We start from the raw sequence: 57,065 nt of genomic DNA, 5'->3' as shown, positions 1-57,065 counted from the left end.
ATCGGATTCTTACCTTTCTCGGAAATGGTCTCCACTTTAACCTCAGGAGCAAGCTCCATAACGATATTGTGAGAGAAACCAATTGCGATATCCAGCTTTTGCCCCTGGTTGCTGGCTCTGTAACCAACTCCAACGAGCTCCAGTGATTTGGTGAATCCGTTAGTAACGCCTTCGATCATGTTATTCAGCAAAGATCTGTAAAGACCGTGCTTAGACTTAATATCTTTCTTCTCTGAGTCGCGCTCTAAGATCAGCTGTCCGTCTTCTACCTTAACGGTAACATCCTGAACCTGCTGCTTTAGCTCGCCCAGCTTTCCCTTAACGGTAACTTCGCCGTCTTTAATATCTACAGTAACCCCTTCCGGAATCACTATTGGACTATTACCTATTCTTGACATTTCTTCTTGTCTTTAATTTTTAGTAAACGTAACATAAAACTTCACCACCTACATTCTCGGTCTTGGCCTGCTTAGAGGTCATTACACCGTGAGAAGTAGATACGATGGCAATTCCCAGACCGTTCAATACACGGGGAAGTTCATCCTTACCGCTGTACTTACGAAGTCCTGGCTTACTCACACGCTGGATCTTCTTGATCACAGGTTCTTTTGTCACTTTATCATATTTTAACGCGATCTTGATAACACCCTGAGCCGAACTCTCGTCGTCAAACTTGTAGCTCAGAATATATCCTTGATCGAACAAGATCTTAGTGATCTCCTTCTTCAGGTTTGAAGCCGGAATCTCAACCACGCGGTGCCCTGCACTGTTCGCGTTTCTAATTCTCGTTAAATAATCTGAAATAGGATCTGTATACATCTTTTATCCTTTTAAATCTTATTACCAACTTGCTTTTTTCACTCCCGGAATTAACCCCTTGTTGGCCATTTCTCTGAACATTACACGAGAAATACCGAAAGTACGCATATACCCTTTAGGCCTACCGGTGAGTTTGCAACGGTTGTGCAGACGTACCGGAGAAGCATTCTTTGGCAGTTTTTGCAGTGCTTCGTAATCGCCAGCCTCCTTAAGAGCCTTGCGCTTCTCAGCATACTTGTCTACCAATTTTTGTCTTTTTACCTCGCGGGCTTTCATTGATTCTTTAGCCATACTTAATTCTTTTTAAAAGGTAATCCTAATTCGCTTAATAATGATTTCGCTTCCTTATCGGTCTCAGCAGAGGTTACAAAGGTAATATCCATACCGGCTACCTTGTTTACCTTGTCGATATCGATCTCAGGGAAAATAATCTGTTCGGTTACTCCCAGGTTGTAATTCCCGCGTCCGTCAAAACCATTCGCCTTGATCCCATTAAAATCTCTAACACGTGGAAGAGCTGAAGTAATGAGTCTGTCCAGGAATTCATACATACGCTCTCCTCTAAGGGTTACTTTTGCCCCGATAGGCATTCCCTTACGAAGTTTGAACGATGCAACGTCCTTTTTAGAAACAGTAGAAACCGCTTTCTGACCAGAAATTCTAGACAGTTCATCCACGGCGTAATCGATAAGTTTCTTATCGGCTACTGCGGCACCAACTCCACGGCTAATAACAATCTTTTTAAGTTTTGGCACCTGCATTACGTTGCTGTAACCAAACTCTTCTGTAAGAGCAGAAATTACTCTTTCTTTATACTCTTGCTTTAATCTTGGAATGTAAGCCATAACTAAATTACTTCATTAGATTTTTTAGAAAATCTCACCTTCTTCCCATCTCTTTCCTCAAAACCTACACGGGTAACCTCTCCTGATTTAGGATCGATCAACGACAGGTTGGAAATGTGGATAAGGGCTTCTTTCTTTACGATTCCTCCCTGAGGGTTTTTAGCGCTGGGCTTCTCATGCTTGGAAACCATATTCACTCCCTCAACGATCGCTTTGTTCTTTTCACGATCTACTTTAAGAACACTGCCTTCTGCACCTTTGTGCTCCCCGGCAATCACTCTTACAGTATCTCCTGATTTTATTTTTAGCTTTGTCATTTCTTCTACAATGTATTAAAGCACCTCTGGCGCTAATGATACAATTTTCATAAACTGCTTATCACGTAGTTCCCTGGCTACTGGTCCGAATACACGGGTTCCGCGCATTTCACCGGTAGCGTTCAGAAGTACACAAGCATTATCGTCGAAACGAATGTAAGAGCCGTCAGGTCGTCTGACTTCCTTCTTGGTACGAACTACTACTGCAGTAGATACCTGACCCTTCTTAACGTTCCCGTTAGGAGTGGCATCCTTTACGGTAACAACGATCTTGTCACCTACAGAGGCATATCTTTTCTTAGTACCTCCTAACACACGGATGGTCAAAACCTCTTTGGCCCCGGTGTTGTCTGCTACTTTTAATCTAGATTCCTGTTGTACCATAATTATTTAGCTCTTTCAATGATTTCAACTAGTCTCCAACATTTGGTCTTACTCATCGGACGTGTTTCCATAATCCGAACGGTATCACCAATATTGCAATCTCCTTTTTCGTCGTGTGCGACATATTTCTTAGTCTTCAACACGAACTTACCGTACATAGGGTGCTTTACACGCTTCACTTCAGAAACCACAATCGATTTCTGCATTTTGTTACTGGTAACTACCCCTATTCTTTCTTTTCTTAAGTTTCTATTTTCCATCTCTTAGCAGAATCGAATTATTGTAATTCTCTTTTAGTAAGCTCAGTTGCCAAACGGGCTACGGTTCTTCTGGTTGTACGCAGTTGAATCGGGTTTTCCAAAGGCTGAATGGCATGAGCCAGTTTTAAATCTGCATATTGTTTCTTAATAACACCAAGCTTTTCTTGTAGCTCAGCAGTAGACAATTCTCTTATCTCTGATTGTTTCATGATCTTCTTAGTCTTAATAAATTAAGCGGAATAATCCCTGGCTACAACGAATTTGGTTCTTACAGGCAGTTTCTGAGCCGCCAGACGAAGCGCTTCTTTAGCTACGTCCATAGGCACTCCACCTACTTCAAACATGATTCGACCTGGTTTTACAATAGCTGCCCAATATTCTGGGGCACCTTTACCTTTACCCATACGCACTTCCAAAGGCTTTTTGGTAATCGGCTTATCCGGGAATATTTTGATCCAAAGCTGACCTTCCCTTTTCATGTAACGGGTCGCAGCCACACGAGCTGCTTCGATCTGACGCGCAGTGATAAACTTCGAATCCATAGACTTGATCCCGAACATTCCGTTTGAAAGCTGGTGTCCTCTTTGAGAAACGCCTTTCATCCGGCCTTTTTGCTGCTTACGGTATTTTGTTCTTTTAGGCTGTAACATTTTCTTTTACTTTAAAAAATTACTTTCTGCGACGAGCTTTACCTCTTCCGGAGTTTCCTCCGCCTTTACCTTGTTTCTTAGACATTCCGGTTAAAGGAGAAAGATCTCTCTTTCCGTAAACCTCACCTTTCATGATCCATACCTTGATACCCAATCTACCATAGGTAGTGTGAGCCTCTTCAAGCGCATAATCAATGTCAGCTCTGAATGTTGACAATGGAATACGACCATCCTTATAGGCTTCTGAACGCGCCATTTCTGCACCGTTCAAACGCCCTGAGATCATGATCTTGATACCTTCGGCGTTCATTCTCATTGCTGCAGCAATAGCCATTTTGATTGCACGACGGTACGAGATACGATTCTCGATCTGACGTGCGATGCTGGAGGCAACAAGATTAGCATCAAGTTCCGGTCTTTTGATCTCAAAGATGTTGATCTGAACTTCCTTGTCGGTAATCTTCTTCAGCTCTTCCTTCAGCTTGTCTACCTCCTGTCCGCCTTTCCCGATAATGATCCCGGGACGGGCAGTGGTGATAGTAACGGTTACAAGCTTCAGGGTACGCTCGATGATTACCCTGGATACACTAGCTTTAGAAAGACGTGCATGGATATACTTTCTGATCTTGTCGTCTTCAGCAAGCTTATCTCCATAGTCGTTACCTCCGTACCAGTTGGATTCCCATCCTCTGATGATACCAAGGCGATTTCCGATTGGATTTGTCTTTTGTCCCATACTCTCTATCTAATTAGCTTTGTGTATTATTGTTAGATCCAAGCACGATAGTAACGTGGTTGGAACGTTTTCTAATTCGGTGTGCACGACCCTGCGGAGCAGGACGAAGACGCTTCAGCATACTTCCGCCATCCACACGGATCTCCTTAATGAATAAATCTGCATCCTCAAGGCTGGCATCCTCGTTCTTAGCCTGCCAGTTGGCGATGGCTGAAAGAACAAGTTTCTCCAAACGGCGAGACGCCTCCTTTTGGCTAAACTTCAAAATAGCAAGCGCCTTCTCAACTTTCTCCCCGCGTACAAGGTCGGCAACCAACCTCATTTTTCGTGGAGAAGTAGGGCAGTTATTCAACTTTGCAAATGCTAAGCTCTTCTTAGCCTCTTTTATTTGCTCTGCTTTTTCTCTTTTACGAACTCCCATGGCTACTTATTATTTTTTTCCTTTATTTTTTGCACCAGCATGACCTCGGAACGAGCGTGTTGGTGAAAATTCTCCTAATTTATGACCTACCATGTTCTCTGTTACATAAACAGGAACGAACTGACGGCCATTATGTACCGCTATGGTTTGCCCTACAAAGTCAGGGGTGATCATTGACGCCCTGCTCCAGGTTTTGATAACGGTCTTCTTACCTGATTCAACATTTTGTTGAACTTTCTTCTCTAATTTATAGTGAACGTAAGGTCCTTTTTTTAATGAACGTGCCATTTGCTAATACTTTATTTCTTTCTACGTTCTACAATGTACTTATTACTCGCTTTGGTCTTAGAACGTGTTCTAAATCCTTTAGCAGGTAAACCTTTTCTGGATCTTGGGTGACCTCCGGAAGCTCTTCCTTCACCACCACCCATTGGGTGATCCACAGGGTTCATAACTACTGGTCTTGTTCTAGGTCTTCTACCCAACCAGCGTTTTCTACCTGCCTTACCTGAAACGATCAACTGGTGGTCTGAGTTCGACACCGCCCCGATGGTTGCCAAACAACCGGCCAATACCATACGGGTCTCTCCAGATGGAAGTTTAATGGTCGCGTATTTCCCTTCACGGGCCATCAGCTGAGCAAAAGCTCCGGCCGAACGCGCCATAACCGCACCCTGTCCAGGACGCAGTTCTATACAAGAAATAATAGTACCCAGCGGCACTTCGCTTAAAGGCATTGCATTCCCGATCTCAGGAGCCACTCCGGAACCAGACACAACGGTCTGACCTACCTGGAGTCCGTTCTGAGCAATGATATAGCTCTTCTCTCCGTCTTTGTAAACGATCAATGCAATAAACGCAGTTCTGTTCGGATCGTACTGAATCGATTCCACAGTAGCCTCAACACCGGTCTTAGCTCTTTTGAAATCGATAACACGATACTTTCTTTTATGACCACCACCCAAATAGCGCATGGTCATTTTTCCTTGACTGTTTCTACCTCCCGACTTTTTTAACGGAGCGAGCAAGCTCTTCTCCGGCTTATCAGTAGTGATCGCGTCAAATCCGTTCACTACTCTAAATCGCTGTGCAGGAGTAACTGGTTTTAATTTTCTAACTGACATTCCGTCTCTTCTTAAATATTACTATAAAAATCAATAATATCTCCTTCAGCTACCTGAACGATCGCTTTTTTGAAAGCGTTGGTTTTTCCGTTTTGGATTCCGCTCTTGGTATAACGCGTACTGCGCTTTGGCCCGTAGTTCATTGTGCGAACTTTTTCCACAGAAACACCATAGGCAGCCTCAACCGCATTTTTGATCTCGATCTTGTTTGCTCTGGGATCAACCAGGAAACCATAACGATTATTCAACTCACTATCCGCGGTTGCTTTTTCCGTAATAATAGGCTTAATTAACACACTCATGGGTTTCATTATTTACTTAAATTCGACACAATACCTTCCAGCGACCCTTCGAAAAACACGACGTTACTTGCGTTAACAATCTTGTAAGTGTTTAATTCTGAAGGAGTTACGACTTCTGAGGCCTTTAAATTGCGCGACGACAAATATACATTTTTATTTGCATCACCCAAGACGATCAATGACTTTTTGTCTTCTAACCCTAAGGCTTTCAGTACAGAAGCGAATTCCTTGGTTTTCGGAGTCTCGAAATTGAAATCTTCCACAACCAGGATCTGGTTCTCTTTTGCCTTGGCAGAAAGTGCAGATCTTCGGGCCAGTTTCTTCAATCCTTTGGTAAGTTTCTGCGTATAATCTTTTGGTCTCGGACCAAAAATTCTACCCCCACCTTTGAAGATCGGCGACTTGATGCTTCCGGCACGGGCGGTACCGGTACCTTTCTGCTTCTTGATCTTACGGGTACTCCCTGTGATCTCACCACGCTCCTTAGACTTGTGCGTTCCCTGACGCTGATTGGCCAGGTACTGTTTTACGTCTAAGTACACAGCGTGATTACTTGGCTCTATCCCGAAAACTGATTCCGAAAGGCTAACCTTTCTTCCAGTTTCTTTTCCGTTTTTATCTAATACTGCTACTTCCATTACTTCTGAATGATTACATAAGCATTCTTGTGACCTGGAACACACCCCTTAACTACAAGAAGGTTTTTCTCAGGAACCACTTTCAATACTTTTAGGTTTTGTACTGTTACTCTTTCTGCACCCATTTGCCCAGCCATACGCATACCTTTAAATACACGTGCCGGATACGATGCTGCACCGATAGATCCCGGAGCTCTAAGACGGTTGTGCTGACCGTGAGTGGCCTGCCCAACTCCTCCAAAGCCGTGTCTTTTTACAACACCCTGGAATCCTTTACCTTTAGATGTACCGCTTACATCAACAAATTCTCCAGCTGCAAATTGCTCTACTGTGACAGTATCGCCTAATTTGTACTCACCTTCAAAATCCTGGAATTCGATAACTTTCTTCTTAGGAGCAGTACCTGCTTTCTTAGCGTGACCTGATTCAGCCTTGTTAGCATGTCTTTCTGCTTTGTCATCGAAACCAAGCTGAAGAGCCTCATACCCGTCAACCTCTTTGGTTCTGACTTGGGTAACTACGCATGGTCCAGCCTCAATAACAGTACAGGGAATGTTCTTCCCGTTCTCATCGAACAGACTGGTCATACCAATTTTTTTTCCAATTAACCCAGACATTCTAAATTTAATTTAATGACCCGCAACCCTCCTATTTCGGTTACTGGCCGTTGTTAACAATATTTACTAACTATTCAAAAAACTTCAGGGTCAAAAATACTTTCAACCCTGAATGTATTTTTTCCGTTTTTCCCTCGCGAAACGCTCAGGACATGTCGTGCAATCCCTTCCGGTGATGCACCCGAGACCTTACACTTTGATCTCTACCTCAACTCCGCTTGGAAGCTCCAGCTTCATCAGCGCATCAATGGTCTTGGAAGACGAGCTGTAGATATCGAGAAGTCTTTTGTAAGAACTCAGCTGAAACTGCTCTCTCGACTTTTTGTTCACGTGAGGAGAACGCAGTACAGTGAAGATCTTTTTGTGCGTTGGTAACGGGATAGGCCCGGTTACCACAGCCCCGGTAGTTTTTACCGTTTTCACGATCTTCTCAGCAGACTTGTCTACCAGGTTGTGATCGTACGACTTTAACTTTATTCTGATTTTCTGACTCATTTTCTTAAGATTTAAGCTTTAACTCCTTTAGCTGCTTTGATCACTTCTTCGGCAATATTCGAAGGAGTTTCCGCATAGTGAGAGAATTCCATTGTTGAAGTAGCTCTACCTGAAGAAAGGGTTCTCAGGGAGGTTACATATCCAAACATCTCTGAAAGTGGCACCTCAGCCTTGATCACTTTAGCTCCGGCACGGTCACTCATGTTGTTCACCTGACCGCGACGACGGTTAAGGTCTCCAACAATATCTCCCATGTTCTCTTCCGGAGTAAGCACCTCCAGTTTCATGATAGGCTCCATAATGATGGCTCTCGCTTTCTTGGCAGCCTCCTTGTAACCAAGTTTGGCAGCAAGCTCGAACGACAGCTGATCGGAATCCACAGGGTGGAAAGATCCGTCCTTCAGAACGATCTTCATCGCATCCATTTCGAATCCGGCCAGAGGACCATTCTTCATTGCCTCTTTGAATCCTTTCTCTACAGAAGGAACAAATTCCTTAGGAATGTTACCTCCTTTGATCTCGTTCACAAACTCCAGTCCGGCCTTACCTTCTTCAGCAGGCTCCATGGTAAACACGATATCCGCGAACTTACCACGACCACCGGTTTGCTTCTTATAAACCTCCCTGTGATCTGCAGTACCGGTAATAGCCTCCTTGTACTCAACCTGTGGTTGTCCCTGATTCACGTCTACCTTAAACTCACGCTTAAGACGGTCGCAAATAATATCAAGGTGAAGCTCTCCCATTCCTGAGATAATAGTTTGCCCGGAAGCCTCGTCAGTCTTTACCTGGAAGGTTGGATCCTCCTCAGCAAGTTTAGCAAGTGCCATTCCCAGCTTATCTACATCAGCTTTGGTTTTAGGCTCTACGGCGATACCGATTACCGGATCAGGGAAGTCCATACTTTCCAGTACAATCGGGTGCTTCTCATCACTCAGGGAATCCCCGGTCTTAATATCTTTAAATCCAACAGCAGCTCCGATATCTCCGGCTTCGATGAAGTCGATGGAATTCTGCTTGTTCGAGTGCATCTGATAAATTCTTGAAATACGCTCTTTCTTACCTGAACGATTGTTCAATACGTAAGATCCGGCATCCAGTCTACCTGAATAAGCACGGAAGAACGCCAGACGACCTACGAAGGGGTCAGTGGCAATCTTAAATGCAAGCGCTGCAAAAGGAGCAGAAACATCCGGCTTACGAGAGATCTCTTCTCCGGTGTCAGGATCTGTTCCGATGATCGCCTCCTTATCTACAGGAGAAGGAAGGTAACGACACACACAGTCCAGAAGGAACTGAACTCCTTTGTTCTTGAAAGAAGATCCACACACCATAGGAACAAAGCTAAGATCGGTTACCGCAGCGCGAACCGCAGCATGGATCTCATCTTCTGTAATAGAGTTCTCATCTTCAAAGAACTTCTCCATAAGCTCCTCATCGTATTCGGCTACTGCCTCGATAAGTTGCGCACGGTACATATCCACTTCTTCCTGCATATCCTCAGGAATATCCACCTCGTCAAAAGTAGAACCGTAGTTCTCCTCGTGCCATACGATGGCTCGGTTCTTCACCAGGTCAACGATACCTTTAAAGTCGGCCTCATCCCCGATAGGAAGTACAAGCGGCACGGCCTTGGTACCAAGCATCTCTTTAACCTGCTTACACACGTTAAGGAAGTTCGACCCCTGACGGTCCATTTTATTTACAAAACCAATACGAGGCACGCTGTAGTTATCAGCAAGTCTCCAGTTGGTCTCAGATTGTGGCTCAACCCCATCTACTGCAGAAAAAAGGAATACAAGACCATCAAGTACTCTCAGGGAACGGTTTACCTCTACGGTAAAGTCAACGTGACCGGGAGTATCGATGATGTTAAAGTTGTAATCCTTTGCATCCGGAAGCGGCTGTCCTTTCTCCATCGGGAACTTCCAGGTACAGGTAGTAGCCGCAGAGGTAATGGTAATCCCACGCTCCTGCTCTTGCTCCATCCAGTCCATCGTAGCTGCACCATCGTGCACCTCCCCGATTTTGTGACTCATACCGGTATAGAAAAGAATACGCTCAGTGGTGGTGGTTTTTCCAGCATCAATGTGCGCAGCAATACCGATATTTCTTGTATATTTTAAATCTCTTTGTGCCATTTTTTAATGTCGCTTTTTCGGTTAAAATCTAAAGTGAGAGAACGCTTTATTAGCTTCTGCCATCTTATGAGTATCAACTCGCTTCTTCACAGCAGCACCTTCCTCCTTGGCAGCCGCCAGGATCTCATTTGCCAAGCGAAGCGCCATTGACTTCTCATTACGCTTACGCGCATATCCGATCAACCACTTCATGGCCATAGATACTTTTCTGTCTGGTCTGATCTGCATAGGGATCTGAAAGGTAGCTCCCCCAACACGTCGGCTTCTAACCTCTACGTGCGGCATCACATTTGATAGTGCATCTTTCCAAAGCTCCAGTGCGGTCTTCTCCTCATCTTGCTTCTTCTCTTCTACGATATCAATAGCATCATAGAATACTTTGAATGCAATAGACTTTTTACCATCCCACATCATCATGTTAACGAAACGCGTTACCAGCTGATCGTTAAACCTTGGATCCGGCAAAAGAGGTCTTTTTTTAGCCTGTCTTTTTCTCATGTCTTCTTTTTAAAAGTTTTAATTACTTTTTAGGGCGCTTTGCTCCGTACTTAGATCTTCGTTGCGTTCTACCCTGAACACCAGCGGTATCCAGTGCACCACGAACGATGTGATACCTAACTCCCGGTAAGTCTTTTACCCTTCCGCCTCTTACTAATACTATCGAGTGCTCTTGCAAATTGTGACCCTCTCCTGGGATGTAAGCGTTCACCTCTTTACCATTGGTAAGACGTACCCTTGCTACTTTACGCATAGCCGAGTTCGGCTTCTTAGGTGTAGTGGTGTAAACACGCGTACAAACCCCTCTTCTCTGAGGACACGAATCCAAAGCAGCCGATTTACTCTTCTTAGTAATCTTGGCTCTTCCTTTTCGTACTAATTGTGAAATTGTTGGCATAATTTACTTTACGATAAACATTATATTATTCACTCAAAACCCACGTCTGGCTGGGACATTGAACTTCCTGAATGCGAAGTACATGCCATTTTGAGGGTGGCAAAGGTAGAAATAATATCCAATAAATCAAACCTTAATTGATTAATTTTCAATATCCTTATTCAATATTTCCTACCCTGTCCAAACACTCCTGAAAAAACAGAATCCACCCCGGCTTCAACCCTGCATTTTCACTACCCGGCTGAACATCCGGATCAATCCAAAAAACCACCCCTGATCCATCAGGCAAACAAATACAGCCTTTTGAGCAGCGAGATGAATATTGGAACAATTCCCACCTGTCGGATTTTAAAAACTCCACAAAAGTACAAAACACCTCTCTTAATATTGCTATATAATACATTCATTATCAATTATTTATGTAATGCTTACCGATAAAAAGTTGCCTTTCATCTTATTCCTGCATTTAAGAAAACTCTGTTAACATCCCTACATTGTCTTTATTCATAACTTACTGATATATAGATATTAATAATTTTAATGTTTAACCTATGAAAACAAATTACTCCGGGTTATTAGCCTTCTTCTTGGCGCTGATCACTCATGTATCGTTTGCCCAAAATACCTTTTCGGGGGTGGTTTCAGACAGTGACGGACTCCCCCTGCCGGGAGCCAGTGTCTTTGTCAAGGGCACAACAACCGGAACGCAAACGGATTTTGACGGAAACTACAGCATTACTGCCGCTGCAGGAGACATACTGGTCTTTTCTTTCGTGGGAATGAGAACAGTAGAAGTAAATATTACTGAACAAACCCCGCCCGAACTCAACATTACCCTTAACCTGGATTCCCAATCCCTGGAAGAGGTCGTGGTGGTAGGTTATGGTACCTCCACTAAAAGAAAGGTCACCGATAATATCGCGTCCATCTCCTCTGAACAAATTGCAGAGATCCCCACTCCCAGCGTACAAAGCACCCTTGCCGGGAAAGCTGCCGGAGTCCAGATCAACCAGGTTAACGGTAAGGCAGAATCCGGGATCAAGATCCGGGTAAGGGGTGTTGCCACCATCTCCTCTTCACAGGAACCTTTATATGTGATTGACGGGGTACCCATGATCAATAACGACGAAAACATCAACGACTCCCCCATCAATCCATTGGTAGGTATTAATCCACAGGACATTGAATCCATACAAATCCTCAAGGACGCCTCTTCTGCAGCCATTTACGGGGCACGGGGAACCAATGGCGTGGTACTCATAACCACCAAAAAAGGTAAGGAAGGAAAAACACGGGTAAGCATCAACTCCTCCTACGGTTTCAGCCGGGCCACCAATAAAAGGGAGTGGCTCAACACCGGGGAATATGTCGACCTGTTTCTTGAGGCAGGCCGTAACTCCGGGGAAGAAGCCTACGTAATTGATGTCTTCAATATTTTTGCAGAAGAAAGCGTTTGGCGCAACGGCACCGTAGACACCGACTGGCAGGACCTGGCCCTGGTTGACGGTTCGGTGGAGGATTTTTCCGCCAATGTCTCAGGAGGGGATGAAAAGACTACCTTTTTCATCTCCACCGGATACAATAAAACAGACGCCATTATCCGGGGCAACACCCTGGAACGCTATTCCTTCAGGACCAATCTCGATCACAACATCTCCGAAAAATTCCGGGTGGGTTTTGGTACCGGAATATCAAAAACCAAGGTCGACCGATTATCCAATGATAACGCTTTTGCCACCCCGCTGCAGGCCATTGCGCAGATCCCGTTCACCAGGCCGTATGAAGACGACGGGATCACACCAAACGCAAACACCTTATATTATAATTTTCTTTTTCAGGAATTCAATGCCGACCACCAATCTAATATATGGAGAGTACTCGCAAATGTATACGCACAGTGGAACATGACTGAATTCCTGAACTTCCGTACTGAATTCGGATACGATTTCAACAGCCAGGTGGAAGAGCGTTTTTTTGGAAGCCTCACCGAGTCGGCCTCCACTAACGGTTTTGCAGACGCCAATGCCGTTCAGAACGAGAAATACGTCCTCAATAATTACTTCACCTACAACCAGGATATTGCTGAAGACATAAACCTGGAAGCTATCATAGGGATGTCTTTCGAAGACGACCGCCGACGCCTGCAATTTGTGGAAGGACAGGAATTCCCGTCAGACGACCTTCAAACCGTAGAAAGTGCATCAGAGATCGTAGGCGGAGGCTCTTCCAGAACTGCTTTCAATTTCCTTTCTTATTTCGCGAGAACCAATTTCTCCCTATGGAACAAGCTCCTCTTTAAGGCGAGCATTAGATATGACGGATCCTCAAGATTCGGTGCCGATGAACGTTACGGATGGTTCCCGGCATTTTCTGCAGGATACATTCTCACCGAAGAAGATTTCCTAAAGGAGAACAACACCTTAAGTCTGCTGAAATTGAGAGCCAGCTGGGGTGTTACCGGAAACGCCGGAATCGGGAACTTCGCCTCCCGCAGTTTATTTGGGGGCGCCTCCTACAACAACCGCTCTGCCCTGACACCCACCCAGATCGGGGACCCCTCCCTGAAATGGGAGACCACCACCCAATGGGACATCGGACTTGATTTTGGTTTTGCCCGGAATCGGATCACCGGGGAGATCGATTATTACAACAAGACCACCGACGACCTTCTTCTGGACGAACCCTTACCGGCAACCTCCGGCTTTCTTAGCATCACCAGGAATGTAGGCGAAATTCGCAATTCCGGGGTCGAATTTGTCCTGAACACCAAGAATTTCATCAAAGACAATTTCCGGTGGACTTCCAGTTTTAATATCGCATTCAACAACAATGAAGTTACAGACCTCCCGGGTGGCGACATTGTTTCGGGAGTCAATATCGTCAGGGAAGGCGAAACCATTGCAGACTTTTACCTGGTGGAATTTGCCGGGGCAGACCCCGATAACGGAGACGCCTTATTCTACCTGAACACAGAACTTCCTGATGGCAGCCTGGACCGAAGCACCACCAACGACTTCAATGAGGCTTCCCGGATTATCGCAGGATCGGCTTTCCCGGACATCATCGCCGGGTTCACTAACACCCTGAACTTCTACAATTTTGATCTGGGCTTTACCTTCCAGGGACAATGGGGAGCTTCCATTTTTAATTCAGGAGGAAGGTTCCAGTCGGCCAGCGCCGATTTCTTTGACAACCAGTCAAGAGACCAGCTCGATCGCTGGCAACAACCGGGAGACGTTACTGATGTACCCCAGGCACGACTTTTTGGTGCGAATGGAACCCAGAATTCAACACGGTATTTACAAAAAGCAGATTTCATAAGACTTCGTAATATCTCCTTCGGGTACACCATCCCCTCCAATTTCACGGAGCAATTCGGCGTTTCCCGACTGCGACTCTATTTTACAGGCTTAAACCTGCTCACCTTTACCGATTATAACGGATGGGATCCGGAGGCCACTGCAGACTTCAACGCCAACAACGCTTTGAACGTAGGCCGCGAGTTCTACTCGGCCCCTCCGGCAAAGACTTATTCTATAGGAGTAAATATTGATTTTTAAAATGTACGAATTATGAAATCCACATATATAAACCACCTCGCTTTACTTGCCCTGTTATTGATCTCCGGGGCTTGCGACGACAACCTGGATCTGGCTCCGGAGCAGAGCCTGGACCCTGAAACAGCCACATCAACTGCGGCCAACATTAACAACCTGATGGTTGGAGCATACGATCTTGCCGGAGACAACACCCTGTTCTCAGGCGACGCCCAACTCGCATCAGAACTTTTGGCGAACGACGGAGAACTGGCCTGGAGAGGAACCTTCCAGGGTCCGGCTGAATTCAACAGAAAACAGATGACAGCCCAGAACGGCTTTGTGGTTCCCTACTGGACCCAGGGCTATGCCGCCATCAACCAGGCCAACCTGGTTTTGGACAACCTTGATGTGGTTACAGACGAAGCACAGGCGCAACGCCTGGAAGGCGAAGCTAAATTTATAAGAGGTCTCGTGCTTTTCGAACTGGTCAGGTTTTACGGACTGCAATACGAGCCCGGACAATCCAACACCCAACCCGGAGTCCCCGTGGTTACCGCTTCGGTCGCAGATGCTTCCCAGATCGAATTCCCCGCCCGAAACACCGTAGAGGAAGTCTACGCCCAGGTGATCACCGACCTTACCGATGCTTATAACCTCCTGCCCGAAAGCAACGACGAATACGCCGATAAATACGCCGCCCGCGCTATTCTCGCCCGTGTGTATCTTCAACAGGGCAATTATGCCGCGGCCAGAGACGCAGCCCACGATGTGCTCAGCAATAGCGGACATAGCCTCACTGCAAATTACGCCGACGCCTTCAACAACGACGAAGATGCCTTAGAAGATATTTTTGCCTGGCAGATCACTACACAGGACGGATTGAACGACTTTAACACCTTTTGGGCGACCAGAGAATTTGGCGGCAGATCACTCACAGCCGATGTAACTGTGGAAACGCCCTATTTTGAGTTATTCGACGACCCCAACGACGTGCGCTCCCAATTCTTTTACGAGGGCAATGGTACCCTCGTGAGCAGTAAATGGCAATCCCAATTTGCCAACGTCCCCTTTTTAAGGGTAGCCGAAATGCACCTGATTAGAGCCGAATCCAATTTCAGGGAAGGCAGCAGTACAGGGCTATCCCCTCTGGAAGAGATCAACGCCTTGAGAGCCCGGTCCAACGCCGCTACTTTGGGCAATATCTCTATAGAGACCATTCTTACTGAGCGAAAAAGAGAACTAGGTTTCGAAGGTTTTACACTGCACGACCTGAGACGAACCACCAGCAATGTTGCCGGTCTCCCCTACAATGCAAACAACCTGGTCATGCCTCTCCCCCAAAGAGAGGTAGATGCCAACCCCAACCTGCAGCAAAACCCGGGATACATCAATTAATCAATCACACCCTTATACAACACCCTGATCCATCGCTTCGGATATAGGGTGTTTTTTTATGCAGTTTCGGCAACAATTCACCACCCATCCCCCTTTGGGGTTAATTCTGATTATGAAAATTATCAACACCCGAATTTAACAATGTTTTAATAATACAATAGGACTATTCCGAAATGTACAATTCTTACAAATGTTAACAACTACTTAAAGATTTTTTTGCTTATTAACACAATTTTTGCATTCTTAGCGCTTGCTAATTCAATATTACTTTACAAGTATGAAAACAAAAATTAATGGCTTTCTAGCACTTTTAATGGTGCTAGCAGCGCAAATTACGTTTGCGCAAGTGAAAACGATCTCTGGTACGGTGACCGACCAGGACGGTTTACCACTGCCCGGAGCCAGCGTCATGGTTAAAGGTACCGCCAGCGGTACACAAACCGACTTTGATGGTAATTATACCGTCGAGGCGTCCGAAGGGCAGACATTGGTTTACTCGTACGTGGGTCAGAAAACCGAAGAACGCGTAGTAGGTTCTTCCAGTACCATCAATGTACAATTAGCCCAGGACGCTCAGGCGCTTGAAGAAGTTGTGGTAACAGCTCAGGGTATTAAAAGGGAGAAAAAGGCCCTTGGTTATGCCGTATCTGAGGTAAACAACGAACAACTCGAGCAACGTGCCGAAGGTGATATCGGGCGGGTTTTAAGTGGTAAAGCTTCCGGGGTACAAATCACCGCACAGAGTGGTGTATCCGGATCTGGTACCAACATTATTATTCGTGGACTCAGTTCCTTCAGCGGTTCTAACCAACCGTTATTCATCGTAGACGGTGTGCCCTTTAGCTCAGACACCAACGCTCAGGGTGACTTCGTAGACGGTAACTCGGGAGGATCAAGGTTCTTTGACCTGGATCCAAACAACATCGAGAGCATCAACGTACTTAAAGGACTTGCAGCAGCTACGCTGTATGGTACTCAGGGACGTAACGGGGTAATCCTGATCACCACTAAGAACGGTGCTTCCGGAACTACTGCCAAGAAGACTGAGGTAACTGTAAACACCTCTTTGTTCTTTAACGAAATTGCTTCTATGCCCGATTACACCAACAAATGGGGTAACGGATTTGACCAGGCTTTCGGATGGTTCTTCTCTAACTGGGGACCAAACTTCGAGAAAGATGTAGTAGGAGGATGGGGATCTCAGGCAGCTATTGCTGATGACGGAACCCTTCCACACCCTTATTCAACTGCAAGTACCGGTACAGGGATTCCTCAGGCATTCCCTGAATTCCAGGGCGTGCGTTACGATTGGAAACCTTACGAAAGTGCTGAGAACTTCTTCAGAACAGGTACGGTTCAAAATACTTCGGTAAACTTCGCCACTTCTTCAAGTGACGGAAAGATGAACCTGAGCGCCAACATGGGGCACCTGGAAGACCAGGGATTTACTCCTGGAAACCGCGTAATTCGTAATACGCTGGGTCTTGGTGGTCGTGCAGAATTAAGCAACAACTTTACCATTAGCGGTACACTGAATTTCAGTAAGACCGACTTCAAATCGCCTCCTATTGCAGCAGGTGATGGTAACACCGTATTTGCCGCTTCAGAAGGTTCTTCGGTATTCTCCAACGTATTCTTTACCCCTCGTTCGGTAGACATGCTTGGATTACCTTACCAGAACCCTATTACAGGAGGTAGTGTTTACTACCGTCAGAACAACAGTATCCAGCACCCGCTTTGGACTGTGAACAATGCACAATCCAGACAGGTGACTAATCGTACCTTTGGTAATACTACCATTGCGTATGACCTGACAGACAACTTATCCTTAACCTATCGTTTAGGTATCGACGTCTACAGTGAGAACAATACCAGCTACCAGAACAGAGGTGGGGTTAGTGATATCGCAAGAACGCGTAGTGGTTTCTACAACACCTGGAACAACACCAATTCCATCTGGGATCACAACTTATTCTTAAGCGGTCTTTACGATATTTCCGATAAGATAGGTGTGTCTTTCAACGTGGGGGCCACTTCTCGTAGAGACGTGTTCGATCAGAACGGGGTTTCTTCTTCCGGACAGTCGGTTTTCGGAGTGCTACGTCACTTTAACTACCAGCTTCAGGATGAGATCCAGTTCTTCCAGGAGAGAAACATCAACGGTCTTTACGGACAGGCAGACTTCGATTTCGGAGATTTCATCTACGTAACGCTTGCAGGACGTAATGACTGGGTATCTAACCTGACTACTGAAAACCGCTCTATTTTCTATCCTAGTGCCAGTGCCTCTTTTGTGCCTACCAGTGCATTCGACGGATTAATGGCCAGCGACTTTGTAAACTTCCTTAAGCTGCGTGCTGGTTACGGTACCTCTGCGACCTTCCCTACGGGATACCCGACAGTAAGTACACTTAACCTGAACACTCAGCGATGGATCAACCAGGGTGGAGCTTTTGTTGCTTCCAATGAGATCTCTGCTTTCCTTGGTAACCCTAACTTGAAGCCGGAAACTCTGAAAGAACTTGAATTTGGTGTTGAATCCAGATTGTTCAACAACAGAGTTACCCTGAACGCTTCTTACTTCAACAGGATCACGGAAGACCTTATCGTAGACCGTGCCCTGGACGCTTCTTCAGGTGCTCGTTTCATCCAGACCAACATCGGTGAGATCGAGGTAGACGGGGTAGAGATCGATCTTGGAGTTGACATTTTCCGCAGCACTGATGCTTCCGGATTTAACTGGAACATCAACGCGAACTTCAACGCCATCGAGCCTACTGTAACCGACCTTGGTGCAGATACCGACCTTATTGTATACGCCGGTTTTGGTGACTTAGGAAACGCCGCTATCGAAGGAGAACCTCTTGGTACCATTGTAGGGTCCAGAATCCTGAGAAATGATGACGGAGTGCCGTTGATCAACAGTGAAGGAGATTACATTATTGAAGCTGGACAGTTCGCTATTGGTGATCCAAACCCGGATTACACGCTGAACGTTTCCAACAGCATCAAATTCGCAAACTTCAACTTCAGCTTCCTGCTTCAGCACGTAGCCGGAGGAGATATCTATAGCCAGACTATTGCTACCCTGCTTGGTCGTGGATTGGTTCAGGATACTGATAACAGGGAAGCTACCTATATTCTACCAGGTATCTACCAGAACACAGGACAGCCTAACACCATTCAGATCAATAACTCTGACTACTATTTTGACAACGTACTTTTCGGTCCTTCTGAGCTGAATATTTACGACGGTTCCGTAATCCGCCTTCAGGAAGTATCTCTTGGATACAGCCTGCCGACCAAACTGTTAGACAGAACTCCATTCGGAGCCCTGACCTTTACAGTTTCCGGATTCAACCTGTGGTATGATGCTTATAATACGCCGGATAGTATTAACTTTGACCCTAACCAGGCCGGTCTCGGTGTGGGTAACGGACAAGGATTTGACTGGTTAACAGGTCCTAGCTCAAGAAGATATGGATTTAGTGTTAAAGCTTCATTCTAATCATAAAAAATACACAATGAGAAATAATTTCAAGAAAATAGGTTTAGGACTGGTTTCAGCTTTGAGTTTCATAGCCTGTGAAACAACTGACCTGGACATAACCGAAAACCCCAATGCGCTGACACCCGGACAGGCGGATGTAAACTTTTACACCAACGCCATCCAGTTGAATTATGTCACGTTTATAGAAAGTATGGGGATTTCCGGCGGACAAGTAGTTCGTCAGGAGGTACTTTTTGACCGTAACTATCTGAATGCATTTTCTCCGATCTCCTTTGACGGGGAATGGGATGATGTTTACAGAGGTATACTTACCAACCTCGATGCGATGCGACCCGTTGCCGAGGAAAATGAATTGTTCTATCACCTGGCCGTTGCGGAAGTACTTGCTGCAGACGCGATGGTAACTTTGGTAGACTACTTCGGGCCGGTACCTTATTCTGAAGCCTTACAGGCAGAAGAAGGACTCTTCAACCCGATGCCGGATTCCGGTGAAGCTGTATATGCAGAGGCGTTAGCGCTGCTCGACGGTGCGATCAACAAGTTCAACGGTAGCGCTGCTTCCGGACTTGATAACGATTTCTTTTACGACAATGATTTCGACAACTGGATCAAATTGGCCAACACCCTGAAAATGAAGATCTATCTTCAGACCCGTTTGGTAGACCCTAATGCGATCAGCCAGTTCAACGCTATTGTTGCCAGTGGAGACTTTATCGATGAAACTTCTGAGGATTTCGAATTCCACTACGGAACCAACGAAAACCAGCCTGACAACCGTCATCCACGGTATGCAGATGATTACACCCCTTCAGGTGCGATCAACTATACCTCTAACTGGTTGATGAACAACATGCTCGAGAACAACGACCCAAGACTTCGGTACTATTACTACCGCCAGGTAGATGCGGTACCTGGACAGGACGGAGAAGAGCCTAACGAGGAAACCATCGACTGTTCGCTGGAGACCGCTCCTCAGCACTACCTCGACGGTGGATTCACCTTCTGTGCCCTTCCTGATGGATACTGGGGTAGAGACCACGGAGATGACTCCGGTACTCCTCCTGATGGATTCCTTAGAACTGCTGCCGGAGTATATCCTGCCGCTGGTAACTTTGACGACGGAAGATTTGAGCCTGTTGCTCAGGGAGACGGAGGACAAGGAATGGGAATCACCCCGATCATGCTGGCCTCATGGGTAGACCTGATGAGAGCTGAAGTTGCTGCGATCAGTGATCCTGCAGCTGCCAAGCCTTTCCTGGTTGACGCTCTTACCAAAGCCGTTGAAAAAGTACAGTCTTTTGGTGGACTGGATGGTCAGGCAGACCTGACTACCGCTCCTGACGGAGACGATGTAACCGCCTTTATCACTGGTATTGAAAGTGATTTCGACGCAGCTTCCAATGACGGGAAGTGGGATATTCTTGGAGAGCAGCTTATTGTTACCACTTATGGTAACGGTATCATGCCTTTCAACTTCTACAGAAGAACAGGATATCCAACCACCCTTCAGCCAAACAGAGAGCCAGATCCGGGCGCTGTTATCCGCTCGTTCCGTTACCCTGCTAACGCTGCCAACAACAACTCAAACATTGAGCAGCGTCAGAACGTAACGTTCCAGGTATTCTGGGATAACAACCCATCATCACCAACATTCCCAGTTGCTAATTAAATTTGATTTAGAACATGAAAAGTATTAATAAAATCTTATCTCTAAGTCTACTGGCGCTTTTGGGATCCTGCGTGGAGAGCGACAACGCCATTGACGAGTTATTTGACAACACCGAAAGGGGTGCAGCATTGCGTACCCTTAGCGTGAACAACCCGGATTTTTCGATCTCGGACCCATCTTCTGTCTTCTCGGTTACCCTTGAAGAGCAGGATTATGAAATGGGTGACCTATTGGAATCCGTTGATGTTTATGTATCCTTTACGGATAACACTCCGGGCAAGCCGGACGATACGGACTATTCAAAACCGGAGGCCTTTGTGGAAACTGTTCCTGCTTCTGCGTTTGCCAGTAGTTCACAAGGTTTACCATCTATTACTTACGAATTGAGCTTTGGAGATGCCCTTGCCGCTGTAGGTCTTACCGATGAGTTTGCCGGAGGAGATTATTTTGACATCCGCTTCGCGCTAAACCTCACAGACGGTCGTACCTTCACCAATACTGACGGAAACGGGAACATCTTTACCGGATCGTTCTTCCAAAGTCCGTTTATTTACAGGTCACCGATCGTATGTCCTGCAACATTTGACGCCCCAACTCCCGGAACCTGGACCATTGACGGTCAGGATTCTTACGGAGATGGTTGGAACGGAGCGTCTATCGATGTACTTATCGACGGAGAGCAGTTCCTTAACTTCCTGGTTTCTGAAGAGCAGGGATCATCAAACAGTGTTACTTTCGAAGTACCTGCTGATGCTACTTCCATTGAAATCTTCTACAATTCAGGAGCATGGGATTCTGAGGTAACCTTCCAGGTTACTTCTGCCAACGGTAATACCGTACTGGATCTGGGGCCAAGTCCTTCTGCAGGAGTGTCCCTGATTGATTACTGTAATTCTGACTTATAATTGTTAAGTTCAGCATAACCAAAACTAAGGCCGGCATTATTGCCGGCCTTTTTTAATTCATGTACTTCCACAACTTCCCCTGCCCCCTCCAATACACAGTCCTTCTGATCTAAATTTAAATTTTCAATACAATCTACATCCTGTCAGGTTTTCCTATCTTTACACCATGAACAAGGAAGACCAGATCTTCGGCATCAGAGCCGTTATAGAAGCCATCCAAGCCGGAAAGACCATTGATAAGGTCTTTATTCAAAAAGGCCTTCGTGGCGATCTTTTCAGTGAACTTCAGCAACTGCTCAAGCAGGAAGGGATCACCGCTTCCTTCGTACCCGTTGAAAAGTTAAACCGGGTCACCCGAAAAAATCATCAGGGAGTTATTGCCAACGTTTCTCCGGTAACCTTCCACGACATGGAAAACCTGGTTATGCAGGTGATCGAAAGCGGAGATACACCACTTTTTCTATTGCTCGATCAGCTATCCGATGTCAGAAATTTTGGAGCCATCATCCGCACTGCGGAATGCACAGGAGTACATGGCATTATCATTCAGAAAAAAGGAGCCGCACCTGTTACGGCCGATACTGTTAAAACTTCTGCCGGGGCAGCATACAGGGTTCCTATCTGCAGGACAGACCATATCAAAGACGCTATATACTACCTTCAGGCTTCCGGCATTAAGGTAATCGGGGCAACAGAAAAGACAGAAAACAGCATCTACGATATAAAACTAGACGCTCCCCTGGCAATTGTAATGGGGGCCGAAGATAAGGGCATCTCCCCTGCCGTAATGAAAATTCTTGATGAACGCGCTGCCCTCCCCTTAAAGGGAGAAATTGGAAGTCTTAACGTGTCTGTGGCCTGCGGGGCCTTTCTATATGAGGTGGTAAGACAGCGCCTTTAACCATCCTCCCCTTTCGAACCTCTTTCCCTGTAGTGGTAGGTAACTTTCAATTCCCTGTTTTCTTCATCTTCCAACTCAGACCGGTCTTCCGGAAGTTCCTCAATAAAATTACCTTCTTCATCAAAATGCCGCATGAAGGGATCCTCCTCCGCTTTGTAATCCTCCTGTTCCCACCGGTATCGCACAGGCTGCAACACCTCTTTCTTAAAAAAGAGCGATAAAACAAAGCCGGCTATAGCACCACCGAGATGGCCTTCCCAGGAGATCTTATCATCTACAGGCAAGACATACCATACCATACTGCCATAGAGAAATACCACCAGGAGAGACAAGGCCATTAAGCGGTAGTTCCCGGCGAACAATCCTTTGAAAAATATAAAAGTTACCAACATATAAATCACCCCGCTCGCTCCAATATGCCATGCAGGCCGGGCAAATATCCAGGTAAGGACACCACTTAAAACCAAGCCCCACCACATCACCTTCCACGCGATGGCCCTGTAAAAATAGAAAAGAGCTGTGCTAAGCACCATGAGCGGAATGGTATTGTGATAGAGATGCTCCACAGAGCTGTGAATAAACGGACTAAGCACGATACCCGGCAGACCTTTAATGTGCCGGGGATAGATCCCCAAATGATTGAGGTACCACCCCGTTTCCAGCTCCATCCAGTAAACCGTCCAGATCGTTAATCCGAAAAACACAGGAATGATCAGGTACCAGAGGCTAAATGAGAGTTCACGCTTATTTTCCATAGGCCTTTACATACATAGTATACCCTCTAAATGTACTAAAATATTTTCCGGAGCCATCCACGGGTTACTTGCCCTTTTATGCAAGCCGTATTATACGGGCTTTTTGTGTAATTTTGGGTCATGACGCAACCTTTAGCAGAAAGAATACGGCCGAAAACCCTGGAAGAATACATCAGCCAGCAACACCTTGTTGGCCCCACGGGCTCCCTAACCAACCAGATCAGGAAGGGCATCATCCCCTCCCTCATTCTCTGGGGCCCTCCGGGTACCGGAAAAACCACCCTGGCACAGATCATTGCCGGAGAAAGCGGCAGACCCTTCTATACCCTTAGCGCCATTAACAGTGGGGTTAAAGATGTCCGGGAAGTCATTGATAAGGCCAAACAAAGCGGAGGACTCTTCACCACCAGAAATCCCTTATTATTCATTGATGAGATTCACCGCTTCAGCAAGTCCCAGCAGGATTCTCTTTTGGGTGCGGTGGAAAAAGGGTGGGTGACCCTGATCGGCGCCACCACAGAAAACCCCAGCTTTGAGGTCATCCCTGCCCTATTGTCGCGTTGCCAGGTATACACCCTGAACGCTTTTGGAAAAGCCGACCTGGAAGCCCTGTTGCAAAGGGCTATGGCAACCGATACCGAACTTAAGAAAAAGAACATCGCCCTGGAAGAAACCGAAGCCATTTTGCGGCTTTCCGGAGGAGACGGGCGAAAACTACTGAACATATTTGAGCTGGTGATCAATGCCCTGGATGAAGATCCGGTACGTATCACTAATGACAAAGTGTTAAAGCTGGTTCAGAAAAATACGGTACGCTACGATAAGACCGGAGAACAACATTACGACATCGTTTCTGCATTTATAAAATCCATCAGGGGAAGCGATCCCAATGGAGCCGTATACTGGCTGGCACGCATGATCGAGGGCGGGGAGGATGTTAAATTCATTGCACGGCGTCTGCTCATACTGGCGTCTGAAGATATTGGGAATGCGAACCCCACGGCATTGGTTATTGCCAACAATACGTTCCAGGCCGTTACCACCATCGGATACCCGGAAGCGAGAATCATCCTGAGTCAATGCGCCACCTACCTGGCCACTTCTCCTAAAAGTAATGCCGCATATATGGCCATCAATAAGGCGATACAAACCGTGAAACAAACAGGAGACCTTTCCGTTCCCCTTCACCTGCGCAATGCACCTACGAAACTCATGAAAGAACTGGGGTATGGCGAAACCTATCAGTACGCCCATGACCACCCCATGAACTTTGCCTATCAGGAGTTCCTGCCAGAAGATCTTAGCAACTCGGTATTCTATGAGCCCGGAAATAATACCAGAGAACAAGCACAGAAAGAATTCCTGCACAAACGCTGGAAAGGCAAATACGGATATTAGAATTTAATCTGAAACTCTTCTTTTATCAGAACCCCATCCTTGTAGTATTCGGCTACCCAAACCCCATTGTTACGGTATAAAACCCCATCGAGTCCCAGGATGGCATATGTATTTTCGCGGCTGGTCTTTCTTACCTTAAATCGAACAGAAGGTGTGGTGTCTACCAATTGAAACCCATTTTCAATGGGCTGCGCATAGAGTACAGGGATATTTTCCAGGTCTGAAGAAGGGATCACCGGTTTTGCTACCTCGGTGTTGTCTACCTCGGCTGCGATCGCGGCAGCGGCTGCAACTGGCATTTCCACATCCAGATCGGCATTGGCGGTATCCTGCGCATTGCCTTCTGCTGCCATACCCGCTCCTTCCAACCCGGGTTGGTAGGCATATTCAAGAGCGGAAAGCTCTTCAAACGCCTTGCGAATAGCTTCGTGATAGGAGGGCTCATAATCTTTTATACGGCTAATGGCCTCCTCCGTTTCCACGATCCGGTTTCCGTAGCAATCCTTAAGCACCAGGATCACCTTGGTCGTAAACAGATTGGAAGCATTTACCACTTCTGCGGTAAGCGCTTTACAGGGAGTAGCCTTAATGGCAGGAGGTTGTTGACCATCAAAATAAACCTCAAACCCTTCCTCACTCAATAAGGTTTTAACAAGGGTATTTATGCGGTATTCATTGACACCCTTCTGAAATTCGTATTTCAGCGGGACAATAACGTATTTATATTCATTAAGGGATTGCTGAGCATAACCTGTTAGAGAAAGGATCATGATCAGGCTAAACAGTAAGTTTTTCATAAGAATAAATTATCGGGCACCTTCAAAGATATAATTAAAACCGAATTGCACCTGGGCTTGATTGGCTTTCGCCAGGTTGGAGTATTCCAAAAGATTATCGGCCAGTAAATAGAAGTTAAAATTAGCAAAATGGGTCGAAATACCAAGCCCAATGTTCGTGAAGGTATATGGATTCACAGTATAGGTTACCTTTCCCCTGAGGAAATTGAATATTCTGCGATAATAGAAGGCCGTCAGGGCAGCATTTACATGCTGAGGCCTTTTAATGGCATACAGCTGCAACCCTACGGAGTTCTCAAATCCGGTATCGTCAATATCACAGTCGCACTCAAAAGTTTTCCTGTAATTAAGGTTTCCAAAGTTGTACATGACGGCTCCATTAAATTTTACCGGGCGAAAAGACGCGAAATTACGGGACAGGGTATCCAGGGGGAGCTGTTCCTCCAGCTCCTTTTTCAGGTCATCCCAATACTGATTCAAAAAATCATCGTCTGTGGCCTCCCCAAAGAGAAATTCAATACCTTCCAGATTGTAGGCTCCCTTAAGGGTATAACTCTCGGTGTCATTCATATGCCACATCATCCCTATATCCGTCAGACTCGCACTATAGGTCCAGTAACTGCTGGGGGTATAGGTAAATCCAAGATCCAGCCCAAGTCCATAATTGCCGCCAAAAAGGCTGTTGGGAGCAATTGCACGCAGTAGCTCCTGTGCATTATCAATATCCTGGTCCCATAAGGAGGCATAACCCGAAGTGTTCAGAGCCATATCCGCTATCACATTATGCGAATAGATGTTTTCTGTTCCCGGCACCGTAATAAACGTACCCGAATTCCGTAACGAAGACAGATGAATCATACTGGAATAGAACTTTGCCCTGGCGCCATAAGTCAGATTTTTATTCACCCTTCTGTTAATTCCAAAGTGAAAGGTGGTAAAGATCTCTCCCTGGGTATTGAGGTCCCTCAGGTTGTAAGATCTGCCCACATTATTAGCGTTACCTTCATAGGCCAGCAACGCAAGATCTTCCGGCCAGTAATTGTACAGATCAAATTCCTGGTAAATTCCGAAGGTGTAGAAATTTTTATTGGCCTCGCCTTTACCTTTGAACCCCCCAAAGAGGATCTCCCATTGTTCATTTACATCCACCACATCGTTCCTGTCAAGTCCGTAAAGCACATCCTGTACTTTGATATTGAAGTTCACTCCGTTGTCTGCGAAAAGGTCATAAATATTAAAGCCACTGCTCCCGAACTGCGCAGACACCCCGGAAAGGAAGGGCACACCAACATATCCACGCTGATGGATAAGCGCGCCGGGGTTCACCATTACCTGTTGTGGAATTTCCCGAAAATTAAACAGGAGCTGTTTGTTCTGAGCCTGTAAAGGAAACAAAAAGACGTAATACACCCCTATGTAGATTAAGATACGAATCATTCAAACTGCATATAAAAGATGGCACTGGATTGAAATTTTATTGCCCCATCAGAGCTATTGGTCAAAGGAGGGTTACCAGGTAATAATTCGATCTTAGCAGAAATGGTAAAGGTGTTTTTCAGGATCCCGATCTGGCTTTCGTCAAAATAGATCAGCGTAACCACTTCCTGGGGGTTGCCGTCGTAGGGCGGTATAAATACTTCGACGCTGTAGAGCGGCGTACCCTGCTGATCCTTGAATACAAATTCGGCCTGAAAAGCCCGTTCAACCGTATTGATATGTACTATGGTAAACTCTGCGGCCCGGAGGTTCTGGTCGAAAAAATCCTGAGAAAATAGATCGGCCTGAGTAGAGTCGATATAAGAATTATCATTATTCGTATCCTCATCAAAATCTGAGGCCAGAAATTCAAAATAGGCAAGGCTCAGTTCGAGATCGGGACTAAGCACAAAATCGTCCATTTGATCGTAGTCCACATCCTTAATACATGCATTAAGAAGCGTACCTGCAATTAAAATCCCAATCCAAAAAAATACATGCCCCGGTCTCATCATACTTAATAACGTTTTTGGTTATAACGCTATTGCATGATCATAGCAAGTTTTTCATTTCCAGGAGGTTATTAATTTGAAGGATGTGTGATGGCACCTCCTCCCCTTTTGGATTATAGTACAGAGCGTGCATCCCCGCATTCAGGGCACCCAGCACATCGGCCTCCAGACTGTCACCCACCATTAATGAACGTTCCGGTGTGGCACCGGCACGTTTCATGGCCAGTTGAAAAATAAAAGGGTTGGGTTTCTTTACACCCGCTGTTTCAGAGTTCACAACAACATTAAAATAATGATCAATACCTGAGTTCACGAGTTTACCCTCCTGGACATTTGCAAAACCATTAGTTATGATATGCAATTTATACGTCACATTAAGGTATGATAAAATCGTACTGGTTTCCTTAAAAAGATGATTAAAGGTAGGTAAATACGTTAAATAGTCGTTCGCTATTTCCTTGATTAACAGGTCGTTAAAATGAACCCCCATTCGATCAAAAGTGACCTTTAACCTGATATATCGCAACTCCTTTTTAGTAATCCTGTTTTCCCTGAACATCCTCCAGAATTTGAGATTCACAGGAACATAAATCTCCAGGAAATCCCCGAGTTCTACATCCAGGTTACGGGTACGGAATATTTTATCAAAAGCCAGGGCAGAATTGCGCTCAAAATCCCAAAGGGTGTGATCCAGGTCAAAAAATATGTGTTCTACGGTATCTTTCATTCAGTTTCGCTCACCATTTCCTGATACAGGGAAGTCATACTGTTATATTCCGTAAAATTAAGCACCTCATTGGAAAAAACGATATTAAAATCGCCTCCAACCTCTGAAATCTCCTTCCGTATACTTTTCATCTTTTCCCGGGCCCGTTTAATATTCTGATATTGATACAGGGCCGAATAGATCACGGCCACCGGATTGATGAGCACCGGAAGCTGTTCCTCAAAACTGATATCATAAAAATAAAAAGGGGTACAGGTTCCAGCCCGGAATCCCACACGATCTGAGTATCCCATGGTATAGTCTTCATTGAATTCGGCCTCCACCACCGCCCGGTAGGTTTCGGGTATCTGAATGCGGTTAAAGCGATGCCTCACTCTTTTCACAGGCCGGTTGATGAAATTAATAAGTCGTCGTCTTTCCTTTTTAAGCAAGTCCAGGTCACTAAAGGAGCGGTAAGATGCCAACAGGGAGACGATACTGTAATCTGCTACCGATTTTACAAGGGTTTTAACCACCGGTTTATACACCGAGATATTCTTATCGTAATGTGAATAGTCGGCAAGGAGAAAGAAATAAAGGGCTTCCACGTTATTTCTTTTGTGCAGGGCAGTAAGCTCATCAAAAACATTATTGGGATCCGGTTTGATCCCCAATAGAACGGCATACCTTCTGAAGAACTCCCGGAATCGAAATTTAGACAGGTCTACAAAGGTACCTCCCAGCGTTCTCAGGATGCCCTTTTTTCGGTACCTGAATAGCACGGGCACATCTACTATAGGCGTAAACCTGAAACTTCTTTTTGGAGCGTTCATTTCCGGAAAACGCTCCTGCAGGGCTGCCCATAATCTCAGGGCCCAGATGTCTACCACCGGGGTCTCCAGAAAACCATTGCGCCCGGCCAGACTCTCTTCGGACGGATACCTCCCGTGTTCATCTTTCACGTGTGGAAGGTATTCCTCGTACCTGCTGATCAGGTAAAAACTCGCTGCAAAAATATCGAAAGGCAGCACGCTCTTCTCGGTGCAGGGAAAAAAGCAGGGCACGCCTTCCCAGTCGCTTACCTTGATCTCTATATCCGATATGCCATCATCGAAGAGCAGGTCATTACTCCGGATAAAAAATTCGCTTTGCAAAGGTTGCTTGGCATAGGACATTTTCGGACCACTATGGGCAATAAAGTCCTCCACCCGGGTCGTCAGATCCACATCGGTATGAAGCATGCGCTTAAAGATGTGTTTCATGATATACCTCAGCCTGGGGGTAATCTTATACGTATAAACTAATACCATGTCAGAGAAGTCCTTCGTCGGCAAAGCTATAATAATCTTTTTCGGTTACAATAAGATGATCCAGTAATTTAATATCCATACTGCCTGCAGCCAATTTAAACTTTGCGGTGAGTTGCTTATCAGCTTCACTGGGCACCAGAGTACCACTGGGGTGATTATGGGCCAGGATAATGGCGGTGGCGTGCAGTTCAAGGGCAAACTTCAGCGCCAGCCGGATATCGACCAGGGTTCCGGTTATTCCACCCTTGCTAAGTTGTTCCTGCTTAAGTACCCTGTTGGAATTATTAAGGTAGAGCACCCAGAATTCTTCATGAGCCAGTTCACCTAATGTTGGCCTGAGGTAATTGTACGCCGAAGCGCTGTTTTGCACCCGAAAGCGATCCGGGCGATCTTCGCCATTCCGGCGTCTGCCCAACTCCAGTGCGGCGGCAATACTAACTGCCTTAGCCTCTCCTACTCCGTGAAACGCCATTAGTTTAGCAAGAGAGAGCTTCCCCAGGGAATTCAGGTTATTGTCTGCAGCTGCCAAGATCTTCTTCGCCAGGCTCAGGGCACTTTCCCGTGAACTCCCACTCCCGAGAATGATCGCGATCAATTCGGCATTACTCAGGGCAGACCGCCCTTTTAAACGCAACTTTTCACGGGGACGATCGTCCCGGTCCCAGCTTTTAATGGAGAAGGAATCCGGTTTATTTTGCATCTAATAAATATAGCAAACTTCAGCATTATGTTGTAATTTTCCTTCAACAAATACAACGCCATGAGATCATTATTTGAGACAGATGCCCTGGAGGATATCCTGAATCGTTTAGAAAAGCTCTCCCCGGAAGCACAACCCGAATGGGGAAGTATGAGTGTGGCTCAGATGCTCAAGCACCTGAAAACAACCTTAAAGGTCGCTACAGGGGAAGTTACCCTCAGGACCCCGCCTTTCTATAAAAAGGTATTGTTCCGTCTTTTTAAATCGTCCCTTTACAATGACACCCCCTGGAAAAAGAATCTACCCACCGCAAGGAAACTTAAAATGACGGAACCGGAAGATTTTGAGGTTCAGAAAAAAGAACTGAAAGAAACCATCACCACCTTCCTGAATATTTCCTTTCCGGACGGGAAACGCGAACACCCTGTTTTCGGGACCTTCACCAAACAGCAATGGGGTCAAAGTCAATACAAGCACTTTGATCACCACCTCCGGCAATTTGGAGTATGATTAGTCTCCCAGTCTCGCCTTTACCGGCTCCAGGTCGACCCCACCATAATTACCACTGCTCATAAAAAGCAATACAGTATCTTTCAATGAAGTCCCATTCAGAAAGGTCGCGAAGTCTTCTGGTTGGGTGTAAACCTCCAGATCCTTCTTTTCAAAAGCTTCCAGGATATCGGCAGGCGCAATGGGACTTAGTTTTTTTAATGCTACGGCCTCAGGTGAATAAAATACGACAGCCTTATCTGCAGCATCCAGAGCCCCGCGATACTCACTGAGAAATGCCGAGTTGAGACTGCTGTACGTATGTAACTCGAGACAGGCGAGCACCTTCTTGTCGGGATATTGTTCCTTTACCGCCCTGGTGGTTGCAGTCACCTTACTTGGGGCATGTGCGAAATCCTTAAAGATCACACTCCCCTTGCGTTCAGCAAGTTTTTCGAGTCGTTTGGACGCTCCTTTAAAACTCGCTATAGCTTCGTAAAAGTCATCTTCATCGATCCCCATATGCTGACAGATCCATTTGGCTCCGGCCAGGTTGTTCAGATTGTGTTTTCCGAACACCTCAACCGGCATAGGACCTTCATTGGTTTCCAGGAACGTTTCCCCATCTTCCACAAAATACTCCGGGGTCTGATACCCTATTTTCCGGATGGTATTTTCTGATTCCTGAACAATCTTATGCAGGGTTTCGTCTTCCATATTGTAGGTAAGACTTCCACCCTTGACGATGGTATCAATAAATATGCGGAACTGTTCGACATAGTCTTCACGGCTGGGGAAAACATTGATATGATCCCAGGCGATGCCGCTTAACAGGGCAATATTAGGCTGGTAGAGATGAAACTTAGGCCTTCTGTCGATAGGAGAAGAAAGGTATTCATCGCCCTCCAGAACGATAAAATCATTTTCTTCGGTGAGCTTCACCATGGTATCAAATCCTTCCAATTGTGCCCCCACCATATAATCCACATCCTTCCCGTGGTAGTTAAGCACATGCAGGATCATCGAGGTTATCGTGGTTTTTCCGTGACTTCCACCGATCACCACCCGGGTCTTATCTTTGGATTGTTCGAATAAGAACTCAGGATAGGAGCATACCTTTAATCCGAGCTCTTTTGCTGCTATCAATTCCGGATTATCCTCCCGGGCATGCATCCCCAGGATCACCACATCGAGGTCTTTAGTGATCTTTTCCGGGAACCACCCCAATTCATCCGGCAACAAACCTTTGCGGCCGAGTCTTGACCTGGAGGGCTCAAAAATGGCATCGTCACTGCCACTAACCTCATATCCTTTTTCATGCAAGGCCAGTGCCAGGTTATGCATGGCGCTTCCTCCAATTGCTATAAAGTGAACTTTCACGTATTGTGCTGTTATAAGTTAAAGGGTGGTAAAGATATGAATTATCGCGATTCCAGCATGGACCGCACCGCTTCAGCGGGCTCGAATCCGGGAACAACACGAAGGGATTTCTGAATATAAGCCATGGCATTTTCGGGTTCATTCAGGCTTTTATAAATCATAGCCATATGATAATAGATCCACTCCAATCCAATCCTGCTATACGGATTATATCGCGACTCGTAATGCCGGAGGTGTCGCAACCCTTCTTCCATGTTAATCCCGTATTTGGAGGCGATCTTACCAAACTGATAATGGATATTCTCCCTTGGGTAGGTATTGTTGATGCGACTCATATGAGCTGCAGCCTGCGTAAAACTCTCCCGGGCCTTTCCCAGATTGTCGCGGTAATCTTCAATATAACCTTTGGCCAGGTAGCCTTCTACTGGTGCTATCCGGTACAACTCCTCCGCATACGCATAGGCCTTGGCATAACTCCCGCCCACGATACCCGGTAATTCCAGGTAAAGCTCTATAAGAGCCCACCGGGACTCAAGATGTTTCTTATCCAGCTCGGCAGCCCGGGCAAAATGAAATTTAATATCGTCCAGAATGCCCAGGGCCTTTAATTTATTCTCCAGGGCCATCATTCCGTAGACGCCTCCAACCTTGAAGTGGTAGTTGGCATTTTTGGAATCAAACTCCAGCAATGCCTTATAGTTCTCCAGAGCCTCATCCCATTCCTTCTGCAATCCATACAGGTCTCCCAGCATCTCATACACTTTTGGATCCTGTGGATTTCTCTTTCTTTCCGCCTGCAACAGGGTCTCCGCCTTTTCAAATTCCCAATTCCTGATCAGGGCATCGGCCTGTACGGTAATTCCCTGTGCAACCAGGAATTCCGGCCAGGAGCTCACAACCATAAGAAACACGATAAGCGGCTTCACTTTACCCATTACCCGATAGACAATTATTAATTTTACCTCCTAATAATACAAAAAAGGAGCCACTCCGGCTCCTTTTTGATACTTTCTCTTTTAACCTAATCCTGTATCGGGGTTCCAAACTCCTTTTCCTTAAGGTGTTTGGCAAAAAAGCCCATCATCGACTCGTAAAGTGCAATGCGGTTCTCTTCCTTCCCGAAACCATGGCCTTCATCATATTTCACCATATAAGGCACATCAACACCTTTAGCCCTGAGCGCCTCCACGATCTGATCAGACTCATCAATGTTTACCCTCGGATCATTGGCCCCCTGCACTACGAACAGAGGCTTTTTGATCTTGTCTATATGAAACACAGGTGATACCTCTTCCATGATGGTTTTTTCCTGAGCAACATCCTCATCGTACCAGATCTCTTTAATGATCTTCAGGTAAGGCTTCCAGTAAGGAGGTATGGTTTTCATGAATGTAAACAGGTTGGATACTCCCACATAATCGACTCCACAGGCATAGAGATCGGGAGTCTTGGTTAATCCCCTCAGCACGGCATAACCTCCGTGGCTTCCTCCATAGATCGCAGCTTTTTCTTTATCTACCCAGCCTTGATCCACAGCATATTTCAAGCCATCTTCCACATCATCCATGGCTTTTCGTCCGATCTGCTTGAATCCAGATTCCAGGAACTCCCGGCCATATCCACCTGAGATCCTGAAATTGACCTGCAGGGTGGCATATCCGCGACTGGCGAACAATTGGGCTTCAGGGTTAAACCCCCAGCTGTCCCGAATACCCTGAGGCCCCCCATGGGGATTTACAATAACCGGAACGGGCGATCCCTCCCCGGCCGTTTTAGGCAGGGTAATATACCCGTGTATGGTCTTCCCGTCCCTGCTCACAAAGCTAATAGGACGCATCTCGGCCATATCTTCTTCCTTAAGCTGAGGCATCAGTTCATATAACAGGGTGAACTCATCCTCAGACACATCATAGGAGTAATAGGTACCGTACAATTTATCACTCTGAATAAGAATAAGCAGCTTATCCTCCTCATCCGTCACATCGACAACTCTGTACTGATACCCGGGAAACTTAGCCGTGATCTTCTCGTGAAACCTTTTATAGGTCTCACTTACCGGCACGATCACCCGTTTTTCTCCTTCATAGGAGAAATAATCGATCTCGTAATCCCGTTTTCTCGAACGCGACATCCCACTGACATCATAGTTTTCATTGGAAAACACTTCTTCGAGGACTTTGCCCTCTTTAAGATCGTAACGTACGATCTTGGCCTTATCCGAATCCAAATTAGACACCACATAGGCATCATGCGGGTTTTCACTGCTGTAATCAAAACCGATCACACTAAAGGTATCTTTCCAGTCCAGAGATTTGATCTTTTCATAACTATGCGGCTCTGAGGCGTAATACATATCATTGTTCACACCATCCCGGAGTCTGGTAAATCCTCTCAGATTTCCATCCTTATCAAAATCATACCCCATGATGGGATTTTCCGGATCACTGTTTTCATACAACTGGGTCATATCCCCTGTATTCACGTTGATCTTATAGGGTTCGAAAACCTGGGGATTATTTTTATTCATCGAAATGATAATATGATCCTTGTCTTCCTTAAGATCGCTCACCATTTGCGCCCTGACCCCATCAAAAGGAGTAAGTTCTTTTAATTCTGACCCATCTAAATCAACGGCAAAGAGGTGATAATTCTCATCCCCCCCTTTATCCTTAAGAAAGATCAGCCGCTCATTATTTACCCAGCCATAACCACGCACCAATTCCTCTCCTTCCTCAATGGCTTTGGTGATCTCATCTGTTTCCAGGTTTCTTACAAAAACATGACGTTTATTGTTTTCATCCTTTTCGCGGTAAGACATATATTTCCCATCGGGAGAAAACTGGAATTCACTGGCCTTTGGTCTGGCGAAATAATCAGCCACAGAGTACTTGTAATTCTCGTTATCAAAAGCTGCCATTTCCGCAAGCTTGGCATCCGGAGTTACCAATTCCGGTTTCCCGGGTAATTTGGCCTCTCCTTTTGTCATATCCAGTGGCAATTCCATACCTCCCTGATAAAATGTTCCTTTCATAAGCGTTCCGTTTACGGTAGCCTTGTATTCAATTCCCGCACTGACAAGACCCAGAGTGAGCTGGTTATCTTCATACACGACGGTATCAAAGGGGATTCCGGTCGCTCCCTGGGAAGGGCTATCCATGGTTGCTGCAAGTTTACCTTCTTTTTCAGAGATCTCAAAAACCAAAGGCAATTCTGTGCCCTGTACGTTGAGTTTCCCGTTCCATTTCCCGGTAACCTCCTGCGCTATCACCCCGGTAAAGGCAGCAACTGCCACTATAAAGCTTAGGGAAAGCCAGGTTTTAAAATGATCGTTTTTCATATTTAAAATTTAAAGTCTTTTGATTTTCAATGCATTAGTGTTACAGTAGCCGAAATTGTTACATCCAAATTCGACCTACTTTTTTTCAGGAGGAAATGCGCTAAGGGCCTTTTCCATAATCTTATACATTTCGGCATCTCTCTGACCCGGGGAGATAGATTCTTTGTAACTTACCTCACACCTGGCCTGCCAGAATAAGGCATCCTGCTTCACATTAACCATGTCCAGATAGATCACCCGTTTCAGGGTGGGATCGCCTACAGGGAAGCCCATGCTTACCCCTCCTGAAACATCGGCACCTGTTCCTCCCATACCTATTCCTATAGAACTGGAAGGTACTTCCTGGAACATTTCGCTTTTGATATTGACGTAGAATTGCGGAGTTTCTCCTTCCTGTACCTTAGTAAAACCTTTCTCCCGAAGGATCTGGTCGACCGCCCGGATAGCCCGCCTGGAATCGAGTTCACCAAGCATAGTATTCATCGGACTGAAAAAATCATACACCTGGTATTTAGAATAATCTTCCTTTTGATCGTAATCATAAGATACTTTAACCGAGGAACAGGAAAGCAGGAAGAAAACAACAAGACAAAGCAATTGCTTCATTTACAGCTTTTTAAATAAATGTAAGCAATTTAATTTATTCACAGGAGAGAAACCCGCCAACGAGCATAAGGATATGCAGAAACGGAGGGCAGGACCTTACTTTACCGAGTAAATGTAAGGATCAAAGCCATGGGAACCCGGAAGCAAACATCTCGCTTGAAGAGGCTTTCGAGTAAGGGTAAAAATAAGTTTATCGAGGGGTTACCACCGTTTCTCAGGTTAGCTCCGGTTGCTCGTTGAGCATTTCCCAAAGACGGTCTTTTAATACCTGAATGCCTTGCCCGGCTACAGAGGAGATAAAAACAAAATCGAGATCCGTCAGTTGCGACTTCAACTCGGCTTCCATTTCCCTTTTCAGCTCCTCGTCAAGCATATCCGCTTTTGAAATGGCAAGCAACCGCTGTTTATCGAGAAGTTCAGGATTATACTTTTTAAGCTCATTCAACAGGATCCCGTATTCCTTAACGATATCCTTGCTATCGGCAGGGATCAGAAAAAGCAGGGTAGAGTTACGCTCTATATGACGGAGAAAATAATGTCCCAGACCTTTCCCTTCGGCTGCACCTTCGATTATTCCGGGAATATCCGCTATTACAAACGATTTAAAATCCCGGTATTGAACGATCCCCAGGTTGGGCTTGAGGGTGGTAAATTCGTAATCCGCGATTTTAGGCTTGGCCGAAGTAATTACCGAAAGCAGGGTAGATTTACCCGCATTGGGAAACCCAACAAGACCAACGTCTGCCAGCACCTTAAGTTCGAAAGTAACATTGCGCTCCTCGCCGGGTATTCCGGGTTGAGCATATCTCGGTGTTTGATTGGTAGAGGTCTTAAAGTGCCAGTTCCCTCTTCCGCCTTTTCCGCCTTCAAGCAACACTTTCTCCTCCCCGTCGGTAGTGATCTCGAGGATCTTCTCCCCGGTATCGGTGTCTTTCACTACGGTACCCAGGGGTACTTCCAGGTACACGTCCTGCCCATCGGCTCCTGTGCTGCGCTGCTTTCCTCCGGCTTCCCCATGACCTGCCTTGAAATGCCTTTTGAACTTAAAATGAAAAAGGGTCCATAGGTTTTTATTACCCCTAAGAATAACATGACCTCCACGACCACCATCTCCGCCGTCAGGACCTCCCTTGGCGACATATTTTTCCCGGTGAAGATGGGTAGATCCCTTGCCCCCGTCTCCGGAAGAAATAAACAGTTTTACGTAATCAACAAAATTTCCCTCGGTCATGTTATCAGTCGTATGTTATCAGGATAAAGGCCCGGTTATCAGGCCTCTTCCTTTTTATATAAAGTATCGATCACTGCACTCAGACGGTCGGTGATCTCTGTAATACTTCCTATTCCATTTACATTGTGCAGCTTATCCTGTTCGTTGTAATACTCCAGAACCGGGGCTGTTTTTTCATTGTATTCTTCAAATCGATTGCGGATCTTGTTCTCATCCTGATCATCTGTCCGGCCGCTAACCTTCCCGCGTTCGAGCAATCTTTCGATAAGCACTTCATCATTGGCTTCCAGGGCAATGGTTGCATGGATCTTCATCGTCTTTGAATCCATTAATTCATCCAGCGCTTCGGCCTGAGCCCTTGTTCGCGGAAAGCCGTCAAAGATAAAACCATTGGCCTCGGGATTTTTCTCGACCTCATCCCTAAGCATATTAATGGTAACCTCATCGGGCACCAACTCTCCTTTGTCGATGTAAGATTTGGCAAGTTTACCCAACTCGGTCCCGTTCTTGATATTATAGCGGAAGACATCTCCGGTGGAGATATGTTTTAAATCGTATTTTTCCTTTAAGAAATTTGCCTGGGTACCCTTTCCTGCACCCGGTTTTCCAAATAGTACTAAATTGATCATAGGTTTGTCATTTATTTGATATACTTCAGGTAAGTTGCGACCAAGCTCATTATAATCCAAACCATACCCAACGATGAACCGATCCGGTATGGTTATACCCACATAATCGATACGATACTCTCCGTTATACGCTTCCGGTTTGTAGAACATCCCTGCGATCCTGAACCGTTTTACGTTGATCTCTGAGAACATCAGCACCAGTTCTTTAACGGTATTTCCCGTATCGATCACATCTTCAAGGATCACCACACTTCTTCCCTCCACCCCTTCCGGAACATCCAGCAGGGTTTCCACGATTCCGGTAGATGATAAACCGCGGTAGGAGCTCAGTTTAACAAAGCTCACTTCACACGGGCCGTCATAGGCCTTCAGAAAATCGGACGCAAACATAAAAGCCCCGTTAAGGACCCCTATAAAAATAGGCACTTCATCCTTGAAATCGGCCCTGACCTGTTTTGCCATTTTTGCAATAGCTTCCTGGATCTCTCCGGCAGAAATAAAGGGTTTGAAATATTTATCGTGAAGCTTGATCACTTATCTTGAAATTGTAAAGGTGCAAAGATAATATATTGAATGTTCTATGCGGTCGAAATTGGCTCAAATTCATCTCCTTTTTGATAATTAACCGTATTTTTGCCTCACTTATTGACTAAAACACGATCTCTGTAACACTAAATTTAATGAATTATTTTTCTTCTGATTTCAAGCTCGGAATTCTGGGCGGCGGACAATTAGGGAAGATGCTTTTATACGAAACCCGACGTCTGGATATCTATACTGTAGTAATGGATCCCAGCGCTGAAGCACCCTGTAAGATCGCGTGTAACGAATTTATCCAGGGCGACCTGATGGATTTTGATTCCGTATATCAATTCGGAAAAAAGGTAGACGTACTCACCATCGAGATTGAAAACGTAAATGTAGAGGCCCTGGAGAAACTGGAGAAGGAAGGGCTTAAGGTGTACCCCTCTCCAAAAACCCTGAAACGCATTCAGAATAAGGGAGTGCAAAAACTTTTTTATACAGACCATAATATTCCCACAGCCCCCTTCAGACGATTTGCTTATGCCGCAGAGATCGAAACCGCAGTATCAAATAATTCGCTAAGCTTTCCATTTGTATGGAAAAGTGCACGATTTGGTTATGACGGACAAGGGGTTAAGGTGGTACGCACCTGGTCTGACCTGACGGGACTGCCTGCTCAGGAGTGCATTGCAGAAGAAATGATTCCCTTTAAAAATGAACTGGCGGTTATCGTTGCCCGCGATATCCATGGCAACGTAAAGACCTACCCGGTCGTGGAAATGGAGTTTCATCCCGAGGCCAACCAGGTCGAATACGTGATCTGCCCGGCGCGAATCGATGAAAAAGTAGCCAAAAAGGCACAGCTCGTTGCCCTCAGGGTATCTCAGGCCTTTGAACATGTAGGACTGCTGGCGGTAGAAATGTTTCAGACCCAGGACGATGAGATCCTCGTGAATGAGGTAGCACCAAGACCACACAACAGCGGTCACTACAGCATTGAAGCGAGCTACACCAACCAGTTCGAACAACACCTCAGAGCCATTCTCGGCCTGCCGTTGGGAAAAACCGACAGCATGGTCGCCGGAGTTATGGTGAACCTGGTTGGCGAGGAAGGCTATGAAGGACCGGTTACCTATAAGAACATTGAAGAGATCATGGCACTTGAAGGGGTAAATCCACATATTTACGGAAAAAAACTAACCCGTCCGTTTCGTAAAATGGGACATGTCACTATTGTAGACAAGGATATGAATGCTGCCAGGACTATGGCTGCCAGGGTTAAACGAACCATTAAAGTAATCAGCGAAGCATAAAAACAGAAAAATGGCAAAAGTAGCTATCATCATGGGCAGCACCAGCGACCTGCCGGTCATGCAACAGGCAATAGATGTCCTGGCAGAACTGAACATCCCCACAGAAGTAGATATCGTTTCGGCCCACAGAACCCCGGAAAAAATGTTCGATTTCGGAAAACAGGCACACCAACGCGGAATCCAGGCGATCATTGCCGGTGCCGGAGGTGCGGCCCACCTTCCGGGCATGGTGGCATCCCTGTCTCCCCTTCCTGTGATCGGAGTACCTGTAAAAAGCAGCAACTCTATAGACGGATGGGACTCGGTACTTTCCATACTGCAAATGCCCGGCGGAGTGCCTGTGGCAACCGTAGCGCTTAACGGCGCTAAAAATGCGGGAATCCTCGCTGCCCAGATCATCGGGGCATCAGACCCGGAGGTTTTACAACGCATTATTGACTACAAGGAAGGCCTGAAAGAAAAAGTCATAAAAGGCGCTCAAGATTTAAAAAAATAGGTTCCCGAGAGCCTATTTTTTTTATTTCCGCCCTTTTGTATCTTCCCCTCTTCTGAATGCATTGATGAAAAATAAAAAGCTATGAATATTCTTAACAGACCGTTCAACACACCATACCACACCCCTCCTTTCTCAAAAATTAAAACCCCGATGTATGGGGAAGCCATTCTTGAGGAAATCGAGAAAACAAAAAAAGAGATCCAGGCCATCGCCGAAAATCCGGAAAATCCTGATTTCAAAAATACGATCGAGGCTCTGGAATACAGCGGAGAACAACTGGAAGTGATCACCTCCATATTCTTTAACCTGAACAATGCAGAGACCAATAAAGAGATGCAGCAACTTGCTCAGGAAATTTCTCCGGCACTTTCAGAATTTGCCAATGACATCCGCCTGAACGAGAAACTGTTCGAAAGGGTCAAAGCCGTTTACGAATCCAGGGCAGCTCTTGACCTGACCCCGGAACAAAGCATGTTGCTGGAAAAAAAATACAAGAGTTTTTCCCGGAATGGAGCCAATCTTCCCGAAGAGAAAAAAAAGGAACTCCGGGCCATCGACAAGGAACTTTCAAAACTATCCCTGAAATTCGGGGAGAACGATCTGGCTGAAACCAACAGCTACGAGCTGCACATCACAGCGGAAAAAGATCTTGAAGGCTTGCCTGATTTTGCCCTGGAAGCCGCTGAAGAAGAGGCAAAAAACCGCGATAAAGAAGGATGGGTTTTTACCCTGAACTACCCCAGCTATATTCCTTTTATGACCTACGCCAAAAACAGGGAACTTCGCAAAAAGATGCATCTTGCCTTTGGCAGTAAAGGATTTCAGGAGAATGATCACAACAATACGGAAATCATCCTGCGTATAGTGAACCTCAGGCACCAGAGGGCACAACTTCTCGGCTACAAAAGCCATGCGCACTTTATCCTGGAAGAACGTATGGCAAAAACTCCGGAAGAGGTCAATCACTTCCTGGAAGAGCTCCTTGAGAAAGCCCGACCTGCAGCAAAAAGAGAATTTTCACAACTGTCTTCTTTTGCCAGGGAAACAGACGGCATAGACCATTTGGAAAAATGGGATGGGGCTTATTACACCGAAAAGCTGAAACAAAAGCTTTTTGACCTGGATGATGAAAAACTAAAACCCTATTTTAAGCTGGAGCATGTCATTGATGGAGTTTTCGCCATAGCCGAAAAACTATTCGGCCTGCGTTTTGTGCCTGCTGAGGATATCGAGAAATACCATGAGGATGTAAGAACGTATAAAGTAACTGACCATGAAAACCAATTGGTTGCCGTTTTCTATGCCGACTTCCACCCGAGAAAAGGAAAGCGCAATGGCGCATGGATGACCTCTTACAAACCCCAGTACATAAAGAACGAAGAAAACTCAAGACCACATATTTCCATTGTTTGCAACTTCACCAAACCTACGGGAACCACGCCATCGCTCCTCACCTTTAATGAGGTTACCACTTTGTTCCACGAGTTCGGACACGCCCTGCACGGCATGCTTGCTAACACCACCTACCCCAGCCTGAGCGGCACCAGCGTATATTGGGATTTCGTGGAATTGCCCAGCCAGGTCCTGGAAAACTGGTGCTACGAGAAGGCGGCCCTTGAATTGTTTGCAAAGCATTACAAAACAGGCGAGATGATCCCTATGGAGTACATTACAAAGATTAAGGAAAGCTCTACCTTTATGGAAGGCATGCAAACCCTGCGGCAAATAAGTTTCGGACTACTGGACATGAGCTGGCATGAAAAAGACCCGGCCAACATCACCGAAGTAAAAGCACATGAGCGCGAAGTCTTTAAAAGAACAGACCTTTACCCCGACCGTCCGGAAACCTGCATGAGCACGGCTTTCTCCCATATTTTCCAGGGAGGGTATTCTGCGGGATATTACAGCTATAAATGGGCAGAAGTTCTGGACGCAGACGCCTTCGAACTCTTTCTTGAAAAAGGGATCTTTGACAGGGATACAGCAAAAAGTTTTAAAGAGCACATCCTCTCCCAGGGAGGCACGCAGGACCCCATGGTTCTCTATAAGCGCTTCAGGGGCAAGGACCCCCAGCCAGATGCCTTACTGCGAAGAGCAGGCCTGCTGGAGAAATAAAAAAGAACCCCGCAAATGCGGGGTTTTTTTATTGTTCATTCTTTGCGGCATCCCAGGCAAGATACCCCCCTTCAAGGTTATACACTTTCTTATAACCAAGAGAATCGAGAATTTCAGCAGCCCGGGCACTTCTTCTGCCGGACCTGCAGTATAACAGGACATTTCTGTTTTTTCTGATCCCTGAAACTTCGTTTATAAATTCCTCCGATTTAACATCGATATTCAATGCCCCCGGAAGATGCCCCTCTTCAAATTCCACCGGAGTGCGAACATCCACCAAAACCCCTCTTTCAAGAAGCTTTTCGGGAACTTCAGTTATGGAAATATTCTTCACCTGAGCACTTAACCCGGTAATTGTCATGACAAACAGCAATAAAAACAACCTTTGCATTTGATGATTTGTTTTGGATTCCTGTAAATTTACAAATTCATATGTTAAGGTGAATGCTTTAACAGCCGGTAAAAACTGAACATGGGTAAAGAAAAACTCGATCCATCCAAATGGGTAGACAGCTATGCAGACTACCTTTACAACTACACCCTCTCCAAGGTGAGCGATCAGGTACTTGCTGAAGACCTGGTTCAGGAAACCTTTCTTGCAGGTCTGAAATCGGCTTCCGGGTTTAAGGGAGACGCGTCAGAACGTACCTGGCTCATCTCTATCCTCAAAAGAAAGATCATCGACCATTACCGCCGATCCAATTCCCGTAAAGGCAAGGCCGAGGTGAAAATCAATTATCACAATAACGAGCAGGAGGGCGACTGGCTGGAAGAACGGGCTGCAGATCACCGAAGAGGCAATATCGAAGACGAGATGCAAAATGAGGAGCTGGGCATGGCCATTGAAGAATGCATCTCGAAATTACCGGAAAAACAGGCGCTCATCTTCAGAATGAAGACGATAGAAGGGATGCAAACCGAAGATATCTGTAAAGAACTCAATATTACCCCGTCTAATCTTTGGGTGATCATCCACAGGGCCAGAACCGCCCTGATGAGCTGTTTAGAAAAAAATTGGTTTTAATAACAAATAACAACCTAATCAAAAATAGAGCATATGCTAATAGATTGTGAACACGCGGCAGAGATCTGCAATAAAGCTCAGTATGGAGAGGCCGGTTCCTGGCAGATTGTTCAACTTAAAATACACCACATATATTGTGGGCAATGCCGGAATCACGCCAGCAAAAATGGAAAACTAACCCAGCTGTGCACCAAAGCCGATCTGAAATGCATGGATCCGGAAAAGAAAAAGAAGATCAAGGAAAAGCTGGAATCTCAGACCTAAAAAAGCACCAACAACCCCAGCCAGACCAAAGGCAGGCTCTCCACCATTAATCCACTGTAATACCTGTGCTGGGAACGACTTGCCCCATAGAGCATAATTGCAGCCATCAACACCAGTACTCCTTCTGCCTCCCAATTCACTCCCCCGGGAGCAACCTCAAACACCACCCCCATTAACCAGAAACCCAACAGCAGGCAATACCCCAGCAACTTTGCCCCCCTTACTCCCAATTGTTGCGGAATGGTATACAATCCGGGCTGATCGAGGTTGAGATCCCTGATCTCAAAAGGAATGGTAATCGCCAAAATAAATACACCCCTCCTGAAGGTTTCAAATACCAGCTGACCATTAAGATCCACTCCTGCCTCCAGGGCAGGAAGCACCACCGTGGCAAGTGCCCAAACCAGGGCTACCACGTAAACCTTCAGCCCTCTCACATTCCTTATACTCCCCCTGAGCCGGTGAATCGGAAACACGTAAAAGAAAACCAACATCCCGATGACCGCCGTACAAACCAGTCCGGGAAGGGTGAAAAAGCGAAGAAAATACAGGGCCGCAATAAAACTTAAAGCACTGAACCCCTGCATGTTTTTAAGGTAAGCACCTTTGACCGAAATAAAATTATCTGCCAGGGGAGCATATTTAATAAAATTATACCCCACCACAGACCCAAAAAACAGGCAAGCCACAAGATAACCGGGTGGAACAAATTGAAAATATAAGCCAGAGACATAACAGAGTACAGCGACCGACAGGGCCACATGCATACTACTGTTCATATAGAGGTCCAGTATTTTTTTTAATACGTTCAATTTACGCGTCTAAACCCGGCATTTTATTCTGTTAACCAGGCGTTAAAAGTTTCGTTAAAGCCCACTCAAAAGTACTTTTTAAAACCAATTAAATCCGTACTTTTGCGCAAAATAAAATAACACATTTTTAGTCACTTATAATGAGAACAGATTCTTTTGCTATACGCCACATTGGCCCGAAAAAAGAAGATCTTTCAAAAATGCTGGAAACGGTAGGTGTAAACGATATCGACCAGTTAATCTACGAAACCTTCCCCGATGGTATCAGGCTTAAAAATGAACTCGAGCTTCCTGAAGCCCTGTCGGAATATGAGTACCTTTCGCACATCCAGGAACTCGGGAATAAGAATCAGGTTTTCAGGTCCTTTATTGGATTGGGATACCACGAATCTATCCTACCCTCTGTGATCAAGAGAAATATCCTGGAAAATCCGGGATGGTATACGGCCTATACCCCATACCAGGCAGAGATCGCCCAGGGACGTCTGGAAGCCTTATTGAATTTCCAAACCACGGTAAGCGACCTCACCGGAATGGAGATCGCCAATGCCTCCCTCCTGGACGAGGGAACGGCTGCAGCAGAAGCCATGACCATGCTCTTCAGCTCCAGAAGCAGAGAGCAAAAGAAAAATAATGTGGTCAGGTTCTTTGTATCTGAAGAAGTACTGCCACAAACTTTATCGGTGCTGCAGACCAGAGCGCTGCCACTGGGTATCGAACTCATTATGGGTGATCACAGCGAAGTGGAACTGGACGAAACCTATTACGGGGCGCTTTTACAATATCCCGGAAAGAGCGGAGAGGTATTCGACTACAAAGCCTTTACAGCTCAGGCTAACGAAAAGGACATCAAAGTTGCCGTTGCAGCTGACATCCTCAGCCTGGTCTCACTGACTCCTCCAGGAGAATGGGGAGCAGAGGTTGTGGTAGGTACCACCCAGCGATTTGGTATCCCTTTAGGATACGGAGGCCCGCACGCAGCGTTTTTCGCTACCAAAGAAGCTTATAAAAGAAATCTTCCCGGAAGAATCATTGGAGTTACCAGGGATACAGACGGGAATTTCGCCTTAAGGATGGCCCTTCAAACCAGGGAACAACACATCAAAAGAGATAAAGCCACCTCGAATATCTGTACCGCACAGGTATTGCTCGCAGTAATGGCTGGAATGTACGCCGTTTACCACGGTCCGGAAGGACTTAAGTACATCGCCAACAAAGTTCACCATGCTGCCCACACGCTTTCCAATGCACTGGAACAACTGGGCTATGAGCAGCAAAACCAATCTTATTTCGACACGATCAGGGTTAAGGCCGACGCTAAAAGTGTTAAAGACATAGCCGAACTCCAGAAGATCAATTTCTTCTATCCTGATGAAACTACAGTTTCCATTGCACTGAACGAAACCATTTCAGTAAAGGATCTCAACGCCATCGTTCAGATCTTTGCAGATGCTGCAGGGAAAAACACGATCACGATTGACAGCATCACACCTCAGGGTGTTATACCCGAATCGCTGGCCCGTACCAGCGCATTCCTGGAAAATGCTGTATTTAATTCTTATCATTCGGAGACCGAGCTCATGCGTTACATCAAAAAGCTGGAACGCAAGGACCTTTCCCTGAATCACTCCATGATCTCTTTAGGATCCTGTACCATGAAGCTCAACGCGGCTTCTGAAATGCTGCCGTTAAGCAACCCGCAATGGGGCAACATCCACCCTTTTGCCCCGGTGGAACAGGCTGCAGGATACCAGGAAGTACTGAAAGAACTGGAGCACCAATTAAACGTAATCACCGGATTTCAGGGCACTTCCCTGCAGCCCAATTCAGGAGCCCAGGGTGAATATGCCGGACTGATGGTGATCATGGCCTACCACCATTCAAGAGGCGAGGGACACCGCAACATATGCCTTATCCCCGCTTCTGCTCACGGTACCAATCCAGCCTCTGCAGTGATGGCCGGAATGAAAGTGGTGGTTACCAAAACAGATGAAAAAGGAAATATTGACGTTGACGACCTGAAGGAAAAGGCCGAGAAATACAAGGATGAGCTTGCCGCACTAATGGTAACCTATCCATCCACTCACGGAGTTTTCGAATCGTCCATCAAAGAGATCACCCAGCTCATTCACGATAATGGCGGACAGGTTTATATGGACGGGGCAAACATGAATGCACAGGTTGGACTTACCAACCCGGCCACCATTGGTGCCGATGTTTGTCTCCTGAACCTTCACAAAACCTTCGCCATCCCTCACGGAGGCGGTGGTCCGGGAGTAGGCCCGATTTGTGTTGCCGGTCACCTTACAGAGTTTTTACCTTCCAACCCGGTGATCACCACAGGAGGAAAGGATGCTATCACTGCGATTTCTGCAGCCCCATGGGGTAGCGCCCTGGTATGCCTTATCTCTTATGGATATATCAAGATGCTGGGACAGCAAGGTCTGAGAAAGGCTACTGAGATGGCCATTCTTAATGCCAACTATATCAAAAGCAAACTGGAAGGTCATTACCAGATCCTGTATACAGGAGAATGCGGCAGAGCAGCTCACGAGCTGATCATAGACTGCAGACCTTTCAAAGCCAATGGCATTGAGGTTTCTGACATTGCTAAGCGACTTATGGATTACGGATTCCATGCACCTACGGTTTCATTCCCTGTTGCGGGAACCATGATGATCGAACCTACAGAAAGTGAAAGTCTTACCGAGCTGGACCGCTTCTGCAGCGCTATGATCGCCATTCGCGAAGAGATCGGGGAGGCTACGGAAGACGAACCTAATAACGTTCTGAAGAATGCGCCACACACCATGAAAATGGTAACGGCCTCGGAATGGAACTTCCCATACAGCCGGGAAAAAGCAGCATACCCTCTGCCTTATGTTTCAGATAATAAATTCTGGCCAAGCGTAAGAAGGGTTGATGAAGCTTATGGAGATCGTAATCTGATGTGTACCTGCGCTCCTATTGAGGAGTATGCAGAAGCGCTATAATACCTTGAAAGCACAGGCTTTACTGAGCCTCCGGAGATTCCGGAGGCTTTTTTATTCCCACGGGTTTCACCTTGCACCATCATTTGGACATCGTAGGTATTTTTTGTACCTATAGCCCGGTAACGCGATCTTTCATTAGATTGCCATAAATTTTAAGACCTCATGAATACCAGGATAACAGGAACAGGATGCTATATACCTTCTCATGTTGAGACCAATGACGAATTCTCACAACATGAATTCCTCAATGCAGACGGAAGTGAATTCAAACAATCCAATGATATTATTATCAAGAAATTCGTTTCCATTACAGGGATCGGAGAACGGAGGTACGTAACCCCGGAATATAAAACTTCAGACATCGCGTATTTCGCAGCCGAGCGCGCCATAGACAACGCCAGAATAGACAAGGAAACCCTTGACTACATTATCGTTGCCCATAATTTTGGAGATGTTGCCCATGGCACTACCCAGGGCGATACCTTGCCCAGCCTTGCTGCGAGGGTAAAGCATAAACTCGAGATAAAAAACCCGAAATGTGTGGCCTACGACCTGCTTTTCGGATGTCCCGGATGGCTGGAAGGCCTTATCCAGGCACAGGCTTTTATAAAGGCCGGGCTGGCTAAGCGTTGCCTGGTGATCGGCGCAGAAACTCTTTCCAGGGTAACTGACAAACACGACCGGGACTCCATGATCTATTCTGACGGTGCCGGAGCTACTGTGGTGGAAGCCTCAGAGGGCACCAGCGGGGTGCTTGCCCATGAATCTGCTTCATACACAGAAGAAGAAGCCTACTATCTTTTCTTCGGAAAGTCTTATAAACAAGGTATTGATGAGGAAACCCGCTATATCAAGATGCACGGAAGAAAGATCTATGAATTTGCGATCACCCATGTTCCGCAAGCCATGAAGTCTTGTTTTGACAAAACCGGGCTCGATATTAAAAAACTTAAGAAGATATTTATCCATCAGGCTAACGAAAAAATGGACGAGGCCATCGTACAGCGATTCTATCAGCTTTATGGTCAGGAAGCACCCAAGGATGTGATGCCTATGAACATCGCTAAACTGGGAAACAGTTCGGTAGCCACCATACCCACCCTTTTTGATATGGTAAAAAGAGGGGAACTCTTAGGGCATGAGATCCAAAAAGGCGATCACATCATGTTTGCCAGCGTAGGCGCAGGAATGAACATCAATGCCCTGGTATACCAACTATAGTAGATTTGATCCTGCTATCTCTGGCATTATAGGCACAATTGTTTATATATTTGAAGCCTAATCACAGCACATGTACGAGCACACCTATCCGGAGAAAAGATACCGGATCACCCTGGATTTCCTGAAAAGTGTTGCCCCTGAAGGCACCCGGATCCTTGATCTTGGAATAAAAAATCCATTTGGAGAGATCATGAAAAAAGAAGGGTTCCTGGTAGAGAACACCGGAGGAGAAGACCTGGACGAAGACCGGAACAGCCTTTCAAGATCTGATGCCGAACTGGTAACAGCCCTGGAGATCTTTGAGCATTTACTCTCTCCCTACGAGGTCCTGAAATCGATCAAAGCCGATAAAATCGTCGCCTCGATTCCGCTCCGGCTATGGTTTTCCAATGCATACCGTAGTAAAACAGACCCCTGGGACCGGCATTACCATGAATTTGAGGAATGGCAATTTGACTGGCTTCTCGAAAAAACAGGATGGGAAATCAAGAAAAGAAAGCGCTGGACCCATCCCGTAAAAAAGATTGGATTTCGCCCCTTATTGCGACTGTTTACCCCGCGTTATTATATGGTCTATGCCGAAAGAGTGAACCATGGACAATAACCTTAAGTACAGCGTAATCATTCCGGCTCATAATGAGGAGCAGTATCTCAGGCTAACCCTTAATTCCCTTCTGGAACAAACCGTACTACCCCAGGAGGTCATTGTGGTAGACGACAATTCCAGTGATAATACCCCGGCTATTATCTGTGAGTTTTCAGAAAAGCATCCGATAATAAAACCTGTCCGGAGAACTTCAGCCAATCAACACCTTCCCGGCAGCAAGGTGGTTGGAACCTTTAACGAAGGACTGCCCTTGCTCAGTAAAGCATATGATGTGATCGTGAAGCTGGACGCCGACCTCATACTGCCTCCGGATTATTTTCAAACGATCCTTCGGGTATTTCAGGAACATCCTGAGGCCGGAATCGCAGGAGGTTTTGCCTGGGAACAGGACACGCATGGAGCGTGGAGACTTAACCACCCTATGAATACAGACCATGTACGAGGCGCATTTAAAAGTTACTCCAGGGCGTGTTTTACTAAGATCGGCGGATTACGCACCGCTATGGGATGGGATACCGTTGATGAGCTCCTGGCCCGGTATTACGGGTTCAGCGTGATCACTATTCCGGAATTAAAAGTAAAGCACCTCCGACCTACGGGCAAATCCTACAACCCAAGGGCTAAGCGACTGCAGGGAGAAGCCATGTACCTGATGCGTTATGGCTGGATACTTGCGGCAATCGCTTCCCTGAAAATGGCCGTAAAACAAGGTAAGTATCAAACCTTTATCCACAACCTGCAAGGCTTCGCAGGCGCCCGAAAAAAAAGCCTCCCTCCTATAGTAAATCAGGAAGAAGGCCGTTTTATCAGAACGTATCGCTGGAAAGGCATCCGATCAAAATTGCCTTTCTAAGCATTTATTCATTTATCTTATATGCTTCGCTGCGCACCGCTCCCTTTACCCCATTAGGAAAAGGAATTCCCAGCAGGGAAGAAATGGTTGGCGCGATATCAGGAATTACGGTTTTATCTGAAGTATACCCCTGGCGAATCCCTTTCCCATAAAGCAGAAACGGCACATGCGTATCGTACACATAGGCCGTACCATGAGAGGTGCCACCTTTAACATAACCGGTAGAAAGCAACCCCGGACTAAATACGACAAAGATATCACCCGAAAGCTTCGCATTGTATCCATTCTGAACCAACTCGGCTATTCCGGTTTTAAGATCGCCTGAACGCAACATATCCACAGTAAACACCTTTTCTACCTGGTCATAGGTCAGTAAATGGTCGGCCAGGATACGACGAACTTTTTCCTTATCCAGCTCCATCGAATCCAGAACACTGTGATTAAGGTATACCTGCCCGTAACCTGAATACCTTAGGATACCAGCATTTCCGAAGCGTCGTTGAGCGAAATCATTCAGGCCATTGATCATCTCAGAGGTTTTGTAAAACCCTCCGGACATTTTGTGATCCTCCAGGTATCGCGGATTATACGATGCCCCGTGATCTGCAGTAAGAAAAACCAGGTATTCCCCCTTACCTACTTTCTCGTCCAGGGACTTCAGTAAACGCTCCAGGTCACGATCCAGACGCAGATAGGTATCTTCGGTTTCCATAGCCTTTACGCCATACCGATGGCCCACATAATCGGTACTGGAATAACTGATCGCCAAAAAGTCGGTCACATCATCCTCACCAAGGCCTTCCCCTTCCAGGGCAGCCAGGGCGAAGTCTGTAGTGATGTTATTTCCGAAAGGAGTAGATTTTATCATGTCAAACCCACCATTTTCTTCCCACAACCCCGGAAGATCGTGCGGAAATACCGGAGCTTTTTCCCCTTTAAACTTTTGCTCGTATGGGGTATCATCCGGATTACTGTTCACATAAGTATCCTTATCGTACAAGAGTTTCCATTTTTGCCTGTATGAGGAAGCGGTTTTGCTCTTATTGAATTTCTCTACCCAGCGAGGAAGTTCGTTCATGTAATACGTACTGCTCACCCATCTGCCTTCATCCTTTCCATGAAACCAGTAGGCCGTTCCTGTATATCCGGCAGGCAATACGGCCCCACGGTCTTTCAGGGCCACAGCGACCGTTATCCCTTTAAAATTATTGAAGATCCTGAGTTCGTCGGTCATGGTAGAGCGACGAAGACGATGCGGCGACATTTTTCCGGCATCACTCTCCGTTCCTACCGACGCTACTGCGGGATCTGCAACACAATACACCTCTGTATCGGTAAAAACATCAAACCACTCATTTCCGATGATGCCGTGCTCAGAAGGGGTACTGCCGGTATATACCGAGGTATGTCCCGGTCCGGTGGCCGTCGGAATATAATTAAAGTGATGATTCTTAAAGTTAAACCCTTGTTTTACCAGTCGCTTAAAGCCCCCTTCCCCATAGCGATCCCAGTAACGAGTGAGGTATTCATACCGCATCTGGTCAACAACAATACCCACCACCAGTTTCGGACGCTCGCCAGGGTAATCTTCCTGGGCCATGGCAGGAGAAATAAAAGTCAGCAGAAATACAAAAGAAAAAACCTGTTTCATCATAAATTTTAAAATTGGAAACCAAACTTACAATATAAATAACAATCGGATTTTAAAATTCGGTTAAAACAGGAATAAGCTAATTTTTCTTACTTTAGCCATTCATTAGAGACCGCAAATGCAGTACCTGGAAAACTTCGGAAAATACTTTTTAATGCTTCGTGAGGTATTCAGCAGGCCTACCAAATGGCCGATCATGAAAAACCTCATTCTTAAGGAAATTGATGATCTCATCTACGGTTCTCTGGGTATTATTATTTTTATTTCCTTTTTTATCGGCGGAGTTGTAGCTATACAAACCGCGCTGAACATCGAGAGTCCTTTTATTCCTAAATACCTGGTAGGTTTTACCACAAGGCAATCAGTTATTCTGGAATTTGCCCCCACCTTTATCTCCATTATTATGGCCGGAAAAGTAGGCTCGTACATTACTTCGAGTATCGGAACCATGAGGGTAACGGAACAGATAGATGCTTTGGAGGTGATGGGGGTAAACGCTGTGAACTTTCTGATCTTCCCGAAAATAATAGCCTTATTGCTGTATCCCTTTGTGATCGCCATTTCCATGTACCTGGGTATTCTGGGCGGATGGATGGCCGCAGTAACGGGAGGATACACGACCAGCGCCGAATTCATCAAAGGACTACAGATCGACTTTCAGCCTTTTCACGTCGTATACGCCTTCACTAAAACCATGGCTTTTGCTTTTATTCTGGCCACCATACCCTCCTTCTACGGATTTTATATGAAGGGCGGGGCCCTGGAAGTAGGTAAGGCATCAACGACCGCTTTTGTCTGGACCAGCGTGGTGATCATTATTGTAAATTACCTGTTAACTCAAATGTTACTCGGCTGATGATAGAAGTACGAAATTTGCATAAATCCTTTGGTGAAAACCATGTGCTTAAGGGAATTACCACCACCTTTGAGGCCGGAAAGACCAACCTGATCATCGGTCAGAGCGGATCAGGAAAAACGGTGTTTCTGAAATCCCTACTGGGCCTTCATGTTCCCGACAAAGGCGAGATCCTTTATAGCAACCGGGTCTATTCGGAAATGGATGAGTACAAAAAGCGAAACCTCCGTCAGGAGATGGGTATGGTTTTCCAGGGGAGTGCCCTTTTTGACTCTATGACCGTAGAAGAAAATGTCATGTTCCCGCTGAAGATGTTTACCAGGATGGAATATGAAGAAATGAAGGAACGGGTTGATATTGTATTGAAAAGAGTGAACCTGACCGATGCTCATAAAAAATTACCTGCCGAAATTTCCGGAGGAATGCAAAAGCGGGTAGCCATAGCCCGGGCCATTGTTAACAAGCCAAAATACCTGTTCTGCGATGAGCCCAATTCCGGACTGGACCCTAAGACAGCCATTATCATCGACAACCTCATCCATGAGATCACAGTGGAGTACGATATTACGACCGTAATCAACACCCACGATATGAACTCTGTTATGGAGATCGGAGAGAAGATCGTCTTCCTTAAAGACGGACATAAGGCCTGGGAAGGCAGCAACAAGGAGATCTTCAAAACCGATAACGAAGCGGTTACCAATTTTGTATACTCTTCTGAACTCTTTAAAAAGGTTCGGCAGATGTACCTGGAAGAACGCAACTAACCTTAATACTATTCCTCTTCCACCTGCCTGGCCTCTACCTTTTCGTTCCCGGTTCTCACCTGAAGCCATTTGTGAATCTTGTTCAGATCCGATTTCTTTGATTTAGAAGTCTTCTTTTTATCCCACTGGATATAGAATACCGGGATGGTGTCGGTTTTGCTGAAATCGGTCACGATCTGATTGGCAAATCCAATTCTGGATACCCCGTCATAGGTGATTTGCAACTCCCTCGAAATTTCATTGAAAGGCACATCATTGTAAGCGTATTTCATCAACCTTTCCACCTCTGTTTCGAGAACACTGATGCGCTCATCCTTATTGGCGATCTCCTCCTTCTTAGCCTCGTACAATTCGTTGACATATTGGTAGCGGTCGGCCTCATCATTTCTTCCTCCCTGAATTTTCAAAGTGGCATTATCGAGATAATTATAGGATTTCATCTGCTGTTTCCAGGTCTCCACCACCGTTTCCGGGATAGACTCATCGCCCATAAAAACCAACTCCACCACAGATTCCTCTCCTTCATTGTATTCAAGACTGGTATACTTGTCCAGAAAAAATCCTCCTTCAGAGAACTTATAGGCCTTTACGTTCTTATTGATAAACTCCTGTGCCTGTCTTTTAAAGATAGACTCACGCCACACCTGGTAAAAGGTGTAAATAGCAGGCAGGGTAACAAGGATAGCTACCAGGGAGGCAATCTGCCCTATTCGTTTACGCTTCTTAGAATTTGCATATCGCACCATGGGAAACCTGAGGTACTTGATGACCAAAAAGGTAGCCAGGCCGATAAAAATGGTGTTGATCGTAAACAGGTACATGGCTCCGCCGGCATATTGAAAATTACCTATGGCCAGGCCGAAACCAACCGTACACAAAGGAGGCATCAGTGCTGTGGCTATTGCCACCCCAAAGATCACACTGGCTATAGTCCCTTTTTTTGCCCGGGCTACCACCAATGCCAGACCACCAAAAAATGCAATAAGCACATCCCTCACGTCTGGTGCGGTTCTTGCCAAAAGCTCCGAATTTTCATCCTGAAGGGGAAAGAATTCAAAAAAGAGAAAAGCAGTAAGAATACTCAGCACCACCATCACCCCAAAGTTTTTCATGGATCTGCGAAGCAGGTCAATATCATTGATCGCGATAGAAAACCCGATTCCCAGGATAGGACCCATTAATGGAGAAATAAGCATCGCTCCGATAACCACTGCTGTCGAATTTGCGTTAAGTCCGACCGAGGCGATCAATATGGAACAGATCAGGATCCAGGCCGTATGTCCCTTAAAGGGAATATCGTTTATGATCCCTTCCCGGGTATTCCCCTCATCGGTATTATGACGGATATTGAGAAGCTCACTGAGAAAAGATTTCAGGGAATCCAAGGCGGTACCCACATCTTTTTTTACCTTTTCCGCTTCCTGCTTTTGCTTCGCCTGTTCCTGTTGCTGGTCCTGCTGAATTGAAGGTTCTCCTGAGTCCTGAACCGGGTCTTTTTGAGCTTCAGCACCTTGATTCTTTTCCATTATTGATGGATTTTAAGTTGGTTAAGCATTAAAATTTTCCGGGTAAGGATTTTACATCCTGCTCCCGGTCTTTTGGGTAAATCAACAGGGTATCCCCCTGGTCTACGATGATATAATCCTGCAATCCGCGCACCACTACTTTCTTCCCCGATGGGGTGTACACCATATTGCCCGCGGATTCTTCAAATACCACTTTAGCATTCACTACTGCATTCCCATCTGCCAGATGCGGCAATTCCTTATAAAGCGACCCCCATGTACCCAAGTCATTCCATTTAAATACTGCAGGCAATACATAAATATTATCTGCTGGCTCCATCACGGCATAATCGATGGAAATATTCTCTGCCTTTGCATAGTTCTCGTTTATAAACAAGCGCTCCCCGGAGGTGCCATACACATTTATTCCCTGCTGAAAAACTTCATACATGGCGGGCTGATGGCTTTGAAAAGCCTTAAGGATCTCCTTTACACTCCAAATAAAGATACCCGCATTCCACAGGTAATTTCCCTGTTCAATATACCGGGTTGCAGTAGCCCGGTCGGGCTTTTCCCTAAAATGAGACACCTTGAAGAAATCGCCTTTAGAATACTCCTGTGCATATTGAATATATCCATAACCTGTATTGGGAAAATCAGGCTGTATCCCAAGTGTCATTAAAACAGGATGATCACTGCAGAAAGCATAACAGTCCCCGATATTATTAAGAAACAAGTCCTTTTGTTCGATCCAGTGATCACTGGGTGCCACGGCCATTACCCCATGCGGGTTCCTGGCAGCGATCTTCATAGCCGCATAGAGAATACAGGGCGCGGTGTTTCGCATTACCGGCTCTGTCAACACCTGTTCTTCCTCAATCTCCGGCAATTGTTCCAATACCAGGCTAAGATACCGCTCATTAGTGAGCACCAGAATATTTTCGGCCGGCAGCATTTCCCGAAACCTGGCATAGGTAGTTTGCAAAAGCGTGCTACCTGTACCCAGCATATCGTGGAACTGTTTAGGAAACTCTTCGGTACTCACAGGCCAGAAACGGGATCCCACCCCACCTGCCATAATTACTGCGTAATAATTCCCGTTCATATTTTCTTAAGTTGACTAATCGGAAAGAAGCTCCACCTCGGCATTGGGCTGAAACAGATAGACCCTGCCACTGGAAACCTCAATACATTCAAATCTTTTGATCCGTTTCTCTCCTTTTTTAAAAACCCGGCCGTTGTAGATCCTGAACAGACTCCCGTGTGGAATCTCAAAGATATAATTTTTATCATTCTCCGGATCAAAGGCTTTTAAGGCCACGGAAAGCCTCGCATCGGTATCACTGCTGGCCTTCGGATTCCTGAAATGAGCTGCAATAACAGGAAGCAGGGATGAAGGGAATACTTCAGGCCGGATAAAAGGGAGCATCAATTGCTGAAAAACAAATTTCCACTCCCGGCCATGAGGCTTTATGGTTCTCCCGTACTTTTCAAACGCCACCAGGTGAGCGATCTCATGTACCAGGGTAATCAGAAACCGGTATTTATTCAGGTTCGCATTTACGGTGATCTGGTGTCTTCCGTCCGGAAGCCTCCGGTAATCGCCATGCCGTGTCACGCGTTCATTGACCACCTTCAGATGCACCCCATTGACCTTAATTAATTCAAGACAGGGAACAACAGCACGTTCCGGTAAATATTTAGCCAGGATCTCGGTCATAGTTCAGCTATTATCTCAGGGCGTTGAATTGCTGACCTGCAACAACTTTCCGTTGTAAAACTTATGTCCGGTCAGCGAAAATTGAACAATATACGACGCCATTTCCCCTGCACTCAGAGGAGCTTGATATCCTGGAAAAGCTTCTTCCAGCATTTCGGTTTGTACTGCGCCCAGGGCGAGTACGTTAAAAGCGATCCCTCTATCCTTATATTCTTCTGCGAGAAGCTCGCTAAGAGTTATCACAGCTCCTTTAGCAGAACTGTAAGCGGCAAGGCCAGGAAATTTCATACTTCCCTGTACACCCCCCATACTACTAATGGTAACTACATGTCCGCCGTTATGCCTGAGAAACGGAAGAAGGGTTTTTGTAAGCTCGGCCACGCCGAAAACATTTACTTTATACACCCTGTCCCAGTCTTCGCGGGTGAGCTCATCAAAAGGTTTATTTACCAG

59 protein-coding genes (2 of these 59 running past the window's edge) are annotated in these 57,065 nt (G+C 46.0%); 19 read left to right on the top strand and 40 right to left on the bottom strand.

Going from position 1 to position 57,065, the window contains the following annotated elements; translation table 11 throughout:
• The 20 genes from rplF to rpsL form a co-directional block, all read right to left on the bottom strand.
• Positions 1 to 398: the 5' portion of a 50S ribosomal protein L6 gene (rplF, locus tag K7R11_RS04790; RefSeq protein ID WP_224489066.1), read on the bottom strand. 145 nt of this gene lie to the left of the window's left edge; 398 of the gene's 543 nt are visible here — the first part of the coding sequence; the start codon lies at positions 396 to 398; the stop codon falls past the left edge of the window.
• A gap of 19 nt (positions 399 to 417) precedes the next feature.
• A complete protein-coding gene (rpsH, locus tag K7R11_RS04785) occupies positions 418 to 819 on the bottom strand; it encodes a 30S ribosomal protein S8 (protein ID WP_224489065.1) in 402 nt (133 codons plus the stop codon).
• Positions 820 to 840: 21 nt separating this feature from the next.
• Positions 841 to 1,110: a 30S ribosomal protein S14 gene (gene rpsN / locus K7R11_RS04780; RefSeq protein WP_136335428.1), complete on the bottom strand. Its 270-nt coding sequence runs from the start codon at positions 1,108 to 1,110 to the stop codon at positions 841 to 843.
• 2 nt (positions 1,111 to 1,112) lie between these two features.
• Complete coding sequence (rplE, locus tag K7R11_RS04775; protein WP_224489064.1) at positions 1,113 to 1,664, bottom strand: 50S ribosomal protein L5; 552 nt, start codon at positions 1,662 to 1,664, stop codon at positions 1,113 to 1,115.
• Positions 1,665 to 1,666: 2 nt separating this feature from the next.
• Positions 1,667 to 1,981: a 50S ribosomal protein L24 gene (gene rplX / locus K7R11_RS04770; RefSeq protein ID WP_224489063.1), complete on the bottom strand. Its 315-nt coding sequence runs from the start codon at positions 1,979 to 1,981 to the stop codon at positions 1,667 to 1,669.
• Positions 1,982 to 1,996: 15 nt separating this feature from the next.
• A complete protein-coding gene (gene rplN, locus K7R11_RS04765) occupies positions 1,997 to 2,365 on the bottom strand; it encodes a 50S ribosomal protein L14 (protein ID WP_224489062.1) in 369 nt (122 codons plus the stop codon).
• A gap of 2 nt (positions 2,366 to 2,367) precedes the next feature.
• Entirely contained in the window at positions 2,368 to 2,625 is a 258-nt protein-coding gene (gene rpsQ, locus K7R11_RS04760) for a 30S ribosomal protein S17 (protein ID WP_224489061.1), read from the bottom strand.
• A 17-nt stretch (positions 2,626 to 2,642) separates the two neighbouring features.
• Positions 2,643 to 2,834: a 50S ribosomal protein L29 gene (gene rpmC / locus K7R11_RS04755; protein WP_224489059.1), complete on the bottom strand. Its 192-nt coding sequence runs from the start codon at positions 2,832 to 2,834 to the stop codon at positions 2,643 to 2,645.
• A gap of 21 nt (positions 2,835 to 2,855) precedes the next feature.
• A complete protein-coding gene (gene rplP / locus K7R11_RS04750) occupies positions 2,856 to 3,275 on the bottom strand; it encodes a 50S ribosomal protein L16 (RefSeq protein ID WP_224489057.1) in 420 nt (139 codons plus the stop codon).
• A gap of 19 nt (positions 3,276 to 3,294) precedes the next feature.
• Positions 3,295 to 4,011 (bottom strand): 30S ribosomal protein S3, encoded by a 717-nt coding sequence (gene rpsC / locus K7R11_RS04745; protein WP_224489055.1) that lies wholly within the window; start codon positions 4,009 to 4,011, stop codon positions 3,295 to 3,297.
• Positions 4,012 to 4,024: 13 nt separating this feature from the next.
• Entirely contained in the window at positions 4,025 to 4,432 is a 408-nt protein-coding gene (gene rplV, locus K7R11_RS04740; protein ID WP_224489053.1) for a 50S ribosomal protein L22, read from the bottom strand.
• 9 nt (positions 4,433 to 4,441) lie between these two features.
• A complete protein-coding gene (gene rpsS, locus K7R11_RS04735) occupies positions 4,442 to 4,720 on the bottom strand; it encodes a 30S ribosomal protein S19 (protein WP_136335419.1) in 279 nt (92 codons plus the stop codon).
• Positions 4,721 to 4,731: 11 nt separating this feature from the next.
• On the bottom strand, positions 4,732 to 5,556 hold the full coding sequence (gene rplB, locus K7R11_RS04730) for a 50S ribosomal protein L2 (protein ID WP_224489052.1): 825 nt from the start codon (positions 5,554 to 5,556) through the stop codon (positions 4,732 to 4,734).
• An 11-nt stretch (positions 5,557 to 5,567) separates the two neighbouring features.
• Positions 5,568 to 5,858, bottom strand: a complete 291-nt coding sequence (gene rplW / locus K7R11_RS04725; RefSeq protein WP_224489050.1) for a 50S ribosomal protein L23 — start codon at positions 5,856 to 5,858, stop codon at positions 5,568 to 5,570.
• A gap of 8 nt (positions 5,859 to 5,866) precedes the next feature.
• Entirely contained in the window at positions 5,867 to 6,496 is a 630-nt protein-coding gene (gene rplD / locus K7R11_RS04720) for a 50S ribosomal protein L4 (protein WP_224489048.1), read from the bottom strand.
• Entirely contained in the window at positions 6,496 to 7,113 is a 618-nt protein-coding gene (rplC, locus tag K7R11_RS04715) for a 50S ribosomal protein L3 (RefSeq protein ID WP_224489046.1), read from the bottom strand. Before rplC ends, rplD begins: the two co-directional genes overlap by 1 nt.
• Before the next feature lie 189 nt (positions 7,114 to 7,302).
• Entirely contained in the window at positions 7,303 to 7,608 is a 306-nt protein-coding gene (gene rpsJ, locus K7R11_RS04710) for a 30S ribosomal protein S10 (protein ID WP_007094989.1), read from the bottom strand.
• 11 nt (positions 7,609 to 7,619) lie between these two features.
• Positions 7,620 to 9,749, bottom strand: coding sequence for an elongation factor G (fusA, locus tag K7R11_RS04705; RefSeq protein ID WP_224489043.1), 2,130 nt, complete (start codon positions 9,747 to 9,749; stop codon positions 7,620 to 7,622).
• Positions 9,750 to 9,770: 21 nt separating this feature from the next.
• Positions 9,771 to 10,247, bottom strand: a complete 477-nt coding sequence (gene rpsG / locus K7R11_RS04700) for a 30S ribosomal protein S7 (RefSeq protein ID WP_224489041.1) — start codon at positions 10,245 to 10,247, stop codon at positions 9,771 to 9,773.
• Positions 10,248 to 10,269: 22 nt separating this feature from the next.
• The gene (gene rpsL, locus K7R11_RS04695) at positions 10,270 to 10,644 is read right to left on the bottom strand and encodes a 30S ribosomal protein S12 (protein ID WP_036121756.1); all 375 of its coding nucleotides are present in this window, start codon (positions 10,642 to 10,644) and stop codon (positions 10,270 to 10,272) included.
• Between the two features lie 551 nt (positions 10,645 to 11,195).
• Between rpsL and K7R11_RS04690 the strand changes: the two genes are divergently transcribed.
• The 6 genes from K7R11_RS04690 (at position 11,196) to rlmB (ending at position 22,564) form a co-directional block, all read left to right on the top strand.
• Positions 11,196 to 14,204 carry a SusC/RagA family TonB-linked outer membrane protein gene (locus K7R11_RS04690; protein ID WP_224489039.1) on the top strand — a complete coding sequence of 1,003 codons (3,009 nt, stop codon included), beginning with the start codon at positions 11,196 to 11,198 and terminating at the stop codon, positions 14,202 to 14,204.
• Positions 14,205 to 14,216: 12 nt separating this feature from the next.
• Positions 14,217 to 15,578: a RagB/SusD family nutrient uptake outer membrane protein gene (locus K7R11_RS04685; RefSeq protein WP_224489038.1), complete on the top strand. Its 1,362-nt coding sequence runs from the start codon at positions 14,217 to 14,219 to the stop codon at positions 15,576 to 15,578.
• Between the two features lie 346 nt (positions 15,579 to 15,924).
• Positions 15,925 to 19,086 (top strand): SusC/RagA family TonB-linked outer membrane protein, encoded by a 3,162-nt coding sequence (locus K7R11_RS04680; protein ID WP_317196466.1) that lies wholly within the window; start codon positions 15,925 to 15,927, stop codon positions 19,084 to 19,086.
• A gap of 16 nt (positions 19,087 to 19,102) precedes the next feature.
• Positions 19,103 to 20,758 (top strand): SusD/RagB family nutrient-binding outer membrane lipoprotein, encoded by a 1,656-nt coding sequence (locus K7R11_RS04675; RefSeq protein WP_224489036.1) that lies wholly within the window; start codon positions 19,103 to 19,105, stop codon positions 20,756 to 20,758.
• Between the two features lie 14 nt (positions 20,759 to 20,772).
• Positions 20,773 to 21,663 (top strand): hypothetical protein, encoded by an 891-nt coding sequence (locus tag K7R11_RS04670; protein WP_224489035.1) that lies wholly within the window; start codon positions 20,773 to 20,775, stop codon positions 21,661 to 21,663.
• Between the two features lie 166 nt (positions 21,664 to 21,829).
• Complete coding sequence (rlmB, locus tag K7R11_RS04665; protein WP_224489034.1) at positions 21,830 to 22,564, top strand: 23S rRNA (guanosine(2251)-2'-O)-methyltransferase RlmB; 735 nt, start codon at positions 21,830 to 21,832, stop codon at positions 22,562 to 22,564.
• Here rlmB and K7R11_RS04660 read toward each other — a convergent pair.
• Positions 22,561 to 23,319 carry a rhomboid family intramembrane serine protease gene (locus K7R11_RS04660; protein WP_224489033.1) on the bottom strand — a complete coding sequence of 253 codons (759 nt, stop codon included), beginning with the start codon at positions 23,317 to 23,319 and terminating at the stop codon, positions 22,561 to 22,563. The two genes, rlmB and K7R11_RS04660, sit on opposite strands and share 4 nt — an antisense overlap.
• 120 nt (positions 23,320 to 23,439) lie before the next feature.
• Between K7R11_RS04660 and K7R11_RS04655 the strand changes: the two genes are divergently transcribed.
• Entirely contained in the window at positions 23,440 to 24,717 is a 1,278-nt protein-coding gene (locus tag K7R11_RS04655) for a replication-associated recombination protein A (protein WP_224489032.1), read from the top strand.
• Here K7R11_RS04655 and K7R11_RS04650 read toward each other — a convergent pair.
• From K7R11_RS04650 to radC, 6 genes are read right to left on the bottom strand one after another with little or no spacing between them, the layout of a single operon-like run.
• A complete protein-coding gene (locus K7R11_RS04650) occupies positions 24,714 to 25,514 on the bottom strand; it encodes a hypothetical protein (RefSeq protein WP_224489030.1) in 801 nt (266 codons plus the stop codon). The two genes, K7R11_RS04655 and K7R11_RS04650, sit on opposite strands and share 4 nt — an antisense overlap.
• A gap of 9 nt (positions 25,515 to 25,523) precedes the next feature.
• Entirely contained in the window at positions 25,524 to 26,951 is a 1,428-nt protein-coding gene (locus K7R11_RS04645; RefSeq protein WP_224489029.1) for a DUF5723 family protein, read from the bottom strand.
• On the bottom strand, positions 26,948 to 27,505 hold the full coding sequence (locus K7R11_RS04640) for a hypothetical protein (RefSeq protein ID WP_224489028.1): 558 nt from the start codon (positions 27,503 to 27,505) through the stop codon (positions 26,948 to 26,950). The genes K7R11_RS04645 and K7R11_RS04640 overlap by 4 nt, the downstream gene beginning before the upstream one ends.
• Positions 27,506 to 27,542: 37 nt before the next feature.
• Positions 27,543 to 28,229: a YjjG family noncanonical pyrimidine nucleotidase gene (locus K7R11_RS04635; RefSeq protein ID WP_224489027.1), complete on the bottom strand. Its 687-nt coding sequence runs from the start codon at positions 28,227 to 28,229 to the stop codon at positions 27,543 to 27,545.
• The gene (locus tag K7R11_RS04630) at positions 28,226 to 29,470 is read right to left on the bottom strand and encodes a polysaccharide deacetylase family protein (RefSeq protein ID WP_224489026.1); all 1,245 of its coding nucleotides are present in this window, start codon (positions 29,468 to 29,470) and stop codon (positions 28,226 to 28,228) included. Before K7R11_RS04630 ends, K7R11_RS04635 begins: the two co-directional genes overlap by 4 nt.
• 49 nt (positions 29,471 to 29,519) lie before the next feature.
• On the bottom strand, positions 29,520 to 30,218 hold the full coding sequence (gene radC / locus K7R11_RS04625) for a RadC family protein (protein WP_224489025.1): 699 nt from the start codon (positions 30,216 to 30,218) through the stop codon (positions 29,520 to 29,522).
• 60 nt (positions 30,219 to 30,278) lie between these two features.
• On the opposite strand from radC, the gene K7R11_RS04620 reads away from it, so the two are divergent.
• Positions 30,279 to 30,728: a DUF1569 domain-containing protein gene (locus tag K7R11_RS04620; protein WP_224489024.1), complete on the top strand. Its 450-nt coding sequence runs from the start codon at positions 30,279 to 30,281 to the stop codon at positions 30,726 to 30,728.
• On the opposite strand, the gene K7R11_RS04615 is transcribed toward K7R11_RS04620, so the two are convergent.
• The 6 genes from K7R11_RS04615 to K7R11_RS04590 all read right to left on the bottom strand — a co-directional run bounded on the left by K7R11_RS04615 (position 30,729) and on the right by K7R11_RS04590 (position 38,424).
• The gene (locus K7R11_RS04615; RefSeq protein WP_224489022.1) at positions 30,729 to 32,087 is read right to left on the bottom strand and encodes a UDP-N-acetylmuramate--L-alanine ligase; all 1,359 of its coding nucleotides are present in this window, start codon (positions 32,085 to 32,087) and stop codon (positions 30,729 to 30,731) included. It lies immediately after the preceding gene.
• Between the two features lie 41 nt (positions 32,088 to 32,128).
• Entirely contained in the window at positions 32,129 to 33,022 is an 894-nt protein-coding gene (locus K7R11_RS04610; RefSeq protein WP_224489021.1) for a tetratricopeptide repeat protein, read from the bottom strand.
• A gap of 86 nt (positions 33,023 to 33,108) precedes the next feature.
• Complete coding sequence (locus tag K7R11_RS04605) at positions 33,109 to 35,424, bottom strand: alpha/beta hydrolase family protein (protein WP_224489019.1); 2,316 nt, start codon at positions 35,422 to 35,424, stop codon at positions 33,109 to 33,111.
• Between the two features lie 75 nt (positions 35,425 to 35,499).
• On the bottom strand, positions 35,500 to 36,030 hold the full coding sequence (locus K7R11_RS04600) for a DUF4136 domain-containing protein (protein WP_224489017.1): 531 nt from the start codon (positions 36,028 to 36,030) through the stop codon (positions 35,500 to 35,502).
• A gap of 214 nt (positions 36,031 to 36,244) precedes the next feature.
• A complete protein-coding gene (gene obgE / locus K7R11_RS04595) occupies positions 36,245 to 37,261 on the bottom strand; it encodes a GTPase ObgE (RefSeq protein WP_224489014.1) in 1,017 nt (338 codons plus the stop codon).
• A 38-nt stretch (positions 37,262 to 37,299) separates the two neighbouring features.
• Entirely contained in the window at positions 37,300 to 38,424 is a 1,125-nt protein-coding gene (locus K7R11_RS04590; protein WP_224489012.1) for an adenylate kinase, read from the bottom strand.
• A gap of 146 nt (positions 38,425 to 38,570) precedes the next feature.
• Here K7R11_RS04590 and K7R11_RS04585 point away from each other — a divergent pair, with 146 nt between their 5' ends.
• The 3 genes from K7R11_RS04585 (at position 38,571) to K7R11_RS04575 (ending at position 42,339) form a co-directional block, all read left to right on the top strand.
• Positions 38,571 to 39,728 (top strand): 5-(carboxyamino)imidazole ribonucleotide synthase, encoded by a 1,158-nt coding sequence (locus K7R11_RS04585; RefSeq protein WP_224489011.1) that lies wholly within the window; start codon positions 38,571 to 38,573, stop codon positions 39,726 to 39,728.
• 10 nt (positions 39,729 to 39,738) lie between these two features.
• The gene (gene purE, locus K7R11_RS04580; protein WP_224489010.1) at positions 39,739 to 40,224 is read left to right on the top strand and encodes a 5-(carboxyamino)imidazole ribonucleotide mutase; all 486 of its coding nucleotides are present in this window, start codon (positions 39,739 to 39,741) and stop codon (positions 40,222 to 40,224) included.
• Between the two features lie 81 nt (positions 40,225 to 40,305).
• On the top strand, positions 40,306 to 42,339 hold the full coding sequence (locus K7R11_RS04575; RefSeq protein WP_224489009.1) for a M3 family metallopeptidase: 2,034 nt from the start codon (positions 40,306 to 40,308) through the stop codon (positions 42,337 to 42,339).
• A gap of 28 nt (positions 42,340 to 42,367) precedes the next feature.
• Here K7R11_RS04575 and K7R11_RS04570 read toward each other — a convergent pair whose 3' ends face one another.
• Entirely contained in the window at positions 42,368 to 42,730 is a 363-nt protein-coding gene (locus K7R11_RS04570) for a rhodanese-like domain-containing protein (protein WP_224489008.1), read from the bottom strand.
• A gap of 81 nt (positions 42,731 to 42,811) precedes the next feature.
• Between K7R11_RS04570 and K7R11_RS04565 the strand changes: the two genes are divergently transcribed.
• Both K7R11_RS04565 and K7R11_RS04560 read left to right on the top strand, forming a co-directional pair.
• Positions 42,812 to 43,363: a sigma-70 family RNA polymerase sigma factor gene (locus tag K7R11_RS04565; protein WP_224489007.1), complete on the top strand. Its 552-nt coding sequence runs from the start codon at positions 42,812 to 42,814 to the stop codon at positions 43,361 to 43,363.
• Between the two features lie 33 nt (positions 43,364 to 43,396).
• Positions 43,397 to 43,627 (top strand): hypothetical protein, encoded by a 231-nt coding sequence (locus tag K7R11_RS04560; RefSeq protein WP_224489006.1) that lies wholly within the window; start codon positions 43,397 to 43,399, stop codon positions 43,625 to 43,627.
• Here the strand turns inward: K7R11_RS04560 and K7R11_RS04555 are convergent.
• Complete coding sequence (locus tag K7R11_RS04555; RefSeq protein ID WP_224489005.1) at positions 43,624 to 44,406, bottom strand: UbiA prenyltransferase family protein; 783 nt, start codon at positions 44,404 to 44,406, stop codon at positions 43,624 to 43,626. The two genes, K7R11_RS04560 and K7R11_RS04555, sit on opposite strands and share 4 nt — an antisense overlap.
• A gap of 173 nt (positions 44,407 to 44,579) precedes the next feature.
• Here K7R11_RS04555 and gcvP point away from each other — a divergent pair, with 173 nt between their 5' ends.
• The 4 genes from gcvP (at position 44,580) to K7R11_RS04535 (ending at position 50,113) form a co-directional block, all read left to right on the top strand.
• Positions 44,580 to 47,432, top strand: a complete 2,853-nt coding sequence (gcvP, locus tag K7R11_RS04550) for an aminomethyl-transferring glycine dehydrogenase (RefSeq protein WP_224489003.1) — start codon at positions 44,580 to 44,582, stop codon at positions 47,430 to 47,432.
• Positions 47,433 to 47,594: 162 nt separating this feature from the next.
• On the top strand, positions 47,595 to 48,653 hold the full coding sequence (locus K7R11_RS04545; RefSeq protein ID WP_224489001.1) for a 3-oxoacyl-ACP synthase III family protein: 1,059 nt from the start codon (positions 47,595 to 47,597) through the stop codon (positions 48,651 to 48,653).
• Between the two features lie 70 nt (positions 48,654 to 48,723).
• Entirely contained in the window at positions 48,724 to 49,257 is a 534-nt protein-coding gene (locus K7R11_RS04540; RefSeq protein WP_224488999.1) for a methyltransferase, read from the top strand.
• Positions 49,247 to 50,113 carry a glycosyltransferase family 2 protein gene (locus tag K7R11_RS04535; RefSeq protein ID WP_224488997.1) on the top strand — a complete coding sequence of 289 codons (867 nt, stop codon included), beginning with the start codon at positions 49,247 to 49,249 and terminating at the stop codon, positions 50,111 to 50,113. Before K7R11_RS04540 ends, K7R11_RS04535 begins: the two co-directional genes overlap by 11 nt.
• 4 nt (positions 50,114 to 50,117) lie before the next feature.
• On the opposite strand, the gene pafA is transcribed toward K7R11_RS04535, so the two are convergent.
• Complete coding sequence (gene pafA / locus K7R11_RS04530; protein ID WP_224488995.1) at positions 50,118 to 51,767, bottom strand: alkaline phosphatase PafA; 1,650 nt, start codon at positions 51,765 to 51,767, stop codon at positions 50,118 to 50,120.
• A 115-nt stretch (positions 51,768 to 51,882) separates the two neighbouring features.
• Here pafA and K7R11_RS04525 point away from each other — a divergent pair, with 115 nt between their 5' ends.
• On the top strand, positions 51,883 to 52,620 hold the full coding sequence (locus K7R11_RS04525; protein WP_224488994.1) for an MlaE family ABC transporter permease: 738 nt from the start codon (positions 51,883 to 51,885) through the stop codon (positions 52,618 to 52,620).
• On the top strand, positions 52,620 to 53,387 hold the full coding sequence (locus tag K7R11_RS04520; RefSeq protein ID WP_224488993.1) for an ABC transporter ATP-binding protein: 768 nt from the start codon (positions 52,620 to 52,622) through the stop codon (positions 53,385 to 53,387). The genes K7R11_RS04525 and K7R11_RS04520 overlap by 1 nt, the downstream gene beginning before the upstream one ends.
• An 8-nt stretch (positions 53,388 to 53,395) precedes the next feature.
• Here K7R11_RS04520 and K7R11_RS04515 read toward each other — a convergent pair whose 3' ends face one another.
• The 4 genes in view from K7R11_RS04515 to K7R11_RS04500 are tightly spaced (at most 28 nt apart) and all read right to left on the bottom strand, a layout consistent with a single transcriptional unit that may run on beyond the window.
• On the bottom strand, positions 53,396 to 54,913 hold the full coding sequence (locus tag K7R11_RS04515) for a DUF389 domain-containing protein (protein WP_224488992.1): 1,518 nt from the start codon (positions 54,911 to 54,913) through the stop codon (positions 53,396 to 53,398).
• A gap of 28 nt (positions 54,914 to 54,941) precedes the next feature.
• Entirely contained in the window at positions 54,942 to 55,997 is a 1,056-nt protein-coding gene (locus K7R11_RS04510) for a mannose-1-phosphate guanylyltransferase (protein WP_224488991.1), read from the bottom strand.
• Positions 55,998 to 56,012: 15 nt separating this feature from the next.
• Positions 56,013 to 56,612, bottom strand: a complete 600-nt coding sequence (locus K7R11_RS04505) for a SprT-like domain-containing protein (RefSeq protein ID WP_224488990.1) — start codon at positions 56,610 to 56,612, stop codon at positions 56,013 to 56,015.
• Between the two features lie 15 nt (positions 56,613 to 56,627).
• Positions 56,628 to 57,065: the 3' portion of an SDR family NAD(P)-dependent oxidoreductase gene (locus tag K7R11_RS04500; RefSeq protein ID WP_224488989.1), read on the bottom strand. The gene runs 249 nt beyond the window's last position; 438 of the gene's 687 nt are visible here — the last part of the coding sequence; the start codon falls outside the window, past its right edge; it ends in the stop codon at positions 56,628 to 56,630.

Origin of the sequence: Robertkochia flava, assembly GCF_020166515.1 — a bacterium.
GTDB lineage: Bacteria > Bacteroidota > Bacteroidia > Flavobacteriales > Flavobacteriaceae > Robertkochia > Robertkochia flava.
The sequence above is the reverse complement of the archived record's forward strand: the minus strand, read 5'-3'. Positions and strand labels throughout refer to the sequence as shown.

What these genes read in the sequence shown, in the direction of transcription:
- rpsH (WP_224489065.1), bottom strand. Translation starts at nt 819, where the DNA reads ATGTATACAGATCCTATTTCAGATTATTTAACGAGAATTAGAAACGCG.
- rpsN (WP_136335428.1), bottom strand. Translation starts at nt 1,110, where the DNA reads ATGGCTAAAGAATCAATGAAAGCCCGCGAGGTAAAAAGACAAAAATTG.
- rplE (WP_224489064.1), bottom strand. Translation starts at nt 1,664, where the DNA reads ATGGCTTACATTCCAAGATTAAAGCAAGAGTATAAAGAAAGAGTAATT.
- rplX (WP_224489063.1), bottom strand. Translation starts at nt 1,981, where the DNA reads ATGACAAAGCTAAAAATAAAATCAGGAGATACTGTAAGAGTGATTGCC.
- rplN (WP_224489062.1), bottom strand. Translation starts at nt 2,365, where the DNA reads ATGGTACAACAGGAATCTAGATTAAAAGTAGCAGACAACACCGGGGCC.
- rpsQ (WP_224489061.1), bottom strand. Translation starts at nt 2,625, where the DNA reads ATGGAAAATAGAAACTTAAGAAAAGAAAGAATAGGGGTAGTTACCAGT.
- rpmC (WP_224489059.1), bottom strand. Translation starts at nt 2,834, where the DNA reads ATGAAACAATCAGAGATAAGAGAATTGTCTACTGCTGAGCTACAAGAA.
- rplP (WP_224489057.1), bottom strand. Translation starts at nt 3,275, where the DNA reads ATGTTACAGCCTAAAAGAACAAAATACCGTAAGCAGCAAAAAGGCCGG.
- rpsC (WP_224489055.1), bottom strand. Translation starts at nt 4,011, where the DNA reads ATGGGACAAAAGACAAATCCAATCGGAAATCGCCTTGGTATCATCAGA.
- rplV (WP_224489053.1), bottom strand. Translation starts at nt 4,432, where the DNA reads ATGGGAGTTCGTAAAAGAGAAAAAGCAGAGCAAATAAAAGAGGCTAAG.
- rpsS (WP_136335419.1), bottom strand. Translation starts at nt 4,720, where the DNA reads ATGGCACGTTCATTAAAAAAAGGACCTTACGTTCACTATAAATTAGAG.
- rplB (WP_224489052.1), bottom strand. Translation starts at nt 5,556, where the DNA reads ATGTCAGTTAGAAAATTAAAACCAGTTACTCCTGCACAGCGATTTAGA.
- rplW (WP_224489050.1), bottom strand. Translation starts at nt 5,858, where the DNA reads ATGAGTGTGTTAATTAAGCCTATTATTACGGAAAAAGCAACCGCGGAT.
- rplD (WP_224489048.1), bottom strand. Translation starts at nt 6,496, where the DNA reads ATGGAAGTAGCAGTATTAGATAAAAACGGAAAAGAAACTGGAAGAAAG.
- rplC (WP_224489046.1), bottom strand. Translation starts at nt 7,113, where the DNA reads ATGTCTGGGTTAATTGGAAAAAAAATTGGTATGACCAGTCTGTTCGAT.
- rpsJ (WP_007094989.1), bottom strand. Translation starts at nt 7,608, where the DNA reads ATGAGTCAGAAAATCAGAATAAAGTTAAAGTCGTACGATCACAACCTG.
- fusA (WP_224489043.1), bottom strand. Translation starts at nt 9,749, where the DNA reads ATGGCACAAAGAGATTTAAAATATACAAGAAATATCGGTATTGCTGCG.
- rpsG (WP_224489041.1), bottom strand. Translation starts at nt 10,247, where the DNA reads ATGAGAAAAAGACAGGCTAAAAAAAGACCTCTTTTGCCGGATCCAAGG.
- rpsL (WP_036121756.1), bottom strand. Translation starts at nt 10,644, where the DNA reads ATGCCAACAATTTCACAATTAGTACGAAAAGGAAGAGCCAAGATTACT.
- K7R11_RS04690 (WP_224489039.1), top strand. Translation starts at nt 11,196, where the DNA reads ATGAAAACAAATTACTCCGGGTTATTAGCCTTCTTCTTGGCGCTGATC.
- K7R11_RS04685 (WP_224489038.1), top strand. Translation starts at nt 14,217, where the DNA reads ATGAAATCCACATATATAAACCACCTCGCTTTACTTGCCCTGTTATTG.
- K7R11_RS04675 (WP_224489036.1), top strand. Translation starts at nt 19,103, where the DNA reads ATGAGAAATAATTTCAAGAAAATAGGTTTAGGACTGGTTTCAGCTTTG.
- K7R11_RS04670 (WP_224489035.1), top strand. Translation starts at nt 20,773, where the DNA reads ATGAAAAGTATTAATAAAATCTTATCTCTAAGTCTACTGGCGCTTTTG.
- rlmB (WP_224489034.1), top strand. Translation starts at nt 21,830, where the DNA reads ATGAACAAGGAAGACCAGATCTTCGGCATCAGAGCCGTTATAGAAGCC.
- K7R11_RS04660 (WP_224489033.1), bottom strand. Translation starts at nt 23,319, where the DNA reads ATGGAAAATAAGCGTGAACTCTCATTTAGCCTCTGGTACCTGATCATT.
- K7R11_RS04655 (WP_224489032.1), top strand. Translation starts at nt 23,440, where the DNA reads ATGACGCAACCTTTAGCAGAAAGAATACGGCCGAAAACCCTGGAAGAA.
- K7R11_RS04650 (WP_224489030.1), bottom strand. Translation starts at nt 25,514, where the DNA reads ATGAAAAACTTACTGTTTAGCCTGATCATGATCCTTTCTCTAACAGGT.
- K7R11_RS04645 (WP_224489029.1), bottom strand. Translation starts at nt 26,951, where the DNA reads ATGATTCGTATCTTAATCTACATAGGGGTGTATTACGTCTTTTTGTTT.
- K7R11_RS04640 (WP_224489028.1), bottom strand. Translation starts at nt 27,505, where the DNA reads ATGATGAGACCGGGGCATGTATTTTTTTGGATTGGGATTTTAATTGCA.
- K7R11_RS04635 (WP_224489027.1), bottom strand. Translation starts at nt 28,229, where the DNA reads ATGAAAGATACCGTAGAACACATATTTTTTGACCTGGATCACACCCTT.
- K7R11_RS04630 (WP_224489026.1), bottom strand. Translation starts at nt 29,470, where the DNA reads ATGAAACACATCTTTAAGCGCATGCTTCATACCGATGTGGATCTGACG.
- radC (WP_224489025.1), bottom strand. Translation starts at nt 30,218, where the DNA reads ATGCAAAATAAACCGGATTCCTTCTCCATTAAAAGCTGGGACCGGGAC.
- K7R11_RS04620 (WP_224489024.1), top strand. Translation starts at nt 30,279, where the DNA reads ATGAGATCATTATTTGAGACAGATGCCCTGGAGGATATCCTGAATCGT.
- K7R11_RS04610 (WP_224489021.1), bottom strand. Translation starts at nt 33,022, where the DNA reads ATGGGTAAAGTGAAGCCGCTTATCGTGTTTCTTATGGTTGTGAGCTCC.
- K7R11_RS04605 (WP_224489019.1), bottom strand. Translation starts at nt 35,424, where the DNA reads ATGAAAAACGATCATTTTAAAACCTGGCTTTCCCTAAGCTTTATAGTG.
- K7R11_RS04600 (WP_224489017.1), bottom strand. Translation starts at nt 36,030, where the DNA reads ATGAAGCAATTGCTTTGTCTTGTTGTTTTCTTCCTGCTTTCCTGTTCC.
- obgE (WP_224489014.1), bottom strand. Translation starts at nt 37,261, where the DNA reads ATGACCGAGGGAAATTTTGTTGATTACGTAAAACTGTTTATTTCTTCC.
- K7R11_RS04585 (WP_224489011.1), top strand. Translation starts at nt 38,571, where the DNA reads ATGAATTATTTTTCTTCTGATTTCAAGCTCGGAATTCTGGGCGGCGGA.
- purE (WP_224489010.1), top strand. Translation starts at nt 39,739, where the DNA reads ATGGCAAAAGTAGCTATCATCATGGGCAGCACCAGCGACCTGCCGGTC.
- K7R11_RS04575 (WP_224489009.1), top strand. Translation starts at nt 40,306, where the DNA reads ATGAATATTCTTAACAGACCGTTCAACACACCATACCACACCCCTCCT.
- K7R11_RS04570 (WP_224489008.1), bottom strand. Translation starts at nt 42,730, where the DNA reads ATGCAAAGGTTGTTTTTATTGCTGTTTGTCATGACAATTACCGGGTTA.
- K7R11_RS04565 (WP_224489007.1), top strand. Translation starts at nt 42,812, where the DNA reads ATGGGTAAAGAAAAACTCGATCCATCCAAATGGGTAGACAGCTATGCA.
- K7R11_RS04560 (WP_224489006.1), top strand. Translation starts at nt 43,397, where the DNA reads ATGCTAATAGATTGTGAACACGCGGCAGAGATCTGCAATAAAGCTCAG.
- K7R11_RS04555 (WP_224489005.1), bottom strand. Translation starts at nt 44,406, where the DNA reads ATGAACAGTAGTATGCATGTGGCCCTGTCGGTCGCTGTACTCTGTTAT.
- gcvP (WP_224489003.1), top strand. Translation starts at nt 44,580, where the DNA reads ATGAGAACAGATTCTTTTGCTATACGCCACATTGGCCCGAAAAAAGAA.
- K7R11_RS04545 (WP_224489001.1), top strand. Translation starts at nt 47,595, where the DNA reads ATGAATACCAGGATAACAGGAACAGGATGCTATATACCTTCTCATGTT.
- K7R11_RS04540 (WP_224488999.1), top strand. Translation starts at nt 48,724, where the DNA reads ATGTACGAGCACACCTATCCGGAGAAAAGATACCGGATCACCCTGGAT.
- K7R11_RS04535 (WP_224488997.1), top strand. Translation starts at nt 49,247, where the DNA reads ATGGACAATAACCTTAAGTACAGCGTAATCATTCCGGCTCATAATGAG.
- pafA (WP_224488995.1), bottom strand. Translation starts at nt 51,767, where the DNA reads ATGATGAAACAGGTTTTTTCTTTTGTATTTCTGCTGACTTTTATTTCT.
- K7R11_RS04525 (WP_224488994.1), top strand. Translation starts at nt 51,883, where the DNA reads ATGCAGTACCTGGAAAACTTCGGAAAATACTTTTTAATGCTTCGTGAG.
- K7R11_RS04520 (WP_224488993.1), top strand. Translation starts at nt 52,620, where the DNA reads ATGATAGAAGTACGAAATTTGCATAAATCCTTTGGTGAAAACCATGTG.
- K7R11_RS04515 (WP_224488992.1), bottom strand. Translation starts at nt 54,913, where the DNA reads ATGGAAAAGAATCAAGGTGCTGAAGCTCAAAAAGACCCGGTTCAGGAC.
- K7R11_RS04510 (WP_224488991.1), bottom strand. Translation starts at nt 55,997, where the DNA reads ATGAACGGGAATTATTACGCAGTAATTATGGCAGGTGGGGTGGGATCC.
- K7R11_RS04505 (WP_224488990.1), bottom strand. Translation starts at nt 56,612, where the DNA reads ATGACCGAGATCCTGGCTAAATATTTACCGGAACGTGCTGTTGTTCCC.